This is a genomic window from Pantoea leporis, assembly GCF_028048155.1.
GTDB classification, from domain to species: Bacteria; Pseudomonadota; Gammaproteobacteria; order Enterobacterales; family Enterobacteriaceae; genus Pantoea; species Pantoea leporis.
Genome location: NZ_JALMEU010000005.1, coordinates 115344 through 172841, shown reverse-complemented (window position 1 = coordinate 172841; position 57498 = coordinate 115344). Strand labels below are relative to the sequence as shown.

Annotated in this window: 52 protein-coding genes, 1 tRNA gene, 1 pseudogene and 1 riboswitch (2 of these 55 running past the window's edge); of the genes and pseudogenes, 21 read left to right on the top strand and 33 right to left on the bottom strand. The window is 56.2% G+C overall.

Annotated elements, in window-relative coordinates; all coding sequences use genetic code 11:
* From MWH02_RS15200 to MWH02_RS15175, 6 genes are all read right to left on the bottom strand, one after another.
* Positions 1–582, bottom strand: partial view of an ABC transporter substrate-binding protein gene (locus MWH02_RS15200; RefSeq protein ID WP_271460944.1) — the 5' portion only. 342 nt of this gene lie to the left of the window's left edge; only the first 582 of its 924 coding nucleotides appear in the window; the start codon lies at positions 580–582; its stop codon lies beyond the left edge, outside the window.
* Entirely contained in the window at positions 582–1625 is a 1044-nt protein-coding gene (locus tag MWH02_RS15195) for an alpha-hydroxy acid oxidase (protein ID WP_271460943.1), read from the bottom strand. The genes MWH02_RS15200 and MWH02_RS15195 overlap by 1 nt, the downstream gene beginning before the upstream one ends.
* Positions 1609–3138: an amino acid ABC transporter permease/ATP-binding protein gene (locus tag MWH02_RS15190; RefSeq protein WP_271460942.1), complete on the bottom strand. Its 1530-nt coding sequence runs from the start codon at positions 3136–3138 to the stop codon at positions 1609–1611. The genes MWH02_RS15195 and MWH02_RS15190 overlap by 17 nt, the downstream gene beginning before the upstream one ends.
* A 55-nt stretch (positions 3139–3193) precedes the next feature.
* Positions 3194–4090, bottom strand: coding sequence for a transporter substrate-binding domain-containing protein (locus tag MWH02_RS15185; protein WP_101763846.1), 897 nt, complete (start codon positions 4088–4090; stop codon positions 3194–3196).
* 116 nt (positions 4091–4206) lie between these two features.
* Positions 4207–5178: a D-2-hydroxyacid dehydrogenase gene (locus MWH02_RS15180; protein ID WP_101763845.1), complete on the bottom strand. Its 972-nt coding sequence runs from the start codon at positions 5176–5178 to the stop codon at positions 4207–4209.
* Complete coding sequence (locus MWH02_RS15175) at positions 5178–5570, bottom strand: RidA family protein (protein ID WP_101763844.1); 393 nt, start codon at positions 5568–5570, stop codon at positions 5178–5180. Before MWH02_RS15175 ends, MWH02_RS15180 begins: the two co-directional genes overlap by 1 nt.
* Positions 5571–5917: 347 nt before the next feature.
* Between MWH02_RS15175 and glyQ the strand changes: the two genes are divergently transcribed.
* Positions 5918–6829, top strand: coding sequence for a glycine--tRNA ligase subunit alpha (gene glyQ / locus MWH02_RS15170; protein ID WP_008105242.1), 912 nt, complete (start codon positions 5918–5920; stop codon positions 6827–6829).
* A 9-nt stretch (positions 6830–6838) separates the two neighbouring features.
* Complete coding sequence (gene glyS / locus MWH02_RS15165) at positions 6839–8908, top strand: glycine--tRNA ligase subunit beta (RefSeq protein ID WP_110867868.1); 2070 nt, start codon at positions 6839–6841, stop codon at positions 8906–8908.
* Positions 8909–8976: 68 nt separating this feature from the next.
* Here the strand turns inward: glyS and MWH02_RS15160 are convergent, their stop codons facing one another.
* The 9 genes from MWH02_RS15160 to fdnG form a co-directional block, all read right to left on the bottom strand.
* Complete coding sequence (locus MWH02_RS15160; protein ID WP_271460941.1) at positions 8977–9222, bottom strand: type II toxin-antitoxin system RelE/ParE family toxin; 246 nt, start codon at positions 9220–9222, stop codon at positions 8977–8979.
* Between the two features lie 10 nt (positions 9223–9232).
* Positions 9233–9517 carry a type II toxin-antitoxin system ParD family antitoxin gene (locus MWH02_RS15155; RefSeq protein WP_061719305.1) on the bottom strand — a complete coding sequence of 95 codons (285 nt, stop codon included), beginning with the start codon at positions 9515–9517 and terminating at the stop codon, positions 9233–9235.
* A 111-nt stretch (positions 9518–9628) separates the two neighbouring features.
* Positions 9629–11482 carry a selenocysteine-specific translation elongation factor gene (gene selB / locus MWH02_RS15150; RefSeq protein ID WP_271460940.1) on the bottom strand — a complete coding sequence of 618 codons (1854 nt, stop codon included), beginning with the start codon at positions 11480–11482 and terminating at the stop codon, positions 9629–9631.
* Positions 11479–12858 carry an L-seryl-tRNA(Sec) selenium transferase gene (gene selA / locus MWH02_RS15145; RefSeq protein ID WP_271460939.1) on the bottom strand — a complete coding sequence of 460 codons (1380 nt, stop codon included), beginning with the start codon at positions 12856–12858 and terminating at the stop codon, positions 11479–11481. The genes selB and selA overlap by 4 nt, the downstream gene beginning before the upstream one ends.
* 8 nt (positions 12859–12866) lie before the next feature.
* Positions 12867–13478 carry a glutathione S-transferase gene (locus MWH02_RS15140; RefSeq protein ID WP_101763839.1) on the bottom strand — a complete coding sequence of 204 codons (612 nt, stop codon included), beginning with the start codon at positions 13476–13478 and terminating at the stop codon, positions 12867–12869.
* Between the two features lie 117 nt (positions 13479–13595).
* Positions 13596–14522, bottom strand: a complete 927-nt coding sequence (gene fdhE / locus MWH02_RS15135) for a formate dehydrogenase accessory protein FdhE (protein WP_271460938.1) — start codon at positions 14520–14522, stop codon at positions 13596–13598.
* Positions 14522–15163, bottom strand: a complete 642-nt coding sequence (gene fdoI, locus MWH02_RS15130) for a formate dehydrogenase cytochrome b556 subunit (protein ID WP_101763837.1) — start codon at positions 15161–15163, stop codon at positions 14522–14524. Before fdoI ends, fdhE begins: the two co-directional genes overlap by 1 nt.
* The gene (gene fdxH / locus MWH02_RS15125) at positions 15163–16062 is read right to left on the bottom strand and encodes a formate dehydrogenase subunit beta (protein WP_271460937.1); all 900 of its coding nucleotides are present in this window, start codon (positions 16060–16062) and stop codon (positions 15163–15165) included. The genes fdoI and fdxH overlap by 1 nt, the downstream gene beginning before the upstream one ends.
* 11 nt (positions 16063–16073) lie before the next feature.
* Complete coding sequence (gene fdnG / locus MWH02_RS15120) at positions 16074–19121, bottom strand: formate dehydrogenase-N subunit alpha (protein ID WP_271460936.1); 3048 nt, start codon at positions 19119–19121, stop codon at positions 16074–16076.
* A 172-nt stretch (positions 19122–19293) separates the two neighbouring features.
* On the opposite strand from fdnG, the gene fdhD reads away from it, so the two are divergent.
* The 3 genes from fdhD to MWH02_RS15105 are packed head-to-tail and all read left to right on the top strand — an operon-like array spanning position 19294 to position 22060.
* Positions 19294–20085, top strand: a complete 792-nt coding sequence (fdhD, locus tag MWH02_RS15115) for a formate dehydrogenase accessory sulfurtransferase FdhD (RefSeq protein WP_271460935.1) — start codon at positions 19294–19296, stop codon at positions 20083–20085.
* A gap of 28 nt (positions 20086–20113) precedes the next feature.
* A complete protein-coding gene (locus tag MWH02_RS15110) occupies positions 20114–21463 on the top strand; it encodes an AAA family ATPase (protein ID WP_271460934.1) in 1350 nt (449 codons plus the stop codon).
* A gap of 12 nt (positions 21464–21475) precedes the next feature.
* Positions 21476–22060, top strand: a complete 585-nt coding sequence (locus MWH02_RS15105; RefSeq protein WP_271460933.1) for a retron system putative HNH endonuclease — start codon at positions 21476–21478, stop codon at positions 22058–22060.
* On the opposite strand, the gene MWH02_RS15100 is transcribed toward MWH02_RS15105, so the two are convergent.
* A complete protein-coding gene (locus tag MWH02_RS15100) occupies positions 22057–22833 on the bottom strand; it encodes a DeoR/GlpR family DNA-binding transcription regulator (RefSeq protein WP_222234988.1) in 777 nt (258 codons plus the stop codon). The genes MWH02_RS15105 and MWH02_RS15100 overlap by 4 nt on opposite strands.
* A gap of 174 nt (positions 22834–23007) precedes the next feature.
* Here MWH02_RS15100 and MWH02_RS15095 point away from each other — a divergent pair, with 174 nt between their 5' ends.
* Entirely contained in the window at positions 23008–24348 is a 1341-nt protein-coding gene (locus tag MWH02_RS15095) for an aspartate aminotransferase family protein (RefSeq protein ID WP_110867874.1), read from the top strand.
* A 77-nt stretch (positions 24349–24425) separates the two neighbouring features.
* On the opposite strand, the gene alsE is transcribed toward MWH02_RS15095, so the two are convergent.
* From alsE to MWH02_RS15075, 4 genes are read right to left on the bottom strand one after another with little or no spacing between them, the layout of a single operon-like run.
* A complete protein-coding gene (alsE, locus tag MWH02_RS15090; RefSeq protein ID WP_271460932.1) occupies positions 24426–25106 on the bottom strand; it encodes a D-allulose 6-phosphate 3-epimerase in 681 nt (226 codons plus the stop codon).
* A gap of 50 nt (positions 25107–25156) precedes the next feature.
* The gene (gene ulaA / locus MWH02_RS15085) at positions 25157–26416 is read right to left on the bottom strand and encodes a PTS ascorbate transporter subunit IIC (protein ID WP_110867875.1); all 1260 of its coding nucleotides are present in this window, start codon (positions 26414–26416) and stop codon (positions 25157–25159) included.
* Between the two features lie 43 nt (positions 26417–26459).
* Entirely contained in the window at positions 26460–26726 is a 267-nt protein-coding gene (locus tag MWH02_RS15080; RefSeq protein WP_101763934.1) for a PTS sugar transporter subunit IIB, read from the bottom strand.
* Positions 26727–26741: 15 nt separating this feature from the next.
* Complete coding sequence (locus MWH02_RS15075; protein ID WP_101763828.1) at positions 26742–27185, bottom strand: PTS sugar transporter subunit IIA; 444 nt, start codon at positions 27183–27185, stop codon at positions 26742–26744.
* 295 nt (positions 27186–27480) lie between these two features.
* Between MWH02_RS15075 and MWH02_RS15070 the strand changes: the two genes are divergently transcribed.
* The 3 genes from MWH02_RS15070 to MWH02_RS15060 all read left to right on the top strand — a co-directional run bounded on the left by MWH02_RS15070 (position 27481) and on the right by MWH02_RS15060 (position 30435).
* The gene (locus MWH02_RS15070) at positions 27481–28506 is read left to right on the top strand and encodes a LacI family DNA-binding transcriptional regulator (protein ID WP_271460931.1); all 1026 of its coding nucleotides are present in this window, start codon (positions 27481–27483) and stop codon (positions 28504–28506) included.
* A 160-nt stretch (positions 28507–28666) separates the two neighbouring features.
* Positions 28667–29284, top strand: coding sequence for a superoxide dismutase [Mn] (gene sodA, locus MWH02_RS15065; protein ID WP_101763826.1), 618 nt, complete (start codon positions 28667–28669; stop codon positions 29282–29284).
* Positions 29285–29472: 188 nt separating this feature from the next.
* Positions 29473–30435 carry a VirK/YbjX family protein gene (locus MWH02_RS15060; RefSeq protein ID WP_271460930.1) on the top strand — a complete coding sequence of 321 codons (963 nt, stop codon included), beginning with the start codon at positions 29473–29475 and terminating at the stop codon, positions 30433–30435.
* 7 nt (positions 30436–30442) lie between these two features.
* Here the strand turns inward: MWH02_RS15060 and MWH02_RS15055 are convergent, their stop codons facing one another.
* The 12 genes and pseudogenes from MWH02_RS15055 to MWH02_RS15000 form a co-directional block, all read right to left on the bottom strand.
* The gene (locus MWH02_RS15055; protein ID WP_007893377.1) at positions 30443–30805 is read right to left on the bottom strand and encodes a YibL family ribosome-associated protein; all 363 of its coding nucleotides are present in this window, start codon (positions 30803–30805) and stop codon (positions 30443–30445) included.
* A gap of 176 nt (positions 30806–30981) precedes the next feature.
* Complete coding sequence (gene mtlR / locus MWH02_RS15050; protein ID WP_192236852.1) at positions 30982–31527, bottom strand: mannitol operon repressor MtlR; 546 nt, start codon at positions 31525–31527, stop codon at positions 30982–30984.
* Between the two features lie 60 nt (positions 31528–31587).
* Complete coding sequence (gene mtlD, locus MWH02_RS15045; protein WP_101763824.1) at positions 31588–32736, bottom strand: mannitol-1-phosphate 5-dehydrogenase; 1149 nt, start codon at positions 32734–32736, stop codon at positions 31588–31590.
* A 93-nt stretch (positions 32737–32829) separates the two neighbouring features.
* On the bottom strand, positions 32830–34764 hold the full coding sequence (locus MWH02_RS15040; protein WP_222213160.1) for a PTS mannitol transporter subunit IICBA: 1935 nt from the start codon (positions 34762–34764) through the stop codon (positions 32830–32832).
* A 457-nt stretch (positions 34765–35221) separates the two neighbouring features.
* Positions 35222–35935 carry a DUF3053 domain-containing protein gene (locus MWH02_RS15035; protein WP_110867877.1) on the bottom strand — a complete coding sequence of 238 codons (714 nt, stop codon included), beginning with the start codon at positions 35933–35935 and terminating at the stop codon, positions 35222–35224.
* 173 nt (positions 35936–36108) lie between these two features.
* Positions 36109–37707, bottom strand: a complete 1599-nt coding sequence (locus tag MWH02_RS15030) for a gamma-glutamyltransferase family protein (protein ID WP_271460929.1) — start codon at positions 37705–37707, stop codon at positions 36109–36111.
* A 9-nt stretch (positions 37708–37716) separates the two neighbouring features.
* Positions 37717–38597, bottom strand: a pseudogene (locus MWH02_RS15025) (ABC transporter permease).
* Positions 38598–38599: 2 nt separating this feature from the next.
* A complete protein-coding gene (locus MWH02_RS15020; protein WP_137384873.1) occupies positions 38600–39541 on the bottom strand; it encodes an ABC transporter permease in 942 nt (313 codons plus the stop codon).
* Positions 39542–39558: 17 nt separating this feature from the next.
* The gene (locus MWH02_RS15015; RefSeq protein ID WP_192236854.1) at positions 39559–41076 is read right to left on the bottom strand and encodes an ABC transporter substrate-binding protein; all 1518 of its coding nucleotides are present in this window, start codon (positions 41074–41076) and stop codon (positions 39559–39561) included.
* Between the two features lie 16 nt (positions 41077–41092).
* Positions 41093–42154: an ABC transporter ATP-binding protein gene (locus MWH02_RS15010; RefSeq protein WP_101763817.1), complete on the bottom strand. Its 1062-nt coding sequence runs from the start codon at positions 42152–42154 to the stop codon at positions 41093–41095.
* Positions 42151–43146, bottom strand: a complete 996-nt coding sequence (locus MWH02_RS15005) for an ABC transporter ATP-binding protein (protein WP_271460928.1) — start codon at positions 43144–43146, stop codon at positions 42151–42153. The genes MWH02_RS15010 and MWH02_RS15005 overlap by 4 nt, the downstream gene beginning before the upstream one ends.
* Entirely contained in the window at positions 43143–43865 is a 723-nt protein-coding gene (locus tag MWH02_RS15000) for a FadR/GntR family transcriptional regulator (RefSeq protein ID WP_110867883.1), read from the bottom strand. The genes MWH02_RS15005 and MWH02_RS15000 overlap by 4 nt, the downstream gene beginning before the upstream one ends.
* Before the next feature lie 407 nt (positions 43866–44272).
* Positions 44273–44367: riboswitch (guanidine-I (ykkC/yxkD leader) on the top strand.
* Between the two features lie 63 nt (positions 44368–44430).
* Between MWH02_RS15000 and MWH02_RS14995 the strand changes: the two genes are divergently transcribed.
* From MWH02_RS14995 to MWH02_RS14965, 7 genes are all read left to right on the top strand, one after another.
* The gene (locus MWH02_RS14995) at positions 44431–45489 is read left to right on the top strand and encodes a putative urea ABC transporter substrate-binding protein (protein WP_271460927.1); all 1059 of its coding nucleotides are present in this window, start codon (positions 44431–44433) and stop codon (positions 45487–45489) included.
* 14 nt (positions 45490–45503) lie between these two features.
* Positions 45504–46316, top strand: coding sequence for an ABC transporter permease (locus MWH02_RS14990; RefSeq protein ID WP_101763813.1), 813 nt, complete (start codon positions 45504–45506; stop codon positions 46314–46316).
* Between the two features lie 10 nt (positions 46317–46326).
* Complete coding sequence (locus tag MWH02_RS14985) at positions 46327–47073, top strand: ABC transporter ATP-binding protein (protein WP_217549597.1); 747 nt, start codon at positions 46327–46329, stop codon at positions 47071–47073.
* Positions 47074–47084: 11 nt separating this feature from the next.
* Positions 47085–47792 (top strand): urea amidolyase associated protein UAAP1, encoded by a 708-nt coding sequence (locus MWH02_RS14980; RefSeq protein ID WP_271460926.1) that lies wholly within the window; start codon positions 47085–47087, stop codon positions 47790–47792.
* Positions 47792–48427 (top strand): urea amidolyase associated protein UAAP2, encoded by a 636-nt coding sequence (locus MWH02_RS14975; RefSeq protein WP_101763810.1) that lies wholly within the window; start codon positions 47792–47794, stop codon positions 48425–48427. The genes MWH02_RS14980 and MWH02_RS14975 overlap by 1 nt, the downstream gene beginning before the upstream one ends.
* Before the next feature lie 79 nt (positions 48428–48506).
* Entirely contained in the window at positions 48507–52106 is a 3600-nt protein-coding gene (gene uca, locus MWH02_RS14970; RefSeq protein WP_271460925.1) for an urea carboxylase, read from the top strand.
* 247 nt (positions 52107–52353) lie between these two features.
* Positions 52354–52650, top strand: coding sequence for an HTH-type transcriptional regulator (locus MWH02_RS14965; RefSeq protein WP_008104629.1), 297 nt, complete (start codon positions 52354–52356; stop codon positions 52648–52650).
* A gap of 43 nt (positions 52651–52693) precedes the next feature.
* Here MWH02_RS14965 and MWH02_RS14960 read toward each other — a convergent pair whose 3' ends face one another.
* A complete protein-coding gene (locus MWH02_RS14960) occupies positions 52694–53287 on the bottom strand; it encodes an HD domain-containing protein (protein ID WP_101763808.1) in 594 nt (197 codons plus the stop codon).
* Between the two features lie 62 nt (positions 53288–53349).
* On the opposite strand from MWH02_RS14960, the gene MWH02_RS14955 reads away from it, so the two are divergent.
* The 5 genes from MWH02_RS14955 to dppA all read left to right on the top strand — a co-directional run.
* Entirely contained in the window at positions 53350–53814 is a 465-nt protein-coding gene (locus MWH02_RS14955; protein WP_101763807.1) for a MarR family winged helix-turn-helix transcriptional regulator, read from the top strand.
* 99 nt (positions 53815–53913) lie between these two features.
* On the top strand, positions 53914–54342 hold the full coding sequence (locus tag MWH02_RS14950; protein ID WP_101763806.1) for an organic hydroperoxide resistance protein: 429 nt from the start codon (positions 53914–53916) through the stop codon (positions 54340–54342).
* Positions 54343–54611: 269 nt separating this feature from the next.
* A complete protein-coding gene (gene eptB, locus MWH02_RS14945; RefSeq protein ID WP_271460924.1) occupies positions 54612–56303 on the top strand; it encodes a kdo(2)-lipid A phosphoethanolamine 7''-transferase in 1692 nt (563 codons plus the stop codon).
* A gap of 103 nt (positions 56304–56406) precedes the next feature.
* Positions 56407–56483, top strand: a tRNA-Pro gene (locus MWH02_RS14940).
* A 957-nt stretch (positions 56484–57440) separates the two neighbouring features.
* Positions 57441–57498, top strand: the 5' portion of a protein-coding gene (gene dppA / locus MWH02_RS14935) for a dipeptide ABC transporter periplasmic-binding protein DppA (protein ID WP_101763804.1). It continues 1553 nt past the right edge of the window; only the first 58 of its 1611 coding nucleotides appear in the window; it begins with the start codon at positions 57441–57443; its stop codon lies beyond the right edge, outside the window.

Here is a 57498-nt window from a genome sequence, read left to right as displayed (position 1 = left end):
GTGGCCGCACACGCTGGCGAGGCTGCTGATGCTGTGGAGTTGTCCGGCGGCGATGGCGGGCGCCAGCATATGCATGGCGTGCAGCGCATAATCAGCTGCCCCTTGGGCCACGGCGGTGAAATCCCGCGCCTGATCGCCGCTGCCGGCGATCAGCTCAACGTCATCCTGCAAACCGTGACGCGCCAGCAGCCAGCGGAACGTCAGCGTGGCGGTGCCGACATTGCCGACATCCAGCACACGTTTGCCGCGCAGATCGCTGAGCTGAAAATCGGGCTGCGCCTGCGCCGCCGCAAGAAACCACGGATTGGCCGCCACCGAGGCGCAGAAACACTGCAACTCTGCGCCGTGCTGCTGAAAATGCTTCATCACCACCATCGGGCCGCCCAGCGAGAGATCGGCGTCGCGATTCAGCACTGCGGGAACCTGGCCGCCTTGTACCGTATGCCCGCCTGATTCACTGGTGGTGAAGATCACCTGCAGCTGCTGTGCGGCGAACAGGCCGAGGCTGTGCGCCAGATAGTGCGCGCAGTAATAGATGCGGGATTCGCTGGCATCGCCTTGGTTGAAAATCAGTGTCTGCATCAGTAGCGCTCCTCGGTGATAAAGCTGCCGTTCAGCGCCGCCATATCGCTGACGCCGCACCAATGACTAATGGCCGTAACTTCATTGATCCAGCCGGAAAGCAGATCGAACACCGCACTCTCGCCACCGGCGACTAAAGCACTGATGATCGGGCGCACGCTGAGCGACAGCGACGCGCCAAGACAGAGCGCCACCACCGCATCGCTGCCGCAGCGTACGCCGCCATCCAGCAGCAGCGGCAATCGCGTCACCGCCTGCAAATCGGGCAGCTGATCGACCGGCGTAGCCCAGCGCGCGCTCTGGCGCAGGCCGATGTTTGAGGCAATCACTCCGCTGACGCCGTGCTGCGCGGCCTGCGCCGCATCGTCATGATGCAGAACGCCTTTCAGCCACAGTGGAAGCTGGCGATCGGCGCAGTGTGCTGCCACCTCATCAATCTCCTGCCAGCGCCACACCGGGAAAGCGGGCAGCGGCGCAACACCCGGCTGCGTGCCGCCGATGGTGTGCCAGCCGCGCTGTTTCAGGGCGTCGCCGATAGAGAAGCCGCCGGGCTGTAACCCGGCCACCGGATGCACCGGCGCCAGCACCGTGAGCACGATATTTTTAAATCCGGCCTGCGCGGCCTGGTCGATCAAGGCGTTGATGCGGCGGACATCGCCCGCCGCGCGCAGTTGCAGCCAGCAGCGGTCGTACTCGGCGCCAATCTGCTCCAGCGTTGTGACGCTCTCTTCGGAGATCACCAGCGGCAGTTGCAGACGTTTGCAGGCGCGCGCAATCGGCAGCACCCCTTCTTCATGGAAAATACGGTCACCGGCAAACGCGCCGACGCCAATCGGCGCGGACCAGTTTTGCTGGTGCAGGGAAATCTGCGTGTCGATGCTTTCATTGCCCTGCAGCACGCGCGGTAACAGACGAAAGCGGCGTAGCGCCTGCTGATTGGCATCGGGTTCATTACCCAGCGCATCGGCCGGTTGGCCCTGCATATAGCGGAACAGCGCATCGCCGAGGCGCTCGCGTGCCGTGAGTTCAAAGCGCGTTGGCATGTGGCGCCTCCGCAGCATTTTCATGTTCAAGGAAGGTGGCAAACGCTGGCGTTTGCGGATTTTGCAGAATCGTCGGCGGGCCTTCTTCAATCAGCGCGCCATCCTGCAGGAACACCACCCGATCGGCAACGCCCGCCGCAAACGCGATGTCGTGGGTGCTGATGATCATGGTGATGCCGGTCTGTGCCAGGCTGCGCATGGTTTGGTTCACTTCGCGCACCAGTTCGGGATCGAGCGCGGAAGTCGGTTCATCAAACAGCAGGATTTGCGGTTCTGCCGCCAGCGCGCGCGCAATGCCGACGCGCTGTTTCTGTCCGCCAGAGAGTTCGTGCGGCAGCGAGGCGGCGAAATCACCGAGTCCTACCATTTTCAACGCGCGCATCGCTTTGCCGCGCGCGATTTCCGGCTGTGCGCCCTGCACGCGCAGCAGAATGCTCATCACGTTTTCCAGCGCGGTGAGGTGATCAAACAACGCGAAGTGCTGGAACACGATGCCAATGCCCGACTTGGCGCGGTTCACCGGCAGATGTCGCTGCGCCAGCGCGCGACCGTTTTCGTCGCTGCCCATGAAGTGGCCTTCGGTCTGAATGGTGCCGCTGCTGCGTGGCGTCAGCGCCAGAATCGATTTCAGCAGCGTACTTTTGCCCGAACCGGAGCGACCAAGCAGCACCACCACTTCGCCGCGACGGACGGTTAACGACAGCGATTTCAGTACCGCTTTACCGGCGTAGTCGACGCACAGCTGATTCACTTCCAGCACCGGCGCAGCGGTTTGCGTATCCCAGCGCCGTTTTGGTAGCTGCATTGGCATCACGTCTGCTTCCGGCGGCAGTTTCGCCAGGCGCGCGCGCGCCCGTCGCGCACGTTCATCAAGGTTGTAGAACTTCTCCAGCCACCACTGACCGCCCGCCAGCAGCGTGGAAAGAATCAGATAGATGCCGCCCGACGCGACCAGCACCGGAATAAACAGGAAGTTTTGCGACACAATCGCCTGGCCGCGCATCGTCAGCTCATTGACGCCCACCACCGAAGCCAGCGAGGTGGATTTCAGCAGCCCGACAGTTTCATTGCCCATGGTGGGCAGAATGGCGCGCAGCGCCTGCGGGATCACCACGTGAATCATCTCTTTGCTGCGCGAATAACCGAACGCCTGCGCCGCCATGCTTTGATCGCGATCGGTCGCCATAATGCCGCCGCGAATGATTTCGGCGCAGAAGGCGGTTTCGTTGATCATCAGGGCGACAAGCGCGCTGGTGAACGGGCTTAAACGCAGACCAAATTCCGGCAGCACGTTGTACAGCAAAATCAGCTGTAGCAGCACCGGCGTGCCGCGCAGCGTATAGATGTAGATTTTCACCGGCACGCGAATAAACCCGTGCTTTGAGCTGCTGGCTAACGCCAGGAAAAAGCCAATCACAATGCCGCCCGCCAGCGCGCCAATCAGCAGCTGCACGGCGATAACAGCGCCTTCCCACAAGTAGGGGAAAGTCAGGTACTTAAGAAAATCATCCAAGGCGTTATCCTCCTCAACGCCTCGGTTTCGTCACCGAGGCGGCTGAGTTTATGCATTAACCACGCGCAACCACTGGACGCTCGGCAGCGCTGCCCTGGCCCCAGTAATCCAGCAGTTTTTTCTGTGCGCCGCTCGCCTGAATCACCTTCATCGCGTCCAGCACCGCCGCGCGCAGCGTGGCGTTGTCTTTGGCGATCGGGAAGCCCACCATGATCGGCAGATCCACGGTGAAGCCGCTTTGCAGCGATTTGTCCGCTTTGGCGATAGCAACGGCGGAACCGGCTTCGGTCAGATAGACGTCCGCGCGACCGCTTTTCACTGCCTGAATGCTGTTGTCGGTGTTCTGCACCATCAACATGCTGACTTCGGGCTTACCGGCGGCGCTGCATTTGGCGCTTTGTTCCGGCACCAGTTTGTTGGCTTCGTACGAACCCGCAGCGGCGGCGACGGTTTTGCCGCACAGATCATCGACGCTGTTGATTTTCTTCGGGTTGCCCTGTGCCAGCACCGAACCATCCTGCACCTGCATCGAGGCGACGAAGGCGATCTGCTTCATGCGTTCTTCGGTGACGTACAGCATCGGACCGATATCCGCGCGTCCGCTGGCGATCGAAGTGAGCAGCACGTTGAACGAGCCACTTTGGTAACTGTGTTTCGCGCCGAGGCAGCTGCTGATGCGCTCGAACAGGGAAGGATCGAGACCTTCAATGATGCTGGGATCTTTTTCCGATGGCGCTTCAAAGCCTTTGGTGTAGCCGCCGAGGCCGACGACCAGATCTTTGCCTTTCAGCGAGGGATATTTGGTTTGCAGTGCTTTGCACTGCGCCATCGCCGCGAAGTCGCTGGCGGCAGGCGTGATGGGATCGGTGCTGGCTGCGTGGGCGCTGGAGATGCCCGCCAGTAAGCTGCCGCTGAGACCAGATATTAACAAAGCAGTGCGTGCAAATTTCATAATAAGGTTCCCCTGATGCTGGTGAATGAGAAAGCGATGACCTTGTGATTTATGAACGTCTTTGGTGCTTTTTTAGGTGGTCGCCATGAATGGCGACCCTACGGAAATATCGGGGGTTAATAACCTCGTGCCGGATCAACCTGATTACGCAGCGGTTGTCCGTGGCGGAAGCGCGCCAGGTTATCGATAAACACGTCAAGGCAACCGGCGAGGTAGGCGCTGTGATCGTCGAGGCTGCAGTGCGGTGTCATCACCACGCCGGGTGTGTGCCACAGCGGGTCGTCGGCCGGTAGCGGCTCTTGCGGATAGACATCCAGCACCGCGCCGGCCAGTTCGCCTACGTTGAGTTTTTCGCGCATCGCGCTGTAATCAAATACATCAGCGCGGCCAACAATCACGATGCCAGCGCGTGCGGGCAGCAGATTGAGACGGCGGCGATCGAACAGATTGCGGGTTTGTGGCGTCAGCGGCAGCGTCGATACCACCACATCCACCTGCGGCAATACCTCGTCTAGCGCATCAATACGGATGCAGCGCGCCACGTTGGCATCGCACTGGCCGCTGCGCGTCACGCCAATCACGCGATAGCCTTGCGCCGTCAGCAGAGTTGCCGCCGCGGCGCCAATGCCGCCCACGCCCAGCAGCAGCACGATTTTGCCGCGTGCGCAGCCGCCAAAAGTCGGACGCCACACACGCTGCGCCTGATCCTGCAGAAAACCGGGAATGCCGAAGTTGAACATCAGCGCCGCCATCAAAATGAACTCGGCACCTTTATCGCCGTGTACGCCAGAAGCATTGGTGAGCGTCACGCCTTGCGGCCAGTGCGCCAGCCACTGCTCAACGCCAGCGGACATCACCTGCACCCAACCCAGACGCGGCGTGCTGAACTGATCGAGCGCCAGCTTACGTCCGCTCCACAGAATGTCGCAGCGGGCGAGAAAGTCGGCGGTCTGCGCCGGATCGCGGTTTTCGCTCAGCGTGAAGTGGCTGCGCAACGGCGGATGCGCGTCGAGTTGCAGTTGCAGCTGCTCGACAGAGAGATGGAGTGCGCGCGGTGCGCTGGCGTCGTTCTCGATGTGAATATGCATCAGCGCATCGCCGTCACTTCCATCTCGACCAGCAGGTCAGGATGGTTGAGTTGAATGCCCACGGTGGCGCGCGCCGGGAAGGGGAACCGGAAGAATTCACTGTAAGCGGCATTCATCGCGCTGAACGTGCTGAGATCGGTCAGGTAAACAGTGACGCGGACCACGTTGTCGAAGGTCATGTTCGCTTCGCTCAGCAGATCGCCGACGTTTTTCAACACCTGACGCGTCTGGCTGGCGATGTCGTTGCCCATAATCTCGCCGCTGTAGGGATCAATCGCCACCTGGCCGGAAATGAACAACATCGGTTCATGCAGCACGGCGGCGGAGAGCGGCGCAGGCCCCATTGGGCGGTCGCTGGCGTTCATGCCGGGATAACTCAACGCAATCTTCATGGTGAAATCTCAAGCAAAACTGTTTCACCGCAATTTCGTATACGATTATACGAGTGTCAACGCGCGATTTTTAACCATTGGGTCAAAAAGGTGATATTCATCACGTAATAGGATTTGCTGATATATCGATCAAGATTATGATATGTAAGATTTTAATGAAAATTTTATGTTGAGTGCTCGCGATGAGTGTAAATCGTATACGATTTTCTTATTGTTCTGTTTTTGCCCGCTAAACCTTGCCGTAATCGCCTGCGCACTGGCCTGGATTTCCGGCTGCACAATCCGCGGTCAAAGGGTATACTGGCGCACTCTTTTTTTAACCGATCCGTATCGCGTGCGAATTCAACATGCAAAAGTTTGATACCAAGACCTTTCAGGGCCTGATCCTGACCTTGCAGGATTACTGGGCGCGTCAAGGCTGCACCATTGTCCAACCGTTGGACATGGAAGTGGGCGCCGGCACCTCACACCCGATGACCTGTCTGCGTGCCTTAGGCCCAGAGCCGATGGCGACCGCTTACGTGCAGCCATCTCGTCGTCCAACCGATGGACGTTACGGTGAAAACCCGAACCGTTTACAGCACTATTACCAGTTCCAGGTGGTGATTAAGCCCAACCCGGACAACCTTCAGGAGCTGTACCTTGGGTCGCTGAAAGAGCTGGGTATGGATCCCACCATCCACGACATTCGCTTTGTCGAAGACAACTGGGAAAACCCAACGCTGGGCGCGTGGGGACTCGGTTGGGAAGTGTGGCTGAACGGCATGGAAGTGACGCAGTTCACTTACTTCCAGCAGGTTGGCGGCCTCGAGTGTAAGCCAGTAACCGGCGAGATCACCTACGGCTTAGAGCGCCTGGCGATGTACATTCAGGGCGTAGACAGCGTTTACGATCTGGTGTGGAGCGACGGTCCGTTCGGTAAAACCACCTACGGCGAAGTGTTCCATCAGAACGAAGTGGAGCAGTCGACCTATAACTTTGAATACGCTGACGTTGACTTCCTTTTCACCTGCTTCGAGCAGTATGAGAAAGAAGCGCAGCAGCTGCTGGCGCTGGAAAAACCGCTGCCGCTGCCGGCTTACGAGCGCATTCTGAAAGCGGCGCACAGCTTTAACCTGCTGGATGCCCGCAAAGCGATTTCGGTTACCGAACGCCAGCGTTATATCCTGCGTATCCGCACCCTGACGAAAGCCGTGGCGGAAGCCTATTATGCGTCCCGTGAGGCGCTTGGCTTCCCGATGTGCAATAAAAACAAGTAAGAGGCAGCCATGACCGATAAAACTTTCCTGGTGGAAATTGGCACCGAAGAGTTGCCTCCGAAAGCGCTGCGCAGTCTGGCGGAAGCCTTTGCTGCGCATTTCACTGCTGAACTTGATAGCGCCGGTCTGGCGCACGGCGAAGTGAGCTGGTTTGCTGCTCCGCGCCGTCTGGCGCTGAAAGTGGCCCAGCTGGCTGCCGCGCAGCCGGATCGCGAAGTTGAAAAACGTGGCCCGGCTATCGCCGCCGCGTTTGATGCCGATGGCAACGCCACCAAAGCGGCCGAAGGTTGGGCGCGTGGTAACGGCATCACCGTGGCGCAGGCTGAACGTCTGAGCACGGATAAAGGTGAATGGCTGGTGCATCGCGCTGCCATCACCGGCGAAAGCGCGCAGGCGCTGCTGCCCGCTATGGTGGCTACCGCGCTGAGCAAGCTGCCAATTCCTAAGCTGATGCGCTGGGGCGCGAGCGACGTGCAGTTTGTGCGTCCGGTGCACACCGTTACGCTGCTGCTGGGTGACGAGCTGATTCCCGCGAAGATTCTCGGTATTGAGTCCGATCGCGTGATTCGCGGTCATCGCTTTATGGGCGAGCCAGAATTCACCATCGACAACGCCGATCAGTATCCGCAGCTGCTGCTGGAGCGCGGTAAAGTGGTGGCGGATTACGCCGCGCGTAAAGCCAAAATCAAAGCGGATGCGGAAGCGGCAGCGCAGAAAATTGGCGGCATCGCCGATCTGAGCGAAAGCCTGCTGGAAGAAGTGACCTCGCTGGTGGAGTGGCCGGTGGTGCTGACGGCGAAATTCGAAGAGAAGTTCCTCGCAGTGCCAGCTGAAGCGCTGGTTTACACCATGAAAGGTGACCAGAAGTACTTCCCGGTGTACGACGCGGCGGGCAAGCTGCTGCCGAATTTCATCTTCGTCACCAACATCGAATCCAAAGATCCACAGCAGATTATCGCCGGTAACGAGAAGGTGGTGCGCCCGCGTCTGGCGGATGCCGAGTTCTTCTTCAACACCGACCGCAAAAAGCGTCTGGAAGATAATCTGCCGCGTCTGGAAACCGTACTGTTCCAGAAAGAGCTGGGTACGCTGCGTGATAAAACCGATCGCATTCAGGCGCTGGCTGGCTGGATTGCCGCGCAGATTGGCGCTGATGTGAATCACGCTACCCGCGCGGGCTTGCTGTCGAAATGTGACCTGATGACCAACATGGTCTTCGAGTTCACCGACACACAGGGCGTGATGGGCATGCACTACGCGCGCCACGATGGCGAAGCGGAAGATGTGGCGGTGGCGCTGAATGAGCAGTATCAGCCGCGCTTTGCCGGTGACGATCTGCCGTCAAATCCTGTGGCCTGCGCCGTGGCGATTGCCGACAAAATGGACACCCTCGCGGGTATCTTCGGTATCGGTCAGCATCCGAAAGGCGACAAAGATCCGTTCGCACTGCGCCGTGCTGCGCTGGGCGTGCTGCGTATCATCGTGGAGAAAAACCTGCCGCTCGATCTGCAAACGCTGACCGAAGAAGCGGTGCGTTTGTACGGCAGCAAGCTGAGCAACGCCAAAGTGGTCGATGAAGTGATCGACTTTATGCTGGGCCGTTTCCGTACCTGGTATCAGGAAGAGGGCCACAGCGTTGACACCATTCAGGCGGTGCTGGCGCGTCGTCCAACCCGTCCGGCTGATTTCGATGCGCGCATGAAGGCGGTTTCGCACTTCCGTACGCTGGAAGCGGCCGCCACGCTGGCTGCTGCCAACAAACGTGTGTCGAACATCCTGGCGAAATCGACCGAAACCCTGAACGACAGCGTGCAGGCTTCCCTGCTGAAAGAGAACGAAGAGATCCAACTGGCGACCTTCGTGACCGCGCTGGGCGACAAGCTGCAGCCGTACTTTGCAGAAGGTCGCTATCAGGATGCGCTGGTTGAACTGGCGCAGCTGCGTGAAGCGGTAGATAACTTCTTTGATAAAGTGATGGTGAACGCTGACGATCAGGCGGTGCGTATTAACCGTCTGACGCTGCTGGCACAGCTGCGCCAGCTGTTCCTGCAGGTGGCGGATATTTCGCTGCTGCAGTAATTGGCGTGGTCGCCATGAATGGCGATGCTACGAAACAAAGGGGACGAGAGATCGTCCCTTTTTTGTTTTCAAAACTCGGCGCTAACGTCCTGCGAGTGGTGCAAGATACGCCCGATGAAAATTTCATCCACTTCAGCGCGGTAGATCACAATATGCTGTTCGAAAGGCAGCGAATAAATCTGCTTTCCTAAATCCGGTCGTTTGCGACCTAAATCAAACATGGCGAGTTTGTCGAAGAGCTGAGCGAATCTGGCGCTATAGTCATCAGCTAACTGCTCTCCATAATTCCAGTAGCCATAAATCCAGATCTTCATTAGATCTGCATCAGCTTCCGGTTTTATCGTGATGGTCCTTTTCATAAATGCCTACCCTGGCTTTTGCTCGTCTTAGAAAATCTTCATGATCCCACTCTTTACCCGGGCCGCTTTCAAAGCCCTCTCTGACCAACTCTCTGAGCTTTTCCAGCTTTGATTCAGCCTGCTTCTCACGCAGCAAGCGCAGCGAGTCGCGCACCACTTCGCTTTGCGTACGGTAGTCGCCGGATTCAACCAGAGATTCAACAAACTCGCGCAGTTCATCGCCTAAATCGATCGTCATGGTACGTGCCATCATCGTCATCCCGTGTAAGAGTATTTCTTACATTCTGGCACTTTTTTGCGCAACAGGGAATGCGCGTTGCAGCGCAGTTACAGGCTGAACTGCGAGGCAACGCGAGAGATTTTAGGCAGATGAGACGGGAAACAGGCGGTCGTCGCGCAACAGATGATCGTTACCACGGCGGCGGGTGAAGCCGCTGCGGTCGAAGAATTCCAGAATCTGTATCGCCACTTTGCGCCCGGTGCCAAGCTGGTTGCGGAAGTCGGCGGCGCTGGTGCTGCCCTCTTGCGCGGCACGGCTCCGAATCAGATCGGCGAAGATCTGGATCTGGTCGCTGCGATAGTAGCGATCGCGTACGATCGCGGTGATATGTCCGAGCCGCGCAGCAGTGAGCAGCAGCGAGCGAATCGCCTGTTCATCCTGCTGCAGCGCCAGCGCGATATCGCGCACCCACAGCGGCTGATCGCCAAACAGCGGGCCGACCTGCTGCCAAAGAGCTTCTTCCTGCGGATTAAAGCGCGGTTCGAAGTCGGGCACATGCAGCCAGCCTTGTCGCTGTTGTAGCTGACCTTGCGCCAGCAGTTGATCAATCAGCGCTAACACCCATTCCGCAGGCTGATGCGGCATTGCCACACGACGCAAACGATCGTGGCCGATGCCCGGCACCTCGGGATGCTGCTGATGAAAATGCGCCAGCGATTCCAGCAGCTTTTGCCGCCATTGTGCTGCCTGAGCGGCACTCATCAGCGCGTTATCAAGCTGCACCGGCGCTGCATGCTTGATCAGTGCATCCAGCGCGGGCTCGGTAAGCTGGCGCGCCCACGCCAGGTCACGCCGTTCTGTCGGTTGATAGGCCAGATGCGCCTGCAGGCTGGCGTCATCATCTTGTGCGGCGGCCAGCTGCTGCAGCCAGGCAAGATACTCCGCCTGACGTTTGCCGCGCTTTTTACTGTTGAGCAGCAGCACGCGCGCGCCGCCCAGCGTGTGCTGTGCGTTGCTGTCGCGGATAATCAGCCGATCGTTCTCGGCCAGCCACAGCGGTTGGTTCAGCACCAGTTCCGCGACATCATCCGCCAGCAGCGTAATGCGTCCAGTGACGTGGCTGGCGGCGTGGTGGAGATGAATCGGCTGCGACGCGCTCTTCAGCGGCTGCAGCAAGCGCAGCGCCACGGTTAAGCGCGTGGTGCCTTCCGCTCTGGCCTGTGACAGCAGCCAGTCGCCGCGCGCGATCTGCGCTTTTTCCACATCGCCGACGATATTCAATGCGATACGTTCACCGGCTTGCGCGCGCGTCACCGATTGGTTCTGCGCATGCAGCGCGCGCACGCGCAGCGGCAGATTCAGGCTGCTAAGCCAAAGAGTATCGCCGACGTTCACTTCGCCCGACAGCGCGGTGCCGGTGACCACCAATCCGCTGCCTTTCAGCGTGAAGGCGCGATCAATAGCGAGACGGAAACGGTAACGAGAGTCGAAGGCCGGTTCCGCCAGCGTGCTGAGATGCTGGCGCAGCGCGTCGATGCCTTGCTGGGTGTGGCTGCTGGTGACAAATTGCGGCACCGCCAGCCAGCCGAGTTGCTGCGTGAGCTGCGCCACCTGCCGCTGGACTTCCGCAATGCGCGCTTCGTCCACGCGATCGGCTTTGGTCAGCGCCACGCTGAGCGGCGGCTGTCCGGCCAGGCTCAGCAATTGCAAATGTTCGCGGGTTTGCGGCATCACGCCATCGTCGCAGGCCACCACCAGCAGCGCATGATGAATGCCGCCAATGCCCGCCAGCATATTGGCGAGAAATTTCTCGTGGCCCGGCACATCAATAAAGCCGAGCACGCGACCATCCGGCTGCGGCCAGTACGCGTAGCCGAGATCGATGGTCATGCCGCGCCGTTTCTCTTCCGGCAGGCGATCGGCATCCACGCCGGTCAATGCCTGTAGCAGCGCGGTTTTGCCGTGATCGACGTGTCCAGCGGTGGCAATAATCATGACGCTAAGGCCTGAATCAGCGCGCTTTCATCATCAAGGCAGCGCAGATCCAGCCACAGTTTGCCTTCCTGAACGCGGCCAATCACCGGGCGCGCTAAGCTGCGCCAACGCTGTGACAGATTGACGAGCTGGCTACCGCGCCCATCGCGTGGCGTGAAGGTGAGGGCGAAACTGGGAAGGCGTTCAACCGGTAGCGATCCGCTGCCGATTTGGGATGAACAGGGCGCAATCGCCAGCGAAAAGTCATCTCGATAAATCTGTTGTAACGCGGGCAGCAATCGTTCAGCTTGTTGCTGAATATCCTGCGCTGGACGGGTGAGCAGCCGCAGCGTCGGCAGGGCTTCACGCAGCGTTTCCGGCTGACGATAGAGCTGTAGCGTGGCTTCCAGCGCCGCGAGCGTCATTTTGTCGACGCGCAGCGCGCGTTTCAGCGGATGCGACTGGAGCTGATCAATCAGCGTCTGCTTGCCGACGATAATCCCCGCCTGCGGACCGCCGAGCAGTTTGTCGCCGGAGAAACTTACCAGACTGACGCCTGCGGCGATCAGCTGCTGCGGCATCGGTTCAGCCGGCAGACCAAATTCGGTCATATCGAGCAGCGATCCGCTGCCAAGGTCGGTGATCACCGGCAATTGATAAGCGTCACCCAGCTCAACCAGCTCTGCTTCCGTTACCGCATGGGTAAAGCCCTGAATCTGATAATTGCTGGTGTGCACCTTCATCAGCAGGCCGCTGTTTTCCGCGATGGCGGCGCGATAATCTTTCAGGTGCGTGCGGTTGGTGGTGCCCACTTCCACCAGTTTGCAGCCCGCCTGGCGCATCACGTCAGGAATGCGGAAGGCGCCGCCAATTTCCACCAGCTCGCCGCGCGAGACAATCACTTCGCGCCCCGGCGCTAACGCGGCCAGCATCAATAACACGGCGGCGGCATTGTTGTTAACGATACAGGCCGCTTCCGCGCCGGTTAACTCGCACAGCAGCGCGCTGACCGCACGATCGCGGTGGCCACGCGCCGCTTCATCCAGCGCGTATTCCAGCGTGACCGGCTGACGCAGGCAATTCACCACCGCGTCGATAGCGCGATCGCTCAGCTGTGCGCGGCCAAGATTGGTGTGCAGTACGGTGCCGGTGAGATTGAACACCGGACGCAGCGCACTTTGCTGCTGTTGATGGCTGCGGCGCAGCGCTTCATCCGGCCAGTTCAGGTGCCACTCTGGCAAGGTTTGGTGCTGCTGAATGTGGTCGCGCGCTTCCTGCTGCATGCTGCGCAGCTGGCGCGTGGCGAAGGCGGTTCCGTGATGCGCCAGCAGCGGCTGCAGCGCGGGATCGCGCAGCAGGCTGTCGATAGCAGGTAATTGACTGTACAGGGTTTTCATCGGGTGACTTACAGAGAGGGCGGAACGGTGCGGGCAAAGCTTTCGCGCGCAAACAGGTTTTCGGCCAGCTTCACCAGCGCCGGGCGATTTACGCACCAGTTTGGCAGCACGCGGCGGAAGTTGAGGTAACCAATCATGCAGCCGGTGGCGATATCGGCCAGATTGAGCGTGCCGCTATTGAGCCATTCGCCTTGGGCGGCGGCGGTTTCTAGCGCATCGAGGCCGCGTTGGATTTTGTCACGGTTGCGCAGCAGCACCTCTTCAGATTGCTGATCGCCGGGACGCATCTGCTCGCGCACGATCATCACCGCCGCATCGTTAATGCCGTCGGCCAGTTTTTCCAGCTGACGGATGTGCAACGCGTGCAGCGCATCATCGGGCAGCAGCGCAGGCGCATCGCCGCGTAGTTCAATGACTTGCGCGATGATCGAAGAGTCGAACCAGGTGAGCTGGTTGTCGTCAATCAGCGCCGGTACTTTGCCCAGCGGATTGTACTGTGGTACATCGCTGTCATCGATCCACGGAGAGTGATTAACGAATTCGAAAACCAGGCCTTTTTCCAGCAATATCACTGATATTTTGCGGACAAAAGGGCTGGTGTAGCTGCCAATCAGTTTCATCGTGCGCCTCCGTGTTGAATGAAAATACGCGATAACAAACCGCACATACCCCTGGCGGCGCGCTGGCACAATGCGCGATAAATCGCGCCGCTACGGACCGCAGAAACATGGAAAAAGCTAATCGCCGGGGAACATAAACGGATTCAGACTGCTGCGGGCGAATCCTTCCTGCTCCATGCGGGCATCCAGCACCAGCGAGGCCAAATCATCGGCCACCGGCTCTACGGCGGGATCCTTCTCCTGATACAACATCTTCAGGTAGGTACCGCAATCGCCGCAACTCTCTGCTTTCACCGCCGCTTTTTCGCTGTCCAGCGACCAGTAATGCAGATCGCCGGTTTGTTCACAGTTGGAGCACTTGCTGCGCACCACATACCATTCGCTTTCACACAGATTGCAGTGCAGATAGCGCAGCCCTTGCTGGCCTACGCTCATGTGCACCACGCTGGTGACCGGCACGCTGGCGCATACCGGGCAGAACTGGCGATGCTCACCGTATTCGGCGCGCGCTTTGCCGGGAATTAATGCCGCCATCTGCGCCCAGTAAATCGACAACGCCGCCCAGATGAACGGCGATTTGTCGCTGCTCACCTGTGCGAAACCGCCTTCCAGCAGCGCATGTGCCAGATTTTCCAGTTCGGTAGTGGAGGATTTTTCCAGATTCTCCAGCACTGCCAGCGCCTGGCCGCTCATCTCTGGCTTCAGCTCGGCGATCAGCGAATGCAGCAAACGCTGCCAGTGCGCATCGCGCGGATAGGTGTGGATATCGAGCGGCGGTTTGCCCTGCTCGGCGCTCTGCGTCAGCCGCTGCTGCAGATCGAGCTGCAGCGGATGGTCATACAGCACGATCTCCTGCGCCTCGGCGATCACCGCGGCAAAGCGCAGGTAATCACCCAGCGGATTCTTCGCGGCCAGGTCGCGCAAACGTGCCGCACGGCGGCTATACAGATTTTTCAGCCGGGGGAAAAGTAACGGCGGAACTTGCTCCGCCGTGTGCTTTTCGCTTTTCTCCAGCTGGTCCTGCGGGATGATGCGAATACTCATCAGGGACGTTTTTCCTGTTGTGTTTGGCGTTGGCGCTGCTCGCGATACCAGCGTGGGTGATGTTTCTTCGCCCACGCGGCCGGAACCCAGCCCTCAACCATGGCGGTAATGGTGCCTTTTACCCACAAGGCGGCGTAAATGTGCACCATAATCACCACGATTAGCGCCACAGCTGAGACCGAATGCACCACTAGCGCGATGCGAATCAGCGGAATAGTAAAGGCACCGGCAAAATACGGGCGCCAGATAACAATTCCGCTCACCAGCAGCAAGACTAAGCTGATGATAGCAGCCCAGAACACACACTTCTGCCCGAAGTTGTATTTGCCGGTATCGCCGACCTCTTCGTTTTGCACGATTTTGTGGATGTTTTTCGCCCACACCAGGTCTTCGCGATTGATCAGATTATGTTTCCAATAGCGTAAGAACATGATGATAAAGGCGGCAAACATCACCGTGCCAACAAACGGATGCAGGATACGCGCCAACTGCGGCGTGCCGAGCACGTGCATCAGCCAGTTAAACGACGGGAAAAAGAAACCCAGTCCGCTCAGCGCGGCGAGCACAAAACAGAACGCCACAATCCAGTGATTGATGCGTTCCGGTGCGCTGTAGCGCACCAGACGATCGCGTTTTTTCATTATTCGCGCTCCTCTTTTTCGTGCAGATTCTCGTCCTCATCCTCTTCCACGCGGTTTGGCCCTACGCCAACGTAGTGGAACATGGATGCAGCAAAGGTAGCGGCAAAACCGATCGCCGCCAGCGGTTTCCAGATCCCTTTCCAGAACGTTACCGCCGGGCTGATGCTCGGATTATCCGGCAAACCGTGATAGAGCTGCGGTTTGTTGGCGTGATGCAGCACGTACATCACGTGTGTGCCGCCGACGCCTTCCGGATCGTACAAGCCGGCGTTGGCATAGCCGCGCGTGTTGAGCTCGGCCACGCGTTCACCGGCCAGCGCCTGCATATCGCTTTTGCTGCCGAAGTGAATCGCGCCGGTCGGGCAGGTTTTCACGCACGCCGGTTCCTGACCGACATTGACACGATCGACGCACAGCGTGCATTTATACACGCGGTTGTCCTCTTTATTCAGACGCGGCACATCGAACGGACAGCCCGCAATGCAGTAGCCGCAGCCAATGCACTGTTCTGACTGAAAATCGACGATGCCGTTGGCGTACTGAATAATCGCGCCTTCAGATGGGCAGGCTTTCAGGCAGCCGGGATCGGCGCAGTGCATGCAGCCATCCTTGCGAATCAGCCACTCTAACTTGCCGTTCTCCTCCACTTCTGAGAAGCGCATCACCGTCCAGGATTTGGCGGTCAAATCGGCGGGATTGTCGTACACCCCAACGTTATGTCCCACTTCATCGCGGATATCGTTCCACTCCGAACACGCCACCTGACACGCTTTGCAGCCGATGCAGGTGGTCACGTCGATTAGTTTCGCCACTTCCTGCTGATGGTTACGCGCCTGCGGGGCAGGCGTGAGTCCATTGGTGGCGGAGCGGCGGATAATGTCTTGAGATTGATAAGCCATATTCGTTCTCCTTACACCTTCTCGACGTTGACCAGGAACGCCTTAAATTCTGGCGTCTGCGTGTTGGCATCACCGACAAACGGCGTCAGGGTGTTGGCAATAAAGCCTTTTTTCGCCACGCCCTGATAACCCCAGTGAATCGGAATGCCGATGGTATCGACGATTTTGCCGTCAACGTTAAGTGGACGGATGCGCTTAGTGACCACCGCTTTGGCTTTGATGTAGCCGCGATTGGAGCTCACTTTCACTGTGTCGCCCTGCGCGATGCCAAGCTTGTTGGCCAGCTTCTCGCCGATTTCAATAAACTGTTCCGGCTGTGCGATGGCATTGAGCCGCGCGTGTTTGGTCCAGTAATGGAAATGCTCGGTGAGGCGATAAGTGGTGCCGACATACGGGAACTGCTCCGCCTGGCCCATCGATGCCAAATCGTCCTTGAACACGCGCGCCGCCGGGTTGGATACCACGTTCGGATGCAGCGGGTTGGTGCCGATTGGCGTTTCAAACGGCTCGTAGTGTTCCGGGAACGGACCTTCGGCCATTTTATCGAGCGCAAACAGGCGGCCCATGCCTTCCGGCTGCATGATGAACGGCCCGACATCGCTGCCTGGCGCGGCGGCGCTGTAGTCCGGCACATCCATGCCGCCCCATTTGCTGCCATCCCACTTCAGGATCTGACGTTTCGGATCCCACGGATTGCCTTGCGGGTCAGCCGAGGCGCGGTTGTAGAGAATGCGGCGGTTGAGCGGCCACGCCCAGCTCCAGTTCAGCGTGTTGCCCAAGCCGGTAGGATCGGTGTTGTCGCGGCGCGCCATCTGGTTGCCGTCCGGCGTCCAGCTGCCGGCGAAAATCCAGCAACCGCTGCTGGTGCTGCCGTCATCTTTCAGATGGGCAAAAGTGCTGAGCTGTTGGCCTTTTTTCACCAGCAGCGTGCCTTTGTCATCGTATACATCCGCCAGCGCTTTGCCGTTGTTCTCCATCGCCACTTCTTCCGGCGCCGGATTTTCTGGCGTCAGGTAGTTCCAGCTCATGTTCAGCACTTGCTCAGGCAATGCACCGCCTTCACTGGCGTACATTTTGCGCAGGCGTGAATAGATGCCGGAAAGAATCTCGCCGTCATTGAGCGCTTCGCCCGGTGCATCCTGACCTTTCCAGTGCCACTGTAGCCAGCGGCCGGAGTTAACGATCGAACCGTTCTCTTCGGCGAAGCAGGTGGAGGGCAAACGGAACACTTCGGTCTGAATTTTTGACGGATCAACATCGTTAAACTCGTCGTGATTCTCCCAGAAGGTGGCAGTTTCGGTGTTGAGCGGGTCGATGGTGACGAGGAACTTCAGCTTCGACAGCGATGCGATCACTTTGCGCTTGTTCGGGAACGATGCCACCGGGTTGAAGCCCTGGCACAGATAGCCGTTGACCTTGCCTTGCGACATCATCTCGAAGTACTGCAGCACGTCGTAGCCTTTATCCCACTTCGGCAACCAGTCGAAGCCCCAGCTGTTTTCCGCCTGGGCTTTGTCGCCGAAGAAGGCTTTCATCTGGCTGACAAAGAATTTTGGGTAGTTGCTCCAGTAGTTTACCTGGCCCGGCAGCAGCGCTTTCGGCGTGTTGGCAGCAAGATAACTCTGCAGATCGGTGTGTTTTTCCGACGGCAAAGTCATGTAACCCGGCAAACTTTGCGACAGCAAACCGAGATCGGTCAGACCCTGAATATTCGAGTGGCCGCGCAGCGCATTGATGCCGCCGCCAATCATGCCCATGTTGCCGAGCAGCAGCTGAATCATCGCCATGGTGCGGATGTTCTGCGCACCGACCGAGTGCTGCGTCCAGCCGAGCGCATACAGGAACGAAGTGGTGCGATCGCGCGCGCTGGTTTCGCCAATCAGTTCACACACGTGCAGGAAGTCCGCTTTTGGCGTACCGCAGATGCGCTCAACAATTTCTGGCGTGTAGCGGCTGACGTGCTGCTTCAGCAGGTTCCATACGCAGCGCGGATGCGTGAGCGTGGCGTCGCGTTTGGCGAAGCCGTCAGCGTCCAGTTCGTAGTTCCAGCTGGTTTTGTCGTATTTGCGATTCTCTTCGTCGTAGCCGCTGAACAGGCCATCTTCAAAATGATAATCCTCGCGCACGATCAGGCTGGCATTGGTGTACGCCTGCACATATTCATGCTGGATTTTGTCGTTTTGTAGCAGCCACAGCAGTACGCCCGACAGGAAAGTGATGTCGGTGCCCGAACGAATCGGCGTATAGAAATCGGCTACCGATGCGGTTCGCGTGAAGCGCGGATCGATAACAATCAGTTTGGCTTTGTTGTGAATCTTGGCTTCCATCGCCCAGCGGAATCCCACAGGATGCGCTTCAGCGGCGTTCCCGCCCATCACAACGATCAGATTGGCATTACGGATGTCGACCCAGTGATTGGTCATCGCACCGCGACCAAATGTTGGAGCAAGACTTGCTACCGTTGGTCCGTGTCAAACGCGTGCCTGGTTGTCGACCGCTAACATGCCGAGCGATCGGGTAAATTTCTGGGTTAAGTAGCCGGTTTCGTTGCTGGAAGCGGAAGCACACAGCATGCCGGTGGAGAGCCAACGGTTTACCGTCACGCCCGCAGCGTTTTGCGCCACGAAGTTAGCGTCGCGGTCCGCTTTCATCAGCCTGGCGATGCGATCAAAGGCATCGTCCCAGCTAATGCGCTGCCATTTATCGGAGCCTGGCGCGCGGTATTCCGGGTATTGCAGGCGACTTTCACTGTGGATGAAGTCGAGCAGGCCTGCGCCTTTCGGGCACAATGCGCCGCGGCTCACCGGATGATCCGGATCCCCTTCAATGTGGAAAATGGTCTCTTTGGCGTTTTTCGCGCCGTCACCGAGGCTGTACATTAACAAGCCACAGCCAACTGAGCAGTAAGTGCAGGTGTTACGGGTTTCGCGTGCGCGCAGCAGTTTATACTGTCGCGTTTCCGCCAGCGCTGCCTCTGGCGCAAAGCCAAGCAGCGCTGCCGTTGTCCCTGCCATACCGCCAGCACAGACCTTGAAGAATTTTCTTCGGCTGACGTTCATGGATTATCCTTTCAACATGAATGATTTTTTACTTTTGCAGAGCAGTGAATCGGGCGTCACAATAACCCGACGAATATTGCGGCAATAGCGACCTAATATTACCACTACTTTAGTAAGGTTGTTATGTGAGGCGAAAAAAGTGACAGAGAATGAGCAGGAAAGTCACATTAATGTGAATAAGATCTCAGGTGCGGTGCAGGCGCAGGTGCATCAGCGGCGTGATATCAGCCTTGCGGAAACAGACTGGCTGGCGCAGGAAGTGCCGGTGGCGCTGGTCTATAACGGCATTTCGCACGTTGTGATGATGGCGACACCCAATGATTTGGAAGCTTTTGCGATAGGTTTCTCGCTCTCGGAAGGCATTATTGCGCGCCCGGATGAAATCTACGGTATCGATGTGGTTCCGGGCTGTAATGGCATTGAAGTACAGATTGAACTCTCCAGCCGCCGCTTTATGGCGCTGAAAGAGCAGCGCCGCGCCATGGCTGGCCGTACCGGCTGCGGCGTGTGTGGCGTGGAGCAACTTGATCAAATCGGTAAGCCATTACAGCCGCTGCCGTTCAGCCAAACCTTTGATTTAGCCAATCTGGATAAAGGCCTGGCGCAGCTGCGCGACTACCAGCCGATCGGCAACCTCACCGGCTGCACGCACGCGGCGGCGTGGATGTCACCGCAAGGCGAATTGCAGGGCGGGTATGAAGATGTCGGTCGCCATGTGGCGCTGGATAAACTGCTGGGGAATCGCAGCCAGCAGCCGTGGCAACAGGGCGCGGTGCTGGTTTCCAGTCGCGCCAGCTATGAGATGGTGCAGAAATCCGCCATGTGCGGCGTGGAGATTCTGTTCGCGGTGTCGGCTGCGACACAGCTCGCAGTTGAGGTAGCCGAACGTTGCAATTTAACTCTAATCGGGTTTAGTAAGCCGGGACGCGCCACGGTTTACAGCCACTCGCGGCGTTTGTTTTAATTTTTTCCTTCAGCACAAGGAAGTAATCATGCGCCAGCCTTATCGCATTGAAAGTGTCACACTCAAAGACATCGGAGTGTTTGAGCACACGCATTTTGATTTTCCGCCGATTCAAAGTGAACTGCGTGACGGAGAAAAAGCCGAGATCCACATTTTTACCGGGCCGAATGGCTGTGGGAAAAGTACGGTTTTATATGCATTAGCTGCGATATTTGATCCCTTTAACAATAAACATCCCATATCTAAAAGGTTTTTAAATGGTTACAGCTTAGTAGATTTTAAATTTGGAAACGGTCATGGGTTTTATTGTGTGAACAAAATTGATACAAGTTTGTTTATTGATCAAGACTATTTAATTAATCCTGTTGGGAAAACACATTATTATGGAGACAAAAATTTTAGAGATTTAATAAAAAACTATGCATACTATTTTGATATAGAAAGAATGCTCAATGATACAGATTTCCAATTTGCTGCATTTGCTTACTCTGGAAATACCAGCCATCAAGATGAATTCGTTTTTGATTCAATTAAGGAAATTGAATATTCTCCTTTTGAAAATGCTTTATCATTTTACAAAACAATCCGTTCGGATGTTATTGCTCAATGGATTGCTAATAACTTAACTAAATATGCATTGGCTAAAATAGAACAAGAAGATGAAGAGGCAAATAAATATCAAGAGTCTCTTGGGAAGATAAAGGCTTTTATATTTAACTTGAGTGGCATTAAAATTGATTTTAAGCTAAGTAGAAGTCCATTGTCGATTGTTTTCAATATTGATGATAAATGTATGGCTTTTGATTCTTTGCCTGAGGGACTAAAATCAATTATTGGTTGGGTATGTGATTTGGCTATAAGATTAGAATATCTTAAATTCGAAGAAAAAAAAGACATATTCTCTCAGCCTCTAATACTATTTCTCGACGAAATAGATATTCATTTACACCCTAAATGGCAACGTCGCATTTTACCCGCAATCCAAAAGTTGTTACCCAACTCCCAGGTTTTTGTATCAACGCATTCGCCTTTTGTCGTTGGTTCGGTAGAGGATGCGTGGGTTTATCGTCTGCCTGATCCACAGCGCAATGTGATGCGGGATGCTTCTATGCAGGATCAGATCGTACCTACTGAATCCGGAGCAGGAAAAAGTATTCAACTTATTCTTGAAGAGATTTTTGATGTCGACGAACGTTTCGATGTCGAAACTGAACAACTCTTGAAATCATTCAAAAAGGTTCGTAATCGCTATTTGCAGAATCCTACTGATGACAGTGAATTAATGGATTTGGCGCAAACTATACGTGAGCGCGGTGAAGAATTAGAAACCATTATTGAGATGGAGTTACGACAAATAGCACGCCGTCCAAAAAAATAAGGAGAACAGGGAATGTTCAAATCATATCGAGGACCATGGCCGCCATGTCTTAAAATGCATTATCCTGAGTGGACCGACCGCTATATTTCAGCGCGTGAGGGGAATCCGGCAGCAACATTCCGCTGGTTTTCTATCACTTGTTATCAAGCAGTGCGTCGAGAGTTATTAGTAATGACGCATCACCATTGTGCATTTTGTGATGGTTTCATTGGTAGTGAAAGCCGGGAAACACTGGAGCATTTCAGACCGAAAAGCCAGTATCCGGCTTTGGCATTTCATTGGGAAAATTTGTTTCCATGCTGCGATATGTGTCAGAGCCAAAAACGTGAAAAATTTGATGAAGTTTTAATTAAACCTGATCGTCCTGATTATCAATTTGAAGATTACTTCATCTGTAATTATGACAATGGTGAAATTGAGGTAGCACCGGAATGTTCAGCTGAGTTCCAAAAGGCCGCCGCAGTTACGCTTGAAATTTATGGACTTAATTTACCGGTGCGCAAAAAAGAACGTTTACGCCAGTTTCGCGTCTGGCATGCAATGGGCGATGAAACATCGTTACATGAGTTTGCTTACCGCTATTTTCTCATCGGTTAAACCACCTGCACCTGCGGCAGCGCTTGTTGCAGCGCCGTCAGCGCGCCGGGTTTTGCCGCGCCGCTGTCGCAGATCAGCAGATCGATTTCCGCAATCGCTGCATAAACGGTGCGGCTCATCACGCCGAGTTTGCTGTGATCCGCCAGTAAAATGGTGCGGTTTGCCTGCTGTACCATGGCGCGGGCAATCGCCGCTTCGTGGGGATGAAAACTGCTGGCACCGTTTTTCGCATCGATGCCGACCGGCGAAAGCAACGCGACATCGGCGCGATAACGATAAATTTCCCCAATCGTCATCTCCCCGCGCGTTTGCTGCGCGCCTGCCATCATCATGCCGCCAATTAAAATCACCTGATTATTCAGCGTCTCATGCTCTTCCGCTGCGCTCAGCGCCAGCGCGGCCTGCAGGCTGTTAGTGATGATGGTTAAACCCGACATGGTGCGCAGTTGTTCGGCCAGCATGGTGGTGGTGGTGCCGGCATCAAGGAACAGCGTTTGGCCGGGCTGGAGATGTTGCGCGGCAGCAACCGCAATTGCGCGTTTCTCTTTCGCCTGCGCGTTACGGCGCACCTGCAGCGGCGGCTCTGGCTGACTATCGACGGCGACCAAACCGCCATGCACCCGCCGCGCCAATCCCTGCGCTTCCAGCTCAATAATGTCGCGCCGCGCGGTTTCGCGCGAGATGCCAAGCTCATTGATGATGCGTTCGGTGCTGAGCTGATGTTGCGTGGTCAGCAGCGCGCGAATGCGGTGTAAGCGGGTTTCCTGCAGCATGACTTTTCCCTGTGGCGTGTTCAACCTGGGCCTAAGCTTACCTGAGTGTCATTGCGCCGTCATGTGTATTTGGTTGTATTTGTGTATTTGGTTGCATTTGTCGCCAAAGCAGGCATGATATTGGCAAACGGCGATTTCGCATGCACCCCTTTCACCTTCGCAACGGGAGTTACCATGGCTACACGTTCTACCATCATGGATACCAACAGTTTTCGTGCTGAGCACGCCGACGGACTGGATGCGGCAACCCGCAAGCTAACCGACAAGCGCAGCAAAGTGTTGGGCGAGTCGTATCGCCTGTTTTACCGCAAGCCGGTGCACTTAGTGCGCGGCGAAGGGCAGTATGTGTGGGATGCCGCCGGTGATAAATATCTTGATGTGTACAACAACGTGGCGAGCATTGGTCACTGCCATCCGGCGGTGATTGAGGCGGTGAATCAGCAGATGAAGATGCTGAACACTCACACGCGCTATCTGCACGAACGCATTCTCGATTACACCGAAGAGCTGCTGGCGACCACGCCAGATGCCATCGATCGCGCCATGTACATGTGTACCGGTTCGGAAGCCAACGATTTGGCGATCCGCGTGGCGCGGGCTTTCAGCGGCGGCACCGGCATTATCGTGTCGCAGGAGGCGTATCACGGCACCAGCGATCTCACGTCAGGTGTGTCGCCCGCCCTCGGCAGCGGACAGCCGTTGGCGGCAACCACGCGTCTGGTTTCACCGCCGGATGCCTATCGCGTGAATGCGCCCGATCTCGGCGAGTGGTTTGCCAATGAAATCCAGCAGCAGATTGACGATATGAAAGCGCACGGCATTAAGTTTGCCGGCTTCCTCGCTGACTCGATCTTCTCATCCGATGGCGTATTGCCGAACCCGCGCGGCTTTCTGCAAAAAGCGGTCGATGTGGTGCATGCCAACGGCGGGATTTTCATTGCCGATGAAGTGCAGCCGGGCTTTGGTCGTACCGGCGATGCGTTCTGGGGCTTTGCGCGTCACGGCGTGGTGCCTGATGTGATCACCACCGGCAAGCCAATGGGCAACGGCATTCCGGTTTCAGGTTTGCTGGCGAAAAGCGATGTGCTAGCGGCATTTAGTGACGAGATTCCTTACTTCAACACCTTTGGCGGTAATCCGGTGGCGATGGCCGCCGCGCAAGCGGTGCTGACGGTAATTAAAGAAGAGGGCTTGCAGGAGCACAGCCGCGTGGTGGGCGCCAGGCTGTTGAGTGAACTGCAGAAACTAATGGATCGTCACGAGTCGATCGGCGACGTGCGCGGTGCGGGCCTGTTTATTGGTTTCGAACTGGTGCAGGATCGCGCCAGTAAAACGCCGGATAAAGCGCTGGCGCTGGATTTGATCGAGAAACTGCGCGAACACCGCGTGTTGACGTCAGTGGCGGGACCTTACGGCAACGTGCTGAAGTTGCGTCCGCCGTTGGCGTTCCAGGAAGCGGATATCGATTGGCTGGTGGGCGCGCTGGATAAATCGCTGAGTGAGCTGGGGCGTTAACAGATCATTGATTGTGCACATTTTGTCGCGGCGCGATTTATCGCGCAATAAATTGCGCCGCTACGATATGTGCAGGTTTACGCAGCTGCGGTTTCCTCGGCGAAAATGCTCTCCATCTTCTGCCACGCCTGCGCGACATCGTCATCCAGATTAAACAAACCTGACGTGCCCACAATAAACACATCCACGCCTGAAGCAGCAATCTGCCGGAAGGTGCGTGCGTTGCATGAACCATCAATTTCGGTCAGATAGTGATAACCGTGCTCTTCGCGCATGGCGATCAACTGGCGAATCTTATTCAGCGTTTGCGGGATAAATGTTTGCCCGGCGAAACCCGGATCCACTGACATCACCGTGACTTTATCCAGCAGGTGCGCATATTCACGAATACTTTCTGCTGGTGTGGCCGGATTTAACACCACGCCGCAGCGACGGCCTGCGTCTTTAATTTGCGTCAGCAGGCGGAAAATTTTGTTATTAGCGGTTTCCGGGTGGAAGCTAATAATATCTGCGCCGGCCTCAATGCACATTGGGATAATATCTTCCGGATGATTTACCATTAAATGCACATCAATTGGTACATCAGTAATTTTACGCAGGTTCTCAATAAAGAACGGCGACAGCGTAATATTCTTCACATAGCTGCCATCCATAATATCGACATGATAAAAGGCAGCGGTGCTATTCATCGCTTCAATCTGCTCGCGAAAACGCGTGAGATCCATGCACATTAAGGAGGGGGAGAATTTGGCTTGCATAACTTATTTCCTCATTACAACAACAGCGCCCGCAGGCGCTGTTGATGACATCAATGGAAGAACGAAATAATGTGGCCGAGCACAATACCAACAATGCCGAAGTCGGCATCACCGAAGGTGGTGGAAGCGAAGCCGAGGTCGCCCATCAGCGGCAGCAGAATCGCTGGCAGGAAGGAGATCAGCAAGCCTTGCACAAAGGCGCCGATCACTGCGCCGCGACGTCCGCCAGTGATATTGCCGTAGACGCCGGCGGTCGCACCGCAGAAGAAATGCGGTACCAGACCCGGAACAATAACGCTCAGACCAAACAGCGGACACAGGAACATGCTGATCAAGCCGGCGGAGAAGCTCGACAGGAAGCCGATGATCACCGCATTCGGCGCGAACGGGAACACGGTTGGGCAATCCAGCGCCGGTTTGGCGTTGGGTACCAGCTTATCGGCGATACCTTTAAAGGCCGGCACGATTTCGGCAATCACCATGCGCACACCGGCGAGGATGATGTAGACGCCCGCAGCAAAGGTGATCGACTGAATGATGGCGAACACAATGTAGTTTTGGCCGCCACTGATGCTTTCAGTGAATTCTTTACCGGCAACCAGAACCAGCGCGATAAACAGAATCATCATGGTCAGCGAAATCGCTACCGATGAGTCGCGCAGGAAGTTGAGGGTTTTCGGCACCTTAAGCTCTTCAATCGACGGGCTGCCTTTACCGACCATTTTGCCCACTAACGCGGAGAGCAGATAGCCGGTTGAGCCAAAGTGGCCGAGCGCCAGATCGTCCGAGTTGGTGATTTTGCGGGTGAACGGCTGCAGAATCGCCGGGCAAACCACCATCATGGTGCCGAGAATCAGCGAACCAATCAGCACCAGCCAGAAGCCGTGAATGCCGCCTACCGACAGAATTACCGCCAGCATCGCCGACATATACAGCGTGTGGTGACCGGTCAGGAAGATGTATTTCAACGGGGTAATGCGCGCCAGCAAGATGTTCACCAGCATACCAAACACCATAATCATGGCGGTTTCGGTGCCGTAACTTTTCTGCGCCAGCGCGGCCATTGCATCCGTATTTGGCACTACGCCCTGAATATTAAAAGAGTGCTCAAACAGCTGACTGAAGATGGTCAGCGTGGCCGCAATTAAATTGGCCCCGGCGATGAGAATAACAAAACCCATGATAGTTTTAAGCGTACCGGAAATAACATCAGAAACCGGTTTCTTTTGCAGTAATAAACCAAACAGGGAAAAAAGGCCGACAAGTATAGCGGGTGTTCCAAGAACATCCTTAATTATAAACTGCAGCATAACTTACTCCATAGTGAGTAAAGTTTTTCGGGATAAACTGTTGTTAGATATTTTCAGCCAAAATTTCTTTAATCTTTGCATTATCCAGCAGGTTTGTCAGACCAACGACTTTCGCGCTGTGCCCGGCTAATTGGTCGGCAATATCTTTTGCGGCAATGATTAAATCAGCCTGTTCAGATTTCGCAGAGGTTAAATCGGTGTGGCCCACTTCCGCCTCTTTGCCTAATTCCGCCACAATCTTCTTCACGTTCATTTCAACAATAAAGCTGCTACCTAAACCATTTCCACACACAATCAGGACTTTTTTCATCATAGGGTTCTCTGGTTATTTATTTTCAATGACAGCTTTAATCGCTGACAGGGTAGAAGCCGACAGCAACTGCTGCAGGCGGGATTCGTCGCTGAACACGTCCGCTAAGGCGGTGATCATCTGAATGTGATCGTCACCAGATACCGCGCACAGCATGATGACCACATAAACCGGATCGTTTTCATCGGCCTGAAAATTCACGCCATTTTTCACATGCAGCAACGACAGGCCGTTTTTGCGCGCGCCTTGTTCCGGGCGGGCGTGCGGCATCGCCAGGCCCGGCGCCAGCACGTAGTAAGGGCCGAGTTCGGCATGCGAAGTGAAGATAGCATCGAGATAAGCCGGGCTGATCGCCCCAGCGGCCAGCAGCGGTTCGGCAGATAATCGCACTGCTTCCTGCCAGTCGCTAACCTGCTCGACTACCCGAATATGTTGCGGCGTTAGCCATTGAGTGAGCATCAGTCATTCCTGTTTATTCGTCGATGGAGTGCAATGTAGGTTATTTTCTCAGCGGTTTTCTGTGATGATTGTCGCAAAAGTTAGCGCTAACACCGTTATTGTTAAAAAACGTGTTATCGCTAACATTTCCTTGCTGTGCGTTTGTCTTGGTTGCAAGCACCTGACATGCTCAATCATTCTGAAAAGATCGCGGGGTGAGGCATGCCCGAAACTGTGGTTTTTCACATGGCGCGTTAACAGATTTGGTTTTAAGCTGCGTCCTGGCAAAAAAGTAGCGAGTAATGCAGGAGATCGCATGACAGAAAAAAAACGGCGCGGTACCGGTAAAAGCACTTTAGCCGATGTTGCCCGTTTGGTGGGCGTAAGCACCATGACAGCGTCGCGCGCGCTACGCATGCCGGAGAAAGTGTCGCCTGAAATTCGCGCCAAAATCGATGCGGCGGTGATTGAGCTCTCCTATGTGCCGAATGTGCAGGCGAGCAATCTGGCATCGGCCACATCACGCCTGATCACCATGGTGGTGCCATCGTTTGCCACGCCGGGCAGTGCAATTGTGTCCGAAGCGCTACAGGAAGTGCTGCGGCCGCAGGGCTATAACATGATGCTGGCTGAAGCCAACCATTCGGCGGCAGAAGAGAGCGAGCTGATCGAAATGTTGCTCTCCTATAATCCGGCGGCGATGGTGCATTTCAATTTCGATAACGCCGCCGAAGCGCATCGTCTGCTGAGCAATTCCGGGCTGCCGGTCATGGATATTGGCGGCGTGCATCAGGATTCGGCGGGGATCAGCATTGGTGTCGATTACGCCAAAGCGATTCGCCAGTTGGTGCAAAGTCTGGTCGAGCGCGGCTATCGCAATCTCGGTTTGCTGTGCACGCAGAGTAATAACACCATCTTCCGCCAGCTGCTGAATGGCTGGCACAGCGGCATGCTGGCGATGAATCAGGCGCCGCATCGCGTGGTGACCTCGCCGAAAATGCCGACCTTTGCCGCCGGGCACAGTTTGCTGGCGGAAATTCGCCTGACCTGGCCGGAGCTGGATGTGCTGATTTGCACCAGCGACGAAGTGGCCTGCGGCGCTATCATGGCGTGCCATGCGGCGGGGATTGCGATTCCCAGCCAGTTGGCGATTGCCAGCATCGGCGGCGGTCCGCTGGCGGCCGTATGTTCGCCGCCGCTCACCAGCATTGTGCTGCCGTATGAAGAGATGGGGCGCATGGCGGGTAAACGTCTGCTGGCGGCGCTCAAAGGTGATGAGCCGCTAGCCATCAATGAACTGCCGGTGCAGCTTAAACTGCGCGCCAGCAGCCACAAGGTGTAGCCGTGCGTGCGCACCTTTTCCCAGATTCATCAAATCCTTATCAATTCTAAGGCATTGATAACCCTTTTACGGATCATGTTTTTAACTATAATGATCCGACTGCTTACGCGGCACACCCAGTGAGGTGGTGCTGCAAAACACTAAAATGGAGAGGAAGAACATGAGTTATTCACTGCCATCCCTGCCGTATGCGTACGACGCACTGGAACCGCACTTCGACAAGCAGACGATGGAAATCCATCACACTAAACACCACCAGACCTACGTTAACAACGCTAACGCTGCGCTGGAAGGTACCGAATTCGCTGACCTGCCGGTAGAAGAGCTGATCACCAAACTGGATCAGCTGCCAGCAGACAAAAAAGGTCCACTGCGTAACAACGCAGGCGGCCACGCTAACCACAGCTTCTTCTGGAAAGGTCTGAAGCTGGGCACCTCGCTGCAGGGCGACCTGAAAGCCGCCATCGAAAAAGATTTCGGTAGCGTTGAAGCTTTCCAGGCTGAGTTTGAGAAAGCTGCGACTACTCGCTTCGGTTCAGGCTGGGCGTGGCTGGTGAAAAAAGGCGACAAACTGGCTGTGGTTTCAACCGCAAACCAGGATAGCCCGCTGATGGGTGAAGCCGTTGCTGGCGTTTCAGGCACGCCGATCATCGGTCTGGACGTGTGGGAACACGCTTACTACCTGAAGTATCAGAACAAACGTCCTGATTACATCAAAGCATTCTGGAACGTAGTGAACTGGGACGAAGCTGCAGCGCGTTTCGCTGCTGCGAAGTAAGTTCAGGCGATAGCCGCAACGCATTAAACCGGTGATCTCTTCACCGGTTTTTTTTCGCCTTTATAAACCCTTGCTAAACGACCTGAATATTCCCGCACACGACTATTCCGCTGCGAAAGCTATTAACCTGCCGTTGATAATTTGGGGCATATAGTGGCGATAATTTGTCTCGCCAAGCCTAAATAATCATGTCTACTATCACAACTTCTGTGACGAATAATGATTCGTCAGCACCGCTATTTTTGCCGTTAATAAGCGGAAAGTTCAGGCCAAATAAATTATGGAATAGCGGAAGATTTCGCGCGAAATTTGCCTTAAGATCGCTGGTGTTTCCTGTAACTACCTTTAATTACCTGCACCAATTGGCGCAATTATCTGCGTTACCACAGCTGTTGACCATGCAGGGTTTGCTGCCGGCGAAGCCACATCGTCCTTATCTGCGTGCGGGATTCAGCGTGGCGCAGCGCGCACAGGCGATCATCGATCACTATACGTTGATGGATCAGTTAGATAATGCGGCGCTGCGTCAGCTGTTGCAGAGTCCGGGTGATAATTTACTGGCCAGCCTGAGCGGCAAAAATGATGAGACGTATGTGATTCACTGCTGTCCGGGCCGCTTTGACCGTGAAGGTGAAATTACTTTGGAATTGCGCTATGAAACGCAGTTAATTGCGTCGCTCTCTTTCTCAATTATTCGCGAACAGCAGAAGCGCACGTTATTAATTGGTGGATTGCAGGGGCCGCGTAAGCATATTTCTAACGATGTGATTCGCGATGCCACCAAAGCGGCGCACGGCGTATTCCCAAAACGCCTGCTGATGGAAGTAGTATTTAATCTGGCGGAACAGTGTGGCGTTGAGGCGATCACCGCCGTTGGCGATATCACGCACGTGTTTCGCAGCCTGCGCTACCGTCACAGTAAAGGTGATAAGTTCTTTGCCAGCTACAGCGAGTTTTGGTTGTCGTTGGGTGGCGTGGCGCGTGGCGATGAGCTATTTACGTTGCCGTTACGCGCGGAGCGTAAAGATTTGGAAGAGATTGCCAGCAAGAAGCGCGCCGAGTATCGCCGTCGTTATGCCTTGCTGGACAGTCTGAATGAACAAGTTCATCAGGCGGCGGGCATCCTACGCGACGTTTCACACGCCGCGTAAGTCAAGATTAGAACGGCTGCTTCGCGTAGCCGGTCATCACTTTCAGTCCCATCTCACGTCCGAGCGCGGTCATTGGGTGTACCACCACCAGGCCGCGCACGCTTTTCTTGAATGCGCCCATGTTGGCTTGTTCTTTTTTGGTGATTTCGCGGCTAAAGCCCAGCTTCTGCAGCTGTTGCGCTTCTTTGCTCAGCTTCTCGGTGCGCACACCGCGCAGGCGCTCAATTTCCAGCTCCAGCTTCTCTTTTTCACGCAGCAGTTCACCGAGCTTTTCGGCATCGCCAGAGGCTAACAGCGGGGCTTCTTTGCGGTTGAGCGCATCGAGCTGATCGCTCAGAAGTTTGATCTCGGCTTTTTCTTGTTCTTTCATTGGGGGAAAACTCGTTAAGGAAAACAGGCAAAGGATACATCAAATTCAGGCAACTTTGCAGCGCATGACTTCGCGCGATAAATCGCGCCGCGACAATGCGTGCTGATTTAACACGTAGATGCCTCACGCGCACTTATCCGCAGCGGCACGCTTCATCGTGCTTGTTCATACAAAAACTACAGCGCAGGCTTTTTAAACACCTGCTTATGCGAAATCCGTGAAATCAGCTCGGTGAGCGACAGCACCATGGTTGAACGCACCATCTGCAGATAGCGCTGTTGCTGCATGGAGCGCAGTTGGTCGTCATCGCGGTTGAAGTCAGGCTGCGGTGGCCACGCGGCCACGCAGTGCAGTTCGCCAAACGGGCCGAGGATCTCATCATCGGTAAAACGATAATCGCTGATGTCGTGATTCAGCTCCTCACGCAGCGCCAGCAGCAGTTCACAATCTTCGTACTCATGCCGATTGATCACGCCCAGGCCGTAAATCAGCTTGAGGCGAACCGAGAGTTCGCCCAGCGGACCATCACCCAGCAGCAGCGGTTCTACCGCGTATTTAACCGCGTAATCGTCCTTGCGAAACACTTGCAGCACCAGCAGATTAACCGCTTCGGTCAGCAGCTCAACGGCGGCGATCAGGAAGCTTCTCACCGAACGGCCGGCGTTCAGGCGCTCAAGCACCCGGTTTTCAAAAGCCTGCTTCTCTTCCATCATTGCCTGCATCGTTCAGCTACCGCCAGCGGGCACGCAAGCGCGCCCGAGTTAACCACTAAAGGGCGCGCATTATGCCATAGCGTTGTAAGCGCTCACCACTGAGGTGACCACTTCGCTGTTGGCATCCAGGCCAGAAATTTCCGCCAGCGTGGCTTGCGGGCCTTTTTCTGCCAGCAGCGCGACCAGTTCCTGCGCCTGCGGATCGGCTTCGCTGCGATAATGCATCGCGGCGGCAATGCCCTGAACCAGATTATCGTGCGGCAGCTGATACTCCAGCGTGCCCAGCGTTGGCTTGATCAGGCGATCGCCCGCGCTGAGTTTACGCAGTGGCTGACGACCGACGCGCTCAACGTCATCTTTCAGGTACGGATTTTCGAAGCGGGTGAGGATTTTCTGGATATAGGCAGCATGTTTATCGGCTTCAAAACCATAACGCTTGATCAGCACGGCGCCGCTCTCCTGCATCGCGCCTTGCACTACCGCACGCACGTTCTCATCGAGAATCGCGTCACGAATGGTAGCGTGACCAGCCAGCTGGCCGAGATACGCGGTGATGGCGTGACCGGTGTTAAGGGTGAACAGCTTGCGCTCAACGAATGCCATCAGGTTGTCGGTCAATTCCATGCCAGGAATGTTCGGCAATTCCCCTTTGAACTGGGTTTTATCAACAATCCACTCGCTGAAGGTTTCAACTGTCACTTCCAGCGGATCGGTGGTGCCCGCTTCGGACGGCGGCACGATGCGGTCTACCGCGGAATCCACGAAGCCAACATGCGTTTCAACCCATGCGTGATACTGCTCTGGCAGCGCTTTTAGCACGTGCTGTTTCAGCTGGCTGGTACCGCGCACCATGTTTTCACAGGCGATGATGTTGAGTGGACGCACATTACCGCTGTCGCTGCGTTTGGCCAGACCTTTCGCGACGCCACCGGCGATGCGCTCCAGAATCTGCGGGCCAACCGCCGTGGTCACGATATCAACCTCAGCAATCAGCGTAACGATGTCATCGCTGGTGCTGTTAACGGCGCTCACGCCTGTTACGATTTCGACTTTTGCCTGTTCGCCAACCACATGAACCGGATACTCATGACGGGCGTTAAGGGCATCAAGTACCACCTGATTGACGTCAGCAAACACCAGCTCGATGCCGGCATCTGCCAGTAACTTACCGATAAAACCGCGACCGATGTTACCTGCTCCAAAATGTAACGCTTTCATAAATTTGACCCATATCAAATGACGAAAGGGCGGGCAAGTCCGCCCCGGAAATGTGGGACGGGCTTACCCGCCCCAGGGAAGGTAAACGGGGTATTACGCTTTGACGGTGCTGCCCGAGAGCAGATCCAACACGTCCTGCACGCTGGTGGTATTGGCCAGCTTCTCAATCACGCTGTCATCATCCAGCGCGTTGGTCAGGCTGGTAATCACCTGAATGTGCTCGTTATTGCGAGCGGCGATACCAATCACCAAACGCGCCACGTCTTCTGGTTCATCACCAAACTGCACGCCCGCCGGATACTGGCAGAACACCACGCCGGTTTTCAGCACGCGGTCTTTCGCTTCTACAGTACCGTGTGGCACAGCAATGGATTCACCGAGGTAAGTTGGCGTCAGCTTTTCGCGTTCCAGCATCGCTTCAACATATTCCGGCTGCACGTAGCCGCCTTTCACCAGCTGCTCACCCGCAAAGCGAATCGCCTGCTCTTTATGGGTGGCACTCAGACCAAGGAACACGTTGTCTGCACCCAGTTTGAATAGGTGCGCATTGCCTTCGTCGTAGCTGTCAGCCAGCGTGGTCTGCACGGTTTCACGACGCGCTTCGCTGCGGTTAGCGGCCACCAGACGTTCGGTCAGGTTGCTGTACAGCGCGCTATCGAGGAAGTTGTTCAGCGAAATGTGCTGCGCCTGCGGCGCCTGACGCATTGCACGTTCGGTCAGATCGCGGTGGGTAATCACCAGATCAACGTCGCCCGGCAGCGAGTTAATCGCCGTGTTGGTGACAGAGATATTGCTCAGACCTGCGTCCTGCACTTTCTTACGCAGCACGCCTGCACCCATCGCACTTGAACCCATACCGGCGTCACAGGCTACGATGATTTTACGCACGTGGTTCAGGTCAACGCTCATCGCATCGCCAGCGACTGGCGAACCGGCAACAGCCTGACCTTTTGACTGCGCTTTCATATCCTGCATGCGCTGCGTCGCCGCTTCGATATCGTCATCTTCTTTCACTTTGCTGGTTTTCAGCAGGATAGCTGAGACCACAAAGGAGACGGCAAACGCAGCGATAATGGCAGCGATATTCGCGAAGTAAGCGCCTTTTGGCGTCATCGCCAGCACCGCCAGGATGGAACCTGGAGAAGCCGGAGAGACCAGGCCGCCGTTCAGCAGTGTCAGGGTGAATACGCCAGTCATACCGCCGAGAATAACCGCCAGCAACAGACGCGGCGCCATCAGCACGTATGGGAAGTAAATTTCGTGGATACCACCAAGGAAGTGGATGATCGCTGCACCGCCTGCAGATTGTTTGGCGCTACCGCGGCCAAATACCATGTAGGCAACCAGCACGCCCATACCCGGACCAGGGTTGGCTTCAATCAGGAAGAAGATTGATTTGCCCGCCTCGCTCGCCTGCTGGATACCCAGCGGAGAGAAGATACCGTGGTTGATGGCGTTATTGAGGAACAGGATTTTCGCCGGTTCAACAAAGATTGAGGTCAGCGGCAGCAGGTTGTTCTGCACCATCAGATTCACGCCCGCGGCGAGAATGTGTGACAGGCCTTCAACCAGTGGACCGATAGCGACAAACGCCAGCAGCGCCAGCAGCATACCAATGATACCGGCCGAGAAGTTGTTAACCAGCATCTCGAAGCCGCTTTTGATCTTGCCATCAACAACGCGGTCAAAGGATTTGATTGCCCAGCCGCCCAGCGGGCCGGCAATCATGGAGCCGAGGAACATCGGCATATCGGCACCGACAATCACGCCCATGGTGGTGATCGCACCGACCACGCCACCGCGATCGCCGCCAACCAGACGTCCACCGGTGAAACCAATCAGCAGCGGCAGCAGGTAGGTGATCATTGGGCCGACGAGTTTCGCCAGCGTTTCGTTTGGAATCCATCCGGTTGGGATGAACAGCGCAGTGATGATACCCCATGCGATAAACGCACCGATGTTAGGCATCACCATATTACTCAGAAAGCGACCAAAGCTCTGAACCTTGACCTTTACTGATGAGGACATAAACCCACCCCTTATTGAGACGCGCTGCAATAAGAGAGCGCGTTTGTTTTTGTTTGAACGTTACGGCGGGGGCCGTGGCATTACTGTATGCACGCGGACTCTAGCACTAGTTTATTACGCTGCGTAGAGCTGCACCTAAGTGTGATGCAGATCACGCTAAGCTGGGGTGGTTGGGGGGCAATAAGGTGACATCGATCACAAAAAGGCGCTGTAAGAAAGCAACGATGCCGAAAAATTAAGCAAAACAAGGCGATGAATGTGACTTAAGTCACCTTTTAAGGTGGGCGCTTTGTTGTGTAAGTGTGATCAATGTCACAAACTATTTTTGGTCGAAAATGCGCCAGATCACAATATGCTGCAGCAGACAAGTGAGCTGTAAGGAAGTGACGAAATTCTGGAAAGGGACAACAGACTTTCAGGGTCGCCATTGATGGCGACCACTAAAATAGTTCGGCTGTTACAACCCGCCTTGCACCGCATTTTGCGCTTGCGTCAGCGCTTGCGCGTTGCTGGAGAGATTGCTCATCAGCGTGTTGTATTGCGTTGCCTGATCCTGGGTTGGGAACTGTACGCCGCCATCGTTGAAGGTTACACGCGTGCCTTGCGATTGCAGATAGTCGCCGGTTTGCACGGCTGCCTGGCTCAGCGCCTGCAGCTGTGGCAGCAGCGGAATCAGCGTGCTCGCTGGCTGCGTCACGACTTTGACGTAGGCCGCGTCATACACTTTCTTCAGGTCATCCGGCTGCTTCAGGGTGGCTTTGCTGCTGTCCGCCTGCATTTTGGCGCTCTGAATCTGCTGGGTCAGCACGCTCAGATTGCCGCTGGCCTGGCGCAGGCTATCGCGACGCGTGAGGTAATCCTGTGGTACACGAATCGCCGCTAACTCATCAACCACCGGGCGCATGCCTTGCTCAATCGCCTGATTGGTCTGCTGCGAGAAGCCATAAAGGATGGCGTAGTCGCTGGCGTAATTGCCGAAGGTTTGCTTTTGGTTTTCACTCAGGCTTGGCAGATGTTCGCCGCTGCGCATCACCGTGTTTTGAAGGAAGTCACTGAACGCTTTACGCTGATCGCCCTCTTTGTCACCGCAGGCTGTGAGTTGCAGCACCACTAACGCGCTGACCATCAGCATGCCGGTACGCATCCAGATGCGAGAAATTCCTGACGCCATGATGAACTCCTGTTATGGCTAATTCGATTCGATGGGAATGGTCCTAAAGAATAGTGCAATGGCCTGACGGGTACAACGGGCGGCGTTTGCCTGGTGCGCATAAATGCGCACCCAATAAGGAAATGGTGGAATTCCAGGGTCACCCATTATGGTGACCGTTTTAACACGTTAAATCAAAACACCAGCGCCTGCCCATCCTTACGGCTTTCAGTGGCGGCGATATAGAAGCCTTGCGGATCGCGCACAATCGCCTGCGCACCGCCGAAGTTATAGCCAAGCAAAGGATCTTCCAGCGTAATCTGGTGCCCCATCTCGCGCAGCTTCGCCAGCACGTTACGGTCGATGCCGGGTTCAACCACCACCGCACGTCCTTGCTCAACGCGCCAGCGCGGTGCATCAATCGCTGCCTGCGGGTTTTGCTTATGCTGCATGATGCGCAGCGCCATCTGCAAATGACCTTGCGCCTGCATCGGGCCGCCCATCACGCCAAACGACATCAGCGGCTGGCCGTCACCGTCGAGGGCAAATGCCGGAATGATGGTGTGGAACGGACGTTTGCCGCCGGCCACCACATTGGGATGCTGCGGATCGAGCGAGAAACCGCAGCCACGATTTTGCAGGCTAATGCCGGTGCCCGGCACCACTACGCCAGAACCGAAGCCCATGTAGTTTGACTGTATAAAGGACACCATCATGCCGCTGGCATCAGCGGTAGAAAGATAAACCGTGCCGCTCTGCTGCGGGGAGCCAAAGGTAAAATCTCCGGCCCGATCGGGATTAATCAACTGCGCGCGCTGTTTTAAATACTCATCACTGAGAAGCAATTCTGCCGGGAACTCGAGGTGATCGTAATCGCTGACATAGCGATCCAGATCGGCCAGCGCCAGCTTCATCGCTTCAATCGACAGATGCAGCCACGGCACCGAATCCGGTTCATAGCGACCAATATCCCACTGCTCAAGAATGCCCAGCGCAATCAGGGTGGCAATGCCCTGACCGTTCGGCGGCAATTCCTGCACCGATCCGCCCGCAAAAGGGCGCGATAACAATTCTACCCAGTCGGCGCGATGATTTTTCAGATCATCAAGGCTCAGCGCCGCACCATGCTGCTCAGCAAACGCCACTATCTTTTCAGCCAGCTCGCCACGATAGAAGGCTTCACCGCGCGTTTCGGCGATTTTTTGCAGCGTTTCGGCTTGCGCCGGATTACGGAACAGCTCGCCGGCACGCGGCGGTCGTCCATCAGGCGCAAAGCACTCGACGAAGCCGGGCTGATCTTTCAGCTTGTGGTAGGCGCGCTGCCATAGATGACCAATCAGCGGTGAAACCGGGAAACCATCGCGCGCGTATTCAATGGCCGGTTGCGCTAGCGTGGTGAGCGGCAGCGTGCCAAAGCGTTCGGCCAGCTCGACCCACGCCGAAACCGCGCCCGGCACGGTGACCGCTTCCCAGCCAATTTCCGGCATGGCATCGCGTCCGGCAAAGCGTTCCGGGTTCCATGCGGTGGGCGAGCGGCCCGAGGCATTCAAACCGTGCAGCTGTTTGCCATCCCAGATAATCGCAAAGGCGTCACTGCCGAGTCCGTTGCCGCTAGGCTCCAGCACGGTCAATGCCATTGCACTGGCAATCGCCGCATCTACCGCATTGCCGCCCTGTTGCAACATACGCATCCCGGCTTGCGCCGCCAGCGGCTGCGAAGTGGCAACCGCGTTGCGTCCCATCATCGGTACGCGGTGTGAGGCATAGCTGACGTTAAAATCCAGTTCACTCATGATCGTTCCTTAGTGTGAGTCATCACGTGGGTCGAGCGCGTCGCGCAAACCGTCGCCCAGCAGGTTGAAGCCCTGCACGGTGAGAAAAATAGCCAGTCCGGGGAAAATCGACATCCACGGCGCCTGTTCGAGAAAGCCTTTGGCGGTATTCAGCATCGCGCCCCATGAAGGCGAGGGCGGTTGCTGGCCGAGGCCAAGGAATGAGAGGCTGGCTTCGTAATGATCGCCGAAGCAATCGCCAGCGTGGCCTGCACCAGAATTGGCGACAGCACATTGGGCAGCACGTAACGCAGGATGATCCAGCGATCGGGCAGGCCAATCGCTCGCGCGCCGTCAATGTACTCTTCGTGGCGTATGGCGATCACCTGGCCGCGCGTCAAGCGCGCGAAAATCGGCATCGCAGATAAACCGATGGCAATCATAGCGTTTGATAAGCTCGGGCCGAGAAACGCTCCCAGCGCGATTGCCAGAATCAGAAACGGGCATGCCAGCAGCGCTTCGATAAAGCGCGAAATAATGCCGTCGCACCAGCCTTGCCAGTAACCGGCAATCAACCCAAGCGGCACACCAATCAGAATGGCGATCAGCACCGAAATGCAGCCCGCCAGCAGCGAAGTACGGGCGCCCCACACCAGGCGAGACAAAATATCGCGCCCCAGCTCATCGGTGCCAAACCAGTGCAGCACCGTAGGTGCTTTACGCACCGCAAGGAAATTGGCTTTGATGGGATCAAACGGTGCCAGCCACGGTGCCAGCAGCGCCACGGCGACAAACAGCAGCACAATCACCGCACCAATCAGCGCACTTTTATTACGCAGAAACTTTTTCAGCACCCGACGATTCGGCTTTGCCACTGCAGGCAGTGCGCCAGCGGTTAATACCTCGCTCATGGTCAGCCTCGCATTTTCGGGTTAATGATCATATAGAGCACATCAGCCAGCAGATTGAGCAGCAAGAAGCCAATCGCCACCACCAGCACCACGCCTTGCACCACGGCGTAATCACGGTTGAATACCGCATCGACAATCATCTTGCCAAAGCCGGGCAGCGTGAAGACCTGCTCGGTCAGCACCGCGCCACCCAGCAACTCGCCAAACAGCAGCGTGGTAAGAGTAACAATCGGCATCAGCGCATTACGCAACGCATGCTTGAGCACCACTTTCTTTGCCAGCAGCCCTTTGGCGCGTGCGGTGCGAATGTAATCCGCTTTCAGCACGGCGATCATTGAAGCGCGAGTGTGGCGCATTAACGTGGCGGCCAGTCCGGTGCCGAGCACCAGCGCTGGCAGCAGCAGCGTTTTCAGGTTCTGCGCCACATCTTCGCTAACCGGCACAAAACCCGATGCCGGCAGCCATTGCAGGTGCACGGAGAACAGCAGAATCAGCAGAATACCGAGCCAGAAGTGAGGCACTGAAATCCCGGAAAGCGCGACAAAGTTGGTGGTGTGATCGACCCAACTGTCTTTGCGCACTGCGGCGATGATGCCCATGCTGATGCCAATCACCAGCGCGATAATCATCGCCAGCAATGACAATTCCAGCGTGACCGGCAATTTGCTGGCGATCAGCGCCGTCACCGGCTCTTTGGTGCGCAGCGACATGCCCAAATCGCCGGTTAGCGCATTACCCATCCAGGCGAAATATTGCGCGGGAATCGGATCGTCCAGATGATATTCCGCCCGCAGCTGGGCGATAACCGCTGGATCGCGCTCTTCGCCCGCCATCGCCAGCACCGGATCGCCCGGCAGCAGCTTTTGCAGTGCGAACACCATAATGCTCACCAGCAGCAGCGTCGGAATGGCCAGCAATAGCCGTTTTACAATCAGTTCCAGCATCCTCGCTCCTTAGCGGTTTACTGCGCCAGACTTACGCCAGCCAAACGTACCAATCCGTCCGGCCAGGCTTTGAAGCCCTGCAGTTTTTTCGACATGCCAAAAATGCGTGGCTCAAAGTAGAGGTAAGCAATCGGCATATCGCTTTGCAGTTGGTTCACCACCTGGGTGTAGAGCGCCTGACGCTGTGCCTGGTCGTTGGTGAGACGCGCGGCATTCAGCCACTCATCGACCTGCGCATTGCTGTAGCGTCCGTCATTGAGCGTGCCTTTGCTGTTAATAAACGAATAGATGCTGCCGTCCGGATCCGGACGACCAGACCAACCCGACAGGCTAAGCTGATAATCCCCGCGCTGCTGGCGATCCAACAGGGTGGCGAACTCACTCATTTGCAGATTGAGGTTGAAACCGGCTTCACCGACCATCGCCTGAATCACCTGGCCCACCTGCTGCGCGGTCGGGTTATTGCTGACCAGCAGCGTCAGATTCAGCGGTGTGGTAACACCCGCAGCCTTCAGCAGTGCTTTGGCTTTCTCAACATCGCGCGGTGCGATCGGTGTTTTGACGTGATACGCGCTGACCGGTGAAAACGCCTGATTGGCTGGCGTATACAAGCCTTCAAACGCCACCTGATTCAGCGCATCACGGTCAATCGCCAGTGAGAACGCTTCACGCACCCGCGCATCTTTCAGCGGACTATTAGCATCGACTTTGCCGTTGTTGATATTGAAAGTGATGCCCTGATAACCAAGACCTGTGACTTTTGCCAGCGCCAGTTTGCTATCGGCTTCAACGGTTTTCACATCGCTGGCGGCCACGCCTTCGGTGAGATCCAAATCGCCCGCACGCAGGTTCGCGAGGCGCACTGAAGCATCCGGGATCGGCAGGAAAATCACCTTATCGAAGTGATAGGCGCCTTTATTCCAGTAATTGTCATAGCGCTTCAGCACGATGCGATCCTGCTGAACACGGCTGTCGAACTGATACGGGCCAGAGCAGACCGGATGAGCGGCGAAATCGGGCTTTTTCGCCGCTTCCGGTGCCAGCATGGCTCCGGCGCGGTCGGTCAGCTGGCTCAGCAGCGCCGCATCCGGGTTTTTCAGGTGGAACTTCACCTGCATCGGGCCGCTCACTTCCACGCTTTCAATCGAGGAGATTTCACTTTTGCGCAGCGAACCCGGCAGCGTTTGCGCACGTTCGATATTGAATTTCACCGCTTGCGCATCAAATTTTTCGCCATCGTGGAAGGTCACGCCGCTGCGCAGATTCATGGTCAGCGTTTTGCCGTCCTCGCTCCACGCCCAATCGGTGGCGAGACCCGGTACCACTTTGAGGTTTTGGTCAACATCGACCAAACGATCGCACATGGCCGCAAACACAAAACGGCCGTAATAGGTGCGCGCCAGATGCGGATCGAGCATGTCGGGATCGGCGCCCAGGCCGATGCGAATCACGCTGTCAGCCTGGCTGTGGGCGCTAGCCCCGAGCAGTAACAGACCGCTGAGGGCGGTTAATAACGTATGACGAGCTTGCTTCACGGTGTATCTCCAGAGGTTAGGCTTGCTGATTCACCGCCTGCTCAAACAGGGCGCGGCGACGTAAAAAAGCGGCGGAAGGTGGCGCAAGGGTGATGACGCTGCGATCGCGATTAATCTCCTGCCAGCGGTGACAGGCAATTTGACGGCCGCCGCTCAGCACCTGATTAATCGGTTCAAACTGGCGACATTCCGCTGTGGCATAGGGACAACGGGTATGAAAACGGCAGCCGCTCGGGGGATCTGCAGGGTTGGGCAAATCACCCTGCAGCATTGGGATGGTGCGACTGACGCCCGGCTGCATTTGTGGCGCGGAGGCAATCAACGCTTGCGTATAAGGATGGAGCGGCGCATCAAAAATCTCATCGACGCTGGCCAGTTCGACAATCTGACCGAGATACATCACCGCCACGCGATCGCTCATATGGCGGATCACCGCCAAACCGTGCGCCACGATCACCATCGTCAGGCCAAACTGCTGTTTCAGGCTCTCAAGCAGATTCACCACCTGCGCCTGCACGGACACATCCAGCGCTGAAACCGGCTCATCGCCGAGCAGTAATTTCGGCTGTGAGGCCAGCGCGCGGGCAATACCAATGCGCTGGCGCTGACCGCCTGAAAACTCGTGCGGGTAACGTTCGGCCCAGGCCGCAGGCAGGCCAACGGTGCGCAGCAGTTCGGCGACGCGCGCGTGGCGCTGATCGCGGCTCATCTTTTCATGCAGCCACAAAGGTTCGCCCACAATCTGCTGCACCGTCATGCGCGGATTGAGCGAGGCAAACGGATCCTGAAAGATAATCTGCAATTCGCGACGCAGCTGATTGAGTCGCGCGCCGCTGGCATCGGTGATGCTTTCACCCTGATAGAACACGTCGCCGGCGCTGGCGGCTAATAAACGCAGTAGCAAACGTCCCAGCGTCGATTTACCGGAACCGGATTCGCCGACAATCGCCAGCGTTTCGCCCGGCATCACCTGTAGCGCAACGCGATCGACCGCCGTCACGCCGCGATTGCGTGAAAACAGCCGGTTGCCCGTGGAGAAGGTTTTGCTTAAATCGCGGCACTCTAAAATCGGCTTCATGCACTTTCTCCCAGCATGACGTGTTGCTCTAACGGAGCGCGGAAACAGGCCACCTGATGATCGTTCGCCAGTGCGCGCAACGCCGGACGATGCTGGTGGCAGCGTATTTCGGCGAAGGGGCAGCGCGTGGCAAAGCGGCAGCCAGCCGGCATGTTTTCCGGCAACGGCACCTGGCCGGGAATGGTGGCTAACGCCCCTTCACGCGCGCTCAGGCTGGGAATTGAGCCCATCAGGCCAATGGTGTACGGATGCTGCGGATCGTTGAAAATACGCTCCACGCTGCCGCTCTCCACCACCTGACCGGCATACATCACCGCCACGCGCTGCGCCACTTCCGCTACCACGCCGAGGTCATGCGTGATCATCAATACTGCGGTGCCAGTTTCCTGTTTTAAGGTGTTCAACAGCGCCAGAATTTGCGCCTGAATGGTGACGTCGAGCGCGGTAGTGGGTTCATCGGCAATCAACAGTTTTGGCTGGTTGATCAGCGCCATGGCAATCATCACGCGCTGGCGCATGCCGCCGGAGAGCTGATGCGGATAGGCTTTCAGCCGCTGTTCCGCTGCTGGAATTTGCACTTTTTGCAGAATCGCCAGCGCCGCGTCCATTGCCTGGCGCTTACTCACTTTGCGATGGCGCATCACCGCTTCGCTCAGCTGATCGCCTAGCGTGAAGGCTGGATTAAGCGAGGTCATCGGTTCCTGAAAAATCATCGCCAATTGGTTGCCACGCAGGCTGGCGTATTCACTGCTGCTGAGTTGGCGCAGATCGCGGCCATCAAACAGCATGTCGCCCTGCAAGATTTGCGCACTGTCAGGCTGCAAACCCATTAACGTGAGTGAGGTGATGCTTTTGCCGCAGCCCGATTCACCGACCAGCGCCAGCGTTTCTCCCGCCTGTAGCTCCAGAGAAATATCATCCAGTACCGTGACCGGCGAACCACGAAACTGCACGCGCAGATTGCGTAGCGATAAAACGGGATGTGCGGTCATGGCGCTTCCTCCTGACGGGAATAGAGCGTTTCCATCAGCGCCTGTTGCAGCGCAAGCAGATGCTCACGCATCGCCGCTGCCGCTTCATGGGGCTGGCGCTGGGCGATGTGCATCACCAGCCGCTGATGATGGGTGTCATAGTTATCCAGGCGTGCCGGGGTACGCGCCTGCACCCGCAAATGCTGCCAGCCGGGATCGCGGCGCACCGCATCGACGGCATCAAACAGCCCGAGCATCAGGCGATTGCCCGCCGCTTCGGCGATGGCGCGATGGAAGGCGCTGTCCCACAGTTCATGCTGATCGCCATCTTCAGGCGGCGTGATGGCGTGCATGCGCTCCAGCAGGCGATTCATTAAGGCGATTTGTTCTTTGGTGGCGCGCAGGGCGGCAAGACTTGCCAGCCCCGGCTCCAGCTGTAAACGCGCTTCCATCACTTCGAGAAGATTCGATTGCTGCGGCAGATCCTGTAGCACCAGCGGCTGCACTGGCGCGGAGGGCCCAACAAAGGTGCCTTTGCCCTGTTTACGCCAGATGCGGCCCTCTTCTTCCAGCACATCTAATGCCCGGCGAATTTCACGACGACCGATGCCAAACCGCTCGGCTAACTCACGTTCGGTGGGCAGCGCGCGATCGGGCGTGTGCTCCTGCTGCTGAATCAGCTGGCGCAGTTGCTCAAGTGCGGTGCTGGAGTTGCGGCTGGTTTCTGGCGTGTCATTCATGATTGGTTCGCCTGTTTATGCATCAGAAAAAGATCGGTAATCGCCGCGTATCCAGCACTTTTCCTGATGAAAGGTGAATTCGGCAGCTTTCTTAGCGTAGGCATGAAGTGAACCAATATTTAATTGGTTCGGATTAGCGTGTCATCAATGTGTGATAACCACATGATCGCAAAGTAAAAGTTTTTTCAGTGCCGGTTGAGAATTGCGAGAAGCGTCAACGTTCTCACCGGCATGCTGCTTCACGGTGGTGCGCGCACGCTGCTTATCTGTGCAATGCCAGCAGTGCGGCGACGCACGGTGGGTGAATAACCGATGGTTTTCAGCGGGATATAACCTTGGCATCTATTTTGTATGTGTTAACGCAGATGCAGGAGCGATAGCGGGCAACCGAGGTCGCCAGACAATTTGCAATGGGTCACTAGGGTTCCGGTCGAAAGATGCTGGTCCGAGAGTGACCGACCGTCCTCTGACGGTTACACGGCGGGAAAAAAGCCCGGGAGGAAAGCGAGAACGTTGCTCGCCGCCTCCTGCTTTTTTTTCGTCCGTTAACGCCAGAGGAACCATCATGATCAAAGCCTGCCTTCGCCTGCTGTTGCTTTGCACCATCACGCTGTTCAGCGTCAACACGCTGGCCGCCGACAAACCCTCCTTTAAGATTTGCTGGTCGATCTACGCGGGCTGGATGCCGTGGGATTACGCGCAGCAGAGCGGCATCGTCAAAAAATGGGCTGACAAATACGGCATCGATATCCAGTTTGTGCAGGTTAACGACTATATCGAGTCGGTGAATCAATACACCGCCGGGGGTTTTGCTGGTTGCACCATGACCAACATGGATGCGCTGACCATTCCGGCCACCGGCGGCGTGGATAGCACGGCGCTGATCGTCGGCGATTACTCCAACGGTAACGACGGCATTCTGCTAAAAGGCGCGGGCAACCTCTCAGCGCTGAAAGGCAAGCCGATCAATCTGGTCGAACTCTCGGTTTCGCATTACCTGCTGGCGCGGGCGCTGGAGAAATCCGGCATGAGCGAGAAAGACGTCAAAGTGGTGAACACCGCCGATGCCGATTTGGTGGCGGCGTTCGGCACCGCCGACGTCAACGCTATCGTTACGTGGAATCCGCTGCTCGCCGAAGCGGAGAAGCAGCCGAACAGCCATCTGATTTTCTCTTCCACGCAAATTCCGGGCGAAATCCTCGATCTGCTGGTGGTCAACAGCGCCACGCTGCAGAAGTATCCGCAGCTCGGCAAAGCGCTGACCGGCGCATGGTATGAAACGTTGAAAACCATGTCCGGCTCAACCGACAGCGCTAAAGCGGCACGTACACAAATGGCGCAGGCTTCCGGCACCGATCTGGCGGGCTTTGACCAGCAGCTGGCCGCCACGCATCTGTTTAGCGATGCCAAAACCACCCTCGATTTCGTCCAAAGCCCACAGCTCAAAGCCACCATGCAGATGGTCGCCGAGTTCTCGTTTAAGCACGGTTTGCTGGGCGAGGGCGCGCCGAGCGCCGATGTGGTTGGCGTGGCAACGCCTGCGGGCAATTGGGGCGATGCGGGTAACCTCAAACTGCGCTTCACCGATGAGTACACCAAAATGGCCGCCGCCGGGCAGCTGTAAGCGAGGCGATGCCGATGCGTAAGTTGATCAACTACCAACCGCTGCCGCTGGGGCGCTTGCTGCTGGGCATTCTGCCGCTGCTGGCGCTGCTGCTGGTGTATCTGTTCGCGTCGGAGGCGCGTCTCAGTCTGAATGCGGCAGACAAGCTGTTGCCGGGCTTTAACGCCATGGGCGACGCCATCAGCCGCATGGCGTTTCAGCCCAGCCCGCGCACCGGCGAATATCTGTTGTGGAGCGATACCGCCGCCAGTTTGCTGCGTTTGCTGTGTGGTGTGGCGATCAGCGCGCTATTGGCGCTGGCGCTGGGTCTGTTCACCGGCGCGCTGCCAGTGGTGCGTGCGGTGCTGGCGCCGCTGGTGACGCTGTTTGCGTTGGTGCCGCCGCTGGCGATTCTGCCGATTCTGTTTATCTGTTTTGGTCTCGGCGAAGTATCGAAAGTGGTGCTGATTGTCATCGGCATTACGCCGCTGATTGCCCGCGATTTGCAGCTGCAGGTGCAGAAGATCCCGCGCGAGCAGCTGGTAAAAGCGCAGACGCTCGGCGCGCACAGCGCACAGATTTTGTGGCGCGTGATCCTGCCGCAGCTGATGCCGCGGCTGTTGGATGCGGTACGGCTGTCGCTGGCGTCGGCGTGGCTGTTTCTGATTGCCGCCGAAGCCATCGCCGCCACAGAAGGCCTGGGTTATCGCATCTTCCTGATGCGGCGTTATCTGGCAATGGATGTGATTCTGCCCTACGTGGCGTGGATCGCGCTGCTGGCCTTCCTGCTCGACCTGTTGCTGCGGCTGATTAGCCGTCGCTGCTGGCCGTGGTATCACGCGAAATAAGGGGCGAGCGATGCCGTTACTGCAACTGAAAAACCTTGAGAAACATTACGGCCAGCAAGTGGTGCTGGAGCGCCTCAACATCGAGGTTGAAGAGGGCGAGTTTGTGGCGATTGTCGGTGCGTCCGGCTGCGGCAAAACCACCTTCCTGAATATGCTGCTCGGCACTGAAGCGCCCAGCAAAGGCCAGCTGTTGCTGGATGGCGAACCTATCCCCGACGAACCGGATGCGCATCGCGGCGTGGTGTTTCAGCGTTATTCGGTGTTTCCGCATCTGACGGTGCTGGGCAACGTGATGCTGGGCGACGAGTTCAGCAGTGCGCGTTGGCTGGGCCGCGTGTGGGGAAAGAAGCGTCAGACGATTCGCCAGCGCGCGCAGGCCATGCTGGCGCAAGTCGGGCTTGAACGGGCACAGAATAAATATCCGCATCAGCTGTCGGGCGGCATGCAGCAGCGTCTGGCGCTGGCGCAGGCGTTGATGAAGCAGCCGCGCATTTTGCTGCTCGATGAACCCTTCGGCGCACTCGATCCCGGCATCCGTAGCGAGATGCACCAACTGATCACCCGTTTGTGGCAGCAGCATAACCTGACCATTTTCATGATCACCCACGATTTGAAAGAGGGATTTAGCCTTGCATCGCGTCTGCTGGTGTTCGACAAGCTGCGCCACGATCCGCACGCGCCTGAAGCCTGGGGCGCGACAATCACTTACGATCTGCCGCTGGATCGCGCACAGCCATCCGAACCGCAGGTCGCCTAAAGGAGAAAACCATGAAGCCTTATCAAACCTTGTTGCCGAGCGGCGCACACTGGTCGCTGATGATGCGCAGCGGCAGTGCGCTGACCCTCACCGATGTCGAAGGTGGCGCCAACGTCGGCCTGCTGTTTTACAACCCGGAAAACCTGCTGGAGCGCTATAACGCGCCCGACACCCTGAAGTGCCAGCACACTTTCCGCCTCACCGCCGGTCATTGTCTCTATTCAGATATGGGACGTATTTTCTGCGGCATCGAACACGACAGCTTCGGCTGGCACGAAAGCGTGTGCGGCACGCTTAATGCCGCACAAACCGCCGCGCGTTTTGGTGCCAGCACCTATCAGCGGGCGCGCAATCTGCGCCATCAAAATGGCTACGACAGTTTTCTCGTCGAGCTGGCCAAATATGGGCTCGGCCAGCGCGATATGGCGTCCTGCCTCAATCTGTTTGCGCAGGTGCGCGCCGACGACAGTGGCACTTTGCAGCTGGAACGTCAGGGCGCGGCGGGTGCCAGCGTGCGTTTACGTTTCGCGATGGACACGCTGGTGCTGCTGCACACTTGCCCGCATCCGCTCAGCGCATCGCAGGATTATCCGCGCCAGCCGGTGCAGATCGAACTGGATGCGCAACACGCGCCGCTGCCGGCGATGTGTCTCGAGCGCGACGAGAATCAGCGCGGTCTGCGCAATAACGCGCTGTATCAACTGCAAGGAGAAATGTGATGATCATTGAAAGTCAGCGCAATCCAGCCGAAGCGCGCTTCCAGCAGCAAATTGATGCCGGTGATTACTGGCTGCAGCGCATCGAGGCGGGCCAAACGCTACGCATCACCGATCTTGAAGGCAATCAAGCCGCCGATACGCTGTTTTTCAATGCTGATGACACCGCCGAACGCTACAGCATGAGCGACACGCTGCGCGGGCAAAACAATGTTTTTCTGACGGCCGGCAGCGTGCTGCGCTCGAACTTTGATCGCCCAATGCTGACCATCACTGCCGATACCTGCGGCCGTCACGACACGCTCGGCGGCGCTTGTTCGTGCGAGAGCAACACGGTGCGCTATGACCTGGAGAAGCGCCATATGCATTCGTGCCGCGATAGCTGGATGCTGGCGGTGGCGGAGCAGCCGGAGTTTGGCCTGACGCGCCGCGACATCACCCACAACATCAACTTTTTCATGAACGTGCCGGTGACGCAGGATGGCGGATTGACCTTTGCCGACGGCATTTCTGCGCCGGGCAAATATGTCGAGATGCTGGCGCACATCAACGTGCTGGTGCTGATCTCCAACTGCCCGCAGCTCAACAATCCCTGCAACGGTTACAACCCAACGCCGATTTTAGTCAGCGTGTGGTGATTCTCTGACGCAACGGGACGACCCGTTTTCTGCCGTCAATGCTACGCAGGACGACCTGCCGCAACGAGAGTATTCAGTCATGATTGATCGCGTATTAATTGCCAACCGTGGCGCGATTGCCGTGCGCATTATTCGAACCCTGCAAGCCATGAATATCCGGGCGATTGCCGTGTACGCCGAAGCCGACCGTCATGCGCGCCATGTGCGTCTGGCGGATGAAGCCTGGTCGCTCGGTGAAGGTCAGGTGCGAGACACTTATCTCAATCAGGATAAATTGCTGGCGATAGCCGCGCAGAGCGGCGCGCAGGCGCTGCATCCCGGTTACGGTTTTCTCAGTGAAAATCCGGAGTTTGTCACGCGCTGCGAAGCGGCGGGCGTGCATTTTCTTGGGCCGAGCGCCGAGCAGATGGCGGCCTTTGGCCTGAAACACAGCGCGCGTGCGCTGGCTGAACAGAATAATGTGCCGCTGCTGCCGGGCAGCGGCTTACTGGCTTCGCTGGCCGAGGCGCAGCAGATGGCGGCGCAGATTGGCTATCCGGTCATGTTGAAAAGCACTGCGGGCGGCGGCGGCATTGGCATGCAGCGCTGCGACGATGCCGAACAGCTTGACGCGGCATTTACCCGCGTGAAGCGCCTCGCTGGCAACAACTTCGCCGACGATGGCGTGTTTTTAGAGAAGTTTATTGCGCGTGCGCGCCATATCGAAGTGCAGATTTTTGGCGACGGCGCAGGTGAAGTCATCGCGCTCGGCGAGCGTGATTGCTCGGCCCAGCGCCGCAATCAAAAGGTGCTGGAAGAGACGCCCGCACCGGGCTTGAGCGCTGTGGTGCGCGCGCAGTTGCAGGCCACCGCCGTAAGGCTGGCGCGGGCGGTGAACTATCGCAGCGCGGGCACGGTGGAATATGTTTATGACGATGCCAGCCAGCAGTTCTGGTTCCTCGAAGTGAACACGCGCTTGCAGGTGGAACATGGCGTCACCGAAATGGTGTATGGCGTTGATTTGGTGCGCTGGATGTTAGAACTGGCGCAGCAAAGATTGCCGCCGCTGGCCGATTTGCAGCCGGTCGCGCAAGGTCACGCCATTCAGGTACGGCTTTACGCCGAAGATCCGGCTAAGCAGTTCCAGCCCAGCGCGGGATTGCTCAGCCATGTGCAGTTCCCGACTACGATTGAGGGCGCTACGCTGCGCATCGACAGCAGCGTTGAGAGCGGCATGGAGGTTTCGCCATTTTACGATCCGATGTTGGCGAAACTTATCGTGCATGCCGCTGACCGTACCAGCGCGCTAGGCAGCATGGCGCAGGCGCTGTCCGCCACCGAACTGTACGGCATCGAAACCAATTTGCTGTGGCTGCGCCAGCTGTGCACGCTGCCGGACGTGCAGCAGGGACGCATCATCACCGCCACGCTCGGCACCCTGCAGTGGCAGCCGCCAACGCTGGATATTCTCAGCGGCGGCACCTTAACCACAGTGCAAGATGCGCCGGGCCGCATCGGTTATTGGCATGTTGGCGTGCCGCCTTCCGGTCCGTTCGACAGCCGCGCGTTCCAGCTGGGTAATCGCCTGTTAGACAATGATGCGCAGGCCGCCGGGCTGGAGATCACCTTGCGTGGCCCGACGCTGCGCTTCAACCAGGCCTGCAGTTTTGTCCTGACCGGCGCGCCGATTGCCGCGCAGCTTGATCAACAAACGATACCGATGCATCAGCGGCTGACGGCGCAGGCCGGGCAAACGCTGACGCTCGGCGAAGTACGAGATGGCAGCCGCAGCTATTTGCTGCTGGCCGGTGGCCTCGATACGCCGCGCTATCTGGGTAGCCGCAGCACTTTCACCCTCGGCAAATTTGGTGGTCATGCCGGACGCGCGCTGCGCGCCGGTGATGTGCTGCATCTCGCCGCGCCGCAGGTGCTGACAGCGGCCAGCTTGCCGGATAATTTGCTGCCGTCACTGAACGGCAGCTGGCAGCTGCGGGTGATTTACGGTCCGCATGGCGCGCCAACCTTCTTCACCGATGATGACATCGCGGAATTTTTTGCCGCTGAGTGGCAAGTGCACTACAACTCCAGCCGCACCGGCATTCGCCTGATCGGCCCCAAACCGACCTGGGCACGCAGCGATGGCGGCGAAGCGGGCATGCATCCCTCGAACATCCACGACAATGCGTACGCCTTCGGCACCGTGGATTTTACCGGCGATATGCCGGTGATCCTCGGCCCCGATGGCCCATCGCTGGGAGGATTTGTTTGTCCGGCAACGGTGATCGAAGCCGATCTGTGGAAGCTGGGGCAGCTGAAAGCTGGCGATCGCGTCCAGTTCCAGCCGATCGAACTTGCCACCGCCGATCAACTGGCGCAGGCGCAGCGTGACGAGACCATCAAACTGCAATCTCAACCGATTACAGTGAACGCGGCGCTGCCCTTAATTGATCCGGTTCTGCACCATCATGCGGCAACGGAGCAACGTCCTTCGCTCTGTATTCGGGCGGCGGGCGACCGTTTTCTGCTGGTGGAATATGGCGATTTGCAACTGGATATCGCGTTGCGTTTTCGCGTGCATGCGCTGATGCAATGGCTGGAAGCGCACCCGCTGCCGGGGCAGTTGGAATTGACGCCTGGCATCCGCTCGCTACAAATTCATTATGACGCACAAATGTGTGGCAGAAGTGAGCGAGTGGCGCAAATATTGCACGCTGATTTAGCATTGGGTAGCCTGGCCGATGCGGCCGTGCCTGCGCGCACCGTCTGGCTGCCACTCAGCTGGGATGATGCGGCCTGTCGTGAAGCGATTGTGCGCTACGACCAATCCGTCAGACCGAATGCGCCGTGGTGCCCAAGCAATATTGAATTTATTCGCCGCATCAATGGGCTGGATAGCATTGAGTCGGTAAAAGAGATCGTATTTAGCGCCTCTTATTTGGTCATGGGATTGGGCGATGTCTATCTCGGTGCGCCGGTGGCTACGCCACTCGATCCGCGCCATCGCCTGGTGACCACCAAATACAATCCGGCGCGCACCTGGACGGCGGAAAATTCAGTCGGTATCGGCGGCGCTTATATGTGCGTGTACGGCATGGAAGGGCCGGGCGGCTATCAGTTTGTTGGACGCACTATGCAGATGTGGAACCGCGATCGACCCACAGCTGCGTTTACCCAGCCCTGGTTACTGCGCTTCTTCGATCAAATTCGCTTTTATCCGGTAGATGCCGACGAGTTGCTGCAGATTCGTGAGCGTTTCCCGTGGGGCGATTATCCGCTACGCGTGGAACAGGGTGAATTCCGCCTCGCCGAGTATCAGGCGATCCTGACGCAGCACGCGCAGGAGATTGATGCCTTCCAGCAGCAGCGCCAGCAGGCGTTTGATGAGGAGTTGGCGCGCTGGCGAGCGGAAGGGCAGTTTACCTTCGATAGCCAGCTGCAAGCGCAGAGCAGCGAAGAGAGTGTGGTGCCAGCCGGTTGTCATCCCGTTGAGAGCCAGGTGGCGGGCAGCGTGTGGCAATGGCTGGTGGAGGAAGGCAGTGAAATCAGTGCGGGGGCCACGGTCGGCATTCTCGAATCAATGAAGATGGAAATCCCGATCGTCGCGCCCGTCAGTGGAAAAATCCATAGTCTGACGCGGCAACCTGGGCAGCAAGTGCAGGCAGGTCAATTGCTTATGGTGATCGACCCAAAAGTGGCATAAGAAAGAATAAAAAATAATCAGGAATCTGGCAGCAAAGTCGGGGATATGTCCCATACTTAGAAACCCGAACTATTGTTGCATTGCCCTGACATCTTTTGCAGTGCTCAACAGGCTGTGTCCCGCATCGGTTTGATAATAACTATGCGAAACCGCTTCGGGATACAGCCTGATCGTCCGGTTTCAGCGCCTGGTGGCGCTTACCTCTCTACTTTCACGTGCTTCATAGTGAGTTTTTAAGGAGTTCTCTATGGAATTAAAAGATCCCATGGTCGAGTTGCTCAGCAGCCTTGAGCAGATTGTTTTGACACGTGACGCGAAGCCATCCGTATCAGAAATTTCAATCAATCAGACTACAGTTCCCGAGCCGCAGCGTTTACGCGAGATGACCGGCATGCAGGTTGACGAATTTGCCCGTGTGATGGGTGTCAGCGTTTCGTCAGTGAAAAGCTGGGAGGCGCAACGTACACGTCCTTCCGCTACGGCGCGTAAATTGATGAAGTTGTTGCAGGCCAACCCTTATTTAGGGCGTCAGCTGCTGGAGTAATCCCTTTTTTGGGATGATCCAACCCGCCTTGATGGCGGGTTTTTTAATTTATGGCGCCATACTTTGCTGCCTGTTTAACGAACCAGCTCTCCGGCACGCTGTACGGCGGTTGCGCTAACTGCGCAAGCCCTTGTTTGATGGTCTGTTCTGCCTGCCGCCAAAGATGGCTATCGCCCTGGCGCAACAGCTGAATCTGAATTTGCTTTTCCACCAGATAGACGCGCGCAAAGTCGGCATCGTACTGCACGATGGCGCGGGTGTTGTCGATGATGTCGGCCAGCTTGATGGTTTGCGCTTCGGGCGAGGCATCGGCGGTATGACGAAAATGCGCCAGCTTGCGTGCGGCGCGGTTTTTTGCCGCAGGCTGCGCGCTGTCGGTGAGCTGGTCCACCAGTTCCGCCACGCGCGGGCCGAAATGGCGTTCGATATCGTCAATGGTGCTGGGCGTGTCTTCTACCGTGTCATGCAGCCAGGCGGCGGCAATCATCTGTTCATCATCGGTAACGCTACGCACTAATTCGGCGACGGCAGCCGGATGCACAATGTAAGGCTCGTCAGTGTATTTGCGACGTTGACCCGCAGCGGCATGCGCCTCAGTGGCATAACGGCGCGCTTGCTCTTCCAGTGAATCTCGCATATTTCACTCTCCCAGAGAAAAGTCGCTTGCAATTATCTAGCGCGCTATTTATATTGAAACCCATGAACAGTAATCAAGATGACAAAAAAGTGAAGCAGGCGCCACTTCAGTTAGATCAGCAGCTCTGCTTTGCACTGTATTCGGCGAATCTCGCGATGCACAAAGTCTATCGCCAGCTGCTATCAAAGCTGGAGATTACCTATCCGCAATATCTGGTGATGCTGGTGCTGTGGAGTCAGGACGATGTGACGGTCTCTGAGATTGGCGAGCAGCTGTTTCTTGATTCAGCCACGCTGACGCCGCTGTTAAAACGTCTGGAGAGCGCGGGTTTATTGCATCGCCAGCGTTCCCGTCAGGATGAGCGTCAGGTTGTGGTAACGCTGACCGATGAAGGTCGTGCGTTGCGTGACAAAGCAGAAAGTATTCCGGAGGCCATTCAGTGCGCAACAGCCTGCGATGATCAGGTGATGGCATCTCTGAAAGCTCAGTTAGACGAGTTGCGCGATAGCCTTTACCGCGCCAATTAATAAATAGGGGAAGTCGCTGTCCCGACAACCCAAAAGATGACGTTCAGGTTTGCGCATAATAAGTAGTGCGCGATTATATAGCGAATTAATGAGGTTATTATGTCTTTAGAAAAAGTTGTTTACACTGCAAAAGCTAAAGCTACCGGCGGTCGTGATGGTCGTGCTACTTCTTCCGACAACGTACTGGATGTAAAACTGGGCGTGCCAAAAGAGATGGGTGGCGCAGGCGGCGAAGTGACTAACCCGGAGCAGCTGTTTGCTGCAGGTTATTCAGCGTGTTTCCTCGGCGCGATGAAGTTTGTGGCTGGCCGCGACAAGATTTCGATGCCGAAAGATGCGTGGATTGAAGGCGAAGTTGGCATTGGCCCAATCCCGAACGGTTTCGGTATTGAAGCCAAACTGAATATTCATCTGCCAGAGATGGATGCAGCTGAAGCGCAGAAGCTGGTAGATGCGGCACACATCGTTTGCCCATACTCAAACGCAACGCGTGGCAATATCGACGTGACGCTGAACATCATCAACTAATTGATGTTATTCACGATAACAGGCTCCTGTGGGAGCCTTTTTCACATCTGAATAAAACGCTAACCGGTTCGATTAGAAAATTTATCTGGTCTTACCATTGGTTAAATGTTCTACTGCTCGGCTTCGCGCCATCGCCCTTTCGCCAGTCGGAATCGTCCCGATCCTGCATCTTGCGTCACGCTTTTAATGCGGTTTAGCGAACTCTGCTGTCTTTAAACAGTCACATAACGGTTGATACAACGACACCAGGTCGGGAATAGAAAATTTTCATGAATTATATTAAAAGTTTAACGCAGCAAAAGCTGTCTCTGCTGCTTGCGTTATATCTCGGTATCTTACTGAATTTACCGATATTTTATCGCCGCTTTGACGGCTTCTTAACGAAATCCAATATCTCTAACTGGCTCTCTGCAGCGGCGGAAGTGATGGCAGCGGTACTGCTGACTTTCTTCCTGATGCGCTTGCTGTCGCTGGGCGGCAAATGGGTTTACCGCATTCTCGCCACACTCACCGTGATCATCTCTGTTGCCGCCGCCTATTACATGGCGTTCTTCAACGTGGTGATTGGCTACGGCATTATCGCCTCGGTGATGACCACCGATATCGATCTCTCTAAAGAAGTGATTGGTCTGCATTTCGTGCTGTGGATGGTGCTGGTGAGTGCGTTGCCGCTGCTGCTTATCTGGCGCAATAAGCTTAGCCAGACACTGATTGAACAACTTAAAACGCCAGGGCAACGTTTGAAGCCGGTAGCCATTATGCTGCTGAGCGTGGCGCTGGTCTGGCTGCCGATTCGCTATTTCGACAAGCTGCAGAAGGTGAATGAAGAGATCACCAACATCGATTTGCCGAGCTATGGCGGCGTGGTGGCGCACTCGTATCTGCCATCCAACTGGATTGCCGCGCTGGGCCTGTTCGCCTGGACCAAAGTTGATGAAGAGTGGGATGGCCAGAAGTTACTCGATCCGGCAAAAGAGTTTACTTACGTCGCGCCTGCGGGCCTCGACGATACCTATATGGTGTTTGTGATTGGCGAAACCACGCGCTGGGATCACATGGGCATGCTCGGCTACGATCGTGATACCACGCCGAAGCTGTCGAAAGAGAAGAACCTGGTCGCGTTCCGTGGTGAATCTTGTGATACCGCCACCAAGCTGTCGCTGCGCTGCATGTTCGTGCGCGAAGGCGGCACCATGGATAATCCGGGCCGCACGTTGAAAGAACAAAATGTTTTCGCCGTGTTGAAAGAGCTGGGCTTCACGTCTGAGCTGTTCGCGATGCAGAGCGAAGTGTGGTTCTACGATAACGCTGACACCAATAACTTCTCGTTCCGTGAGCAGATTGGTTCAGAGAAGCGTAATCAGGGCAAAGCGGTCGATGACATGCTGTTAGTGCCGGAGTTGCAGGCATCGTTACAGCGCTTCCCGAAAGGCAAGCACGTGGTGATTCTGCACACCAAAGGCTCGCATTACCTTTATTCACAACGTTATCCGCGAGACTTCGCGCGCTATCAGCCGGAGTGCATGGGCGTTGATGAGAAGTGCAGTAAGGCGCAGTTGATTAACGCCTACGACAACTCGATTTTGTATGTTGATACCATGCTGGATAGCGTGCTCGATCAGTTGCGTGATAAGAAGGCGATTGTGTTCTACGCCTCCGATCACGGTGAATCAATCAGCGAGAATATGCACTTGCACGGTACGCCGCGCGAGATGGCGCCACCGGAGCAGTTCCGTGTACCGATGATGGTGTGGGCTTCTGATAAGTATCTTGAAGATCCAACCAACCGCAGCAACTTCGAACGTTTACAGGCGCAGCAGCGCGTGGGTAAAACCCATCGTCATGTTGAGCTGTTCGATACCATTATGGGATGCCTCGGCTACACCTCGCCGGACGGCGGAATTAAAGACGCAAATAATTGGTGTTCAGCACCAGCGGCCGCGCCTGCTAAAGCGCTGTGATTTTTTGGGGTTGTTGACCGCTGCTTGCTTTCCAGGCGATCAGTTGGGTTTTCAGTAAAAGGCATTGACGCTTTTTTAGCAGCGCAGTAATATGCGCCCCCATCGGCGAGTAGCGCAGCTTGGTAGCGCAACTGGTTTGGGACCAGTGGGTCGGAGGTTCGAATCCTCTCTCGCCGACCATCTTTGAAGAAACCTGCTTTTATAAGCAGGTTTTTTTTCGTCTGTAATTTGTTGGGTCTTGTGCCGATCAGGCTGAAATACAGGGCCGCTCCGTAAAGTCGCCGTGGACACATCCCTGTGGGCTCTGCCGGCGCATCCCTGCGCCGGAAGCTTTACTCCGCGGCCCTGTATTCCATCCTTCTTCAAACTCCTCTGCATTTTTTTAACAGCAAAACAGAAGCCAACCTGGCGATGGGAAGGCGGCTCGTTTAGCAAAGCGTCCGCCGCAGGGATGCGGCGGTCGAGGCTACAGGGACGTATTCACGCCGACTTTGCGTTCGAGCCGCCTTTCCTGAGCAACGCACCGAGCGAATAGCAAAACCCCTAAATATACCCATTCCATCCCCTAAACCAGCAATACTCACCATTATCTCCACTAACTCCCGCGTACCCCACGCCAAATCGAACCCGCGCGCTTAATTCGCGAAACATTCTTCTTATGACCGGGTTATGCATCATGCTGATTTCTTATGCCATTTCCCTAGCACATTCCGCTGCCTGAACGTCATAACGCACGCAGAATCGTTCAGATATTCAACATTTACCAATAAGTTTTGTGTGTTTTTTAGCGGTGATAATCACTGCTATTTGACTACATAGCCAGATAATCACGCGGCATTGAGCGCTTTATCACCTTTTTTAATTTTGGCTTAGGCTGAGAAGGGTGTTTTTTATCGTTGCTTGCACTTAGTCACACTCTATGTAAATAACCCCACACTGTATTGACGTTCATTGCAACTGTTGACAAATTGATGCGTCAATAAAATGTAGAGAAGGACGTGTCTGACAGATTCCACGGTGCCAGCACAAAAAAATAACCGCTCACATTTTGCTTACTCTTAATTGACCTGCCCGAACCGCATAAAAAAATCAGAGGTCGGGCGACGCACACAACATCACATCACAATGGAGCAAAACATGATCAACTCCCTGGCTAAATCCAGGATGCTGAAGGTCGGTCTCAGCCTGATTGCTA

Bases quoted from the DNA above. Each gene is read 5' to 3' on its own strand.
- MWH02_RS15195 (WP_271460943.1), bottom strand. From the start codon at position 1,625: ATGCCAACGCGCTTTGAACTCACGGCACGCGAGCGCCTCGGCGATGCG.
- MWH02_RS15185 (WP_101763846.1), bottom strand. From the start codon at position 4,090: ATGAAATTTGCACGCACTGCTTTGTTAATATCTGGTCTCAGCGGCAGC.
- MWH02_RS15180 (WP_101763845.1), bottom strand. From the start codon at position 5,178: ATGCATATTCACATCGAGAACGACGCCAGCGCACCGCGCGCACTCCAT.
- MWH02_RS15175 (WP_101763844.1), bottom strand. From the start codon at position 5,570: ATGAAGATTGCGTTGAGTTATCCCGGCATGAACGCCAGCGACCGCCCA.
- glyQ (WP_008105242.1), top strand. From the start codon at position 5,918: ATGCAAAAGTTTGATACCAAGACCTTTCAGGGCCTGATCCTGACCTTG.
- glyS (WP_110867868.1), top strand. From the start codon at position 6,839: ATGACCGATAAAACTTTCCTGGTGGAAATTGGCACCGAAGAGTTGCCT.
- MWH02_RS15160 (WP_271460941.1), bottom strand. From the start codon at position 9,222: ATGAAGATCTGGATTTATGGCTACTGGAATTATGGAGAGCAGTTAGCT.
- MWH02_RS15155 (WP_061719305.1), bottom strand. From the start codon at position 9,517: ATGGCACGTACCATGACGATCGATTTAGGCGATGAACTGCGCGAGTTT.
- selB (WP_271460940.1), bottom strand. From the start codon at position 11,482: ATGATTATTGCCACCGCTGGACACGTCGATCACGGCAAAACCGCGCTG.
- selA (WP_271460939.1), bottom strand. From the start codon at position 12,858: ATGAAAACCCTGTACAGTCAATTACCTGCTATCGACAGCCTGCTGCGC.
- MWH02_RS15140 (WP_101763839.1), bottom strand. From the start codon at position 13,478: ATGAAACTGATTGGCAGCTACACCAGCCCTTTTGTCCGCAAAATATCA.
- fdhE (WP_271460938.1), bottom strand. From the start codon at position 14,522: ATGAGTATTCGCATCATCCCGCAGGACCAGCTGGAGAAAAGCGAAAAG.
- fdoI (WP_101763837.1), bottom strand. From the start codon at position 15,163: ATGAAAAAACGCGATCGTCTGGTGCGCTACAGCGCACCGGAACGCATC.
- fdxH (WP_271460937.1), bottom strand. From the start codon at position 16,062: ATGGCTTATCAATCTCAAGACATTATCCGCCGCTCCGCCACCAATGGA.
- MWH02_RS15110 (WP_271460934.1), top strand. From the start codon at position 20,114: ATGCGCCAGCCTTATCGCATTGAAAGTGTCACACTCAAAGACATCGGA.
- MWH02_RS15105 (WP_271460933.1), top strand. From the start codon at position 21,476: ATGTTCAAATCATATCGAGGACCATGGCCGCCATGTCTTAAAATGCAT.
- MWH02_RS15100 (WP_222234988.1), bottom strand. From the start codon at position 22,833: ATGCTGCAGGAAACCCGCTTACACCGCATTCGCGCGCTGCTGACCACG.
- MWH02_RS15095 (WP_110867874.1), top strand. From the start codon at position 23,008: ATGGCTACACGTTCTACCATCATGGATACCAACAGTTTTCGTGCTGAG.
- alsE (WP_271460932.1), bottom strand. From the start codon at position 25,106: ATGCAAGCCAAATTCTCCCCCTCCTTAATGTGCATGGATCTCACGCGT.
- ulaA (WP_110867875.1), bottom strand. From the start codon at position 26,416: ATGCTGCAGTTTATAATTAAGGATGTTCTTGGAACACCCGCTATACTT.
- MWH02_RS15080 (WP_101763934.1), bottom strand. From the start codon at position 26,726: ATGAAAAAAGTCCTGATTGTGTGTGGAAATGGTTTAGGTAGCAGCTTT.
- MWH02_RS15075 (WP_101763828.1), bottom strand. From the start codon at position 27,185: ATGCTCACTCAATGGCTAACGCCGCAACATATTCGGGTAGTCGAGCAG.
- MWH02_RS15070 (WP_271460931.1), top strand. From the start codon at position 27,481: ATGACAGAAAAAAAACGGCGCGGTACCGGTAAAAGCACTTTAGCCGAT.
- sodA (WP_101763826.1), top strand. From the start codon at position 28,667: ATGAGTTATTCACTGCCATCCCTGCCGTATGCGTACGACGCACTGGAA.
- MWH02_RS15060 (WP_271460930.1), top strand. From the start codon at position 29,473: ATGTCTACTATCACAACTTCTGTGACGAATAATGATTCGTCAGCACCG.
- MWH02_RS15055 (WP_007893377.1), bottom strand. From the start codon at position 30,805: ATGAAAGAACAAGAAAAAGCCGAGATCAAACTTCTGAGCGATCAGCTC.
- mtlR (WP_192236852.1), bottom strand. From the start codon at position 31,527: ATGCAGGCAATGATGGAAGAGAAGCAGGCTTTTGAAAACCGGGTGCTT.
- mtlD (WP_101763824.1), bottom strand. From the start codon at position 32,736: ATGAAAGCGTTACATTTTGGAGCAGGTAACATCGGTCGCGGTTTTATC.
- MWH02_RS15040 (WP_222213160.1), bottom strand. From the start codon at position 34,764: ATGTCCTCATCAGTAAAGGTCAAGGTTCAGAGCTTTGGTCGCTTTCTG.
- MWH02_RS15035 (WP_110867877.1), bottom strand. From the start codon at position 35,935: ATGGCGTCAGGAATTTCTCGCATCTGGATGCGTACCGGCATGCTGATG.
- MWH02_RS15030 (WP_271460929.1), bottom strand. From the start codon at position 37,707: ATGAGTGAACTGGATTTTAACGTCAGCTATGCCTCACACCGCGTACCG.
- MWH02_RS15020 (WP_137384873.1), bottom strand. From the start codon at position 39,541: ATGCTGGAACTGATTGTAAAACGGCTATTGCTGGCCATTCCGACGCTG.
- MWH02_RS15010 (WP_101763817.1), bottom strand. From the start codon at position 42,154: ATGAAGCCGATTTTAGAGTGCCGCGATTTAAGCAAAACCTTCTCCACG.
- MWH02_RS15005 (WP_271460928.1), bottom strand. From the start codon at position 43,146: ATGACCGCACATCCCGTTTTATCGCTACGCAATCTGCGCGTGCAGTTT.
- MWH02_RS15000 (WP_110867883.1), bottom strand. From the start codon at position 43,865: ATGAATGACACGCCAGAAACCAGCCGCAACTCCAGCACCGCACTTGAG.
- MWH02_RS14995 (WP_271460927.1), top strand. From the start codon at position 44,431: ATGATCAAAGCCTGCCTTCGCCTGCTGTTGCTTTGCACCATCACGCTG.
- MWH02_RS14990 (WP_101763813.1), top strand. From the start codon at position 45,504: ATGCGTAAGTTGATCAACTACCAACCGCTGCCGCTGGGGCGCTTGCTG.
- MWH02_RS14985 (WP_217549597.1), top strand. From the start codon at position 46,327: ATGCCGTTACTGCAACTGAAAAACCTTGAGAAACATTACGGCCAGCAA.
- MWH02_RS14980 (WP_271460926.1), top strand. From the start codon at position 47,085: ATGAAGCCTTATCAAACCTTGTTGCCGAGCGGCGCACACTGGTCGCTG.
- MWH02_RS14975 (WP_101763810.1), top strand. From the start codon at position 47,792: ATGATCATTGAAAGTCAGCGCAATCCAGCCGAAGCGCGCTTCCAGCAG.
- uca (WP_271460925.1), top strand. From the start codon at position 48,507: ATGATTGATCGCGTATTAATTGCCAACCGTGGCGCGATTGCCGTGCGC.
- MWH02_RS14965 (WP_008104629.1), top strand. From the start codon at position 52,354: ATGGAATTAAAAGATCCCATGGTCGAGTTGCTCAGCAGCCTTGAGCAG.
- MWH02_RS14960 (WP_101763808.1), bottom strand. From the start codon at position 53,287: ATGCGAGATTCACTGGAAGAGCAAGCGCGCCGTTATGCCACTGAGGCG.
- MWH02_RS14955 (WP_101763807.1), top strand. From the start codon at position 53,350: ATGAACAGTAATCAAGATGACAAAAAAGTGAAGCAGGCGCCACTTCAG.
- MWH02_RS14950 (WP_101763806.1), top strand. From the start codon at position 53,914: ATGTCTTTAGAAAAAGTTGTTTACACTGCAAAAGCTAAAGCTACCGGC.
- eptB (WP_271460924.1), top strand. From the start codon at position 54,612: ATGAATTATATTAAAAGTTTAACGCAGCAAAAGCTGTCTCTGCTGCTT.